This is a genomic window from Inquilinus sp. YAF38 (genome assembly GCF_052113205.1).
Classification (GTDB): domain Bacteria; phylum Pseudomonadota; class Alphaproteobacteria; order DSM-16000; family Inquilinaceae; genus Inquilinus.
Genome location: NZ_JBFRCU010000007.1, coordinates 1 through 55,648, shown reverse-complemented (window position 1 = coordinate 55,648; position 55,648 = coordinate 1). Strand labels below are relative to the sequence as shown.

Genomic DNA, 55,648 nt, shown 5'->3' with positions numbered 1-55,648 from the left:
CAGGTTCGGCCGGCCGAGGACCGGCGCGAGATAGGCGTCGGCGACGCTGAGCCGACGTCCATCGCGGATCGTCAGCTGGTTCGGCGCCACGCCGGCCAGCCGCCCGGCATTGTGGTCGCCGAGCCAGGGCGCGCCGATCGCCAGGCCGGCCGCCATATAGTCGCGCACCAGCGGATGGATCTGCTGATCCGGCAGCAGCACATCCAGCGGCCCGTCATCGCCATGCACGGCCGAGACACCGCCGGAGAAGCTCTCGCTGCGGCGGAATGCCGGCAGCAACCCTTCGTGAGACCAACCCGGCCCGCCGGCCGCGGCCCAGGGCGCGAAATCGTCGGGATGGCCGCGGACATGCGCCATGGCGTGCAGGCAGCTGGAGCCGCCGACGATGCGGCCACGCGGCCAGTCATGGACGCGGCCGGCGGTGCCCGGCTGCGGCACGGTGCGGTAGGCCCAGTCATAGGCCCGCCCCTGCAGGAAGGGCCATTGCGCGGGCACGGCGATATCCGGGTCGGACGGCATCGTCCCGGCCTCGATCAGGCCAACGGACAGGCTCGGATCCTCGCTGAGCCGCGCCGCCACCACCGAGCCGGCGGAGCCGGCACCGATCACCAGCACGTCGAAACCGGCCATGCGCGCTCCTGGTCTCAATAACCGATCGTCATCCCGTGCGCGCTGCGGCGCGAAGTGCCGCTGCGCAGACACGGGACCTCGGCGCAATCCTGGACGAGATCCCGGGTCTGCAGCGCATCACTCCGTGCTGCGCCGCGCCCGGGATGACGAGTAAGGGTCTGACCACCGGCCTGAGCGCAGCATCACGCCACGGCCATGCCGGGGCCGAGGCGGTCGAGGATCTGGCGCTGCACCGCGCCGAGATGAGCGCGCATCGCCTGCTCCGCCGCGTCCGGGTCGCGCGCGGCGATGGCGTCGGCGATGGCCTTGTGCTCGGCGTCGCGCTGCCGCAGCCGGTTCGGGCAGCTCGGGTTGTCGCTGTTGCCGAAGCGCAGGCGAGCGTCGGTGGCCACCTCGCGGATCAGGGCATAAAGCTCGGTCGCCAGGCTGTTGCGGGCGCCGGCCGCGACCGCCTTGTGGAAGGACAGGTCAATCGCCCCGGCCGAGGCCCCCGGCGGCGTGCTGGCGGCGCGCTGGATGCGCATGATCTCGAAGGGCGAGGCGCGTAGCGCCGCCAGCCGGGCCAGCGCCGGCTCCAGCATCATGCGCAGCTCGATGATCTCGACCGGGTTGGTGTCGCGGGCGAGGTCGTCGCCCCGCCGCGCTGCCGTGGTCCGCGGCCGCCCGGCCCGCGCCGGCTCCAGCTCCCCCGCCGCACGCAGTTGGTCGAGCGCCTGCCGCAGCCGGTGGCGCTTGACGTTCAGCCGCTCCGCCAGGGCCCGTTCGGACGGCTTGCCTTGGCCAGTAGCGAGGATGCCGCGCACCGCCGCGACGAGCTCGGCGAGACTGTCGTCACGGCTGGAGGGATCTGGCGTCTGATCGTCGGCGTTGTGGTGATCGAAAGGCGCCGATCGGTTCATCCTGGTCTCTCTGGCTTGGTTCTTGGCGTCTTTTCCCGCGGCCGATCCGCCCATCGGCAGTCCCGACCCCATGGGCCACCATAGCAACCATTTACCATGGTTGACAAGAATGGTTGGCGATGGTCGAGTTGAGTCCAGCAAGCGTCGCCCAGACCGGCGCACCCCCGACAGGAGGCTTCCGGTGACCCCCGCCGCAGGCTACGACACGATCATCGTCGGCGCCGGCTCCGCCGGCTGCGTCCTCGCCGCCCGGCTGAGCGAGGATCCGAGCCGCCGCGTGCTGCTGCTGGAGGCCGGCGGCTGGGACCGCGACCCCTGGATCCACATCCCGCTGGGCTGGGGCAAGATCCTGCAGAAGCGGCTGCACGACTGGGGCTACTTCAACGAGCCCGAGGCCAATGTCGACAACCGCCGGGTGGAATGCGCCCGCGGCAAGGTGGTCGGCGGCTCGTCCTCCACCAACGCCATGGCCTATGTCCGCGGCAATCGCGGCGACTACGACCGCTGGGCCGCGTCCGGACTGGACGAGTGGTCCTACGCCCACGCCCTGCCCTATTTCCGGCGCCTCGAAGCCTGGGAGGGCGGCGCCGATGCCTGGCGCGGCGGCGACGGCCCGATGCGGGTGCAGCATTGCCGCTACCAGGACCCGCTGCTCGACGCCTATGCCGCCGCCGGGCAGCAGGCCGGGCATGGCTGGACCGAGGATTACAATGGGGCCCGGCAGGAGGGCTTCGGCCGGCTGCAGATGACGATCCGCGACGGCCGGCGCTGCAGCGCCGCCACCGCTTATCTGCGGCCGGCGCTGGCCCGGTCGAACCTGACGGTCACGGTCGGCGCCATGGTCACCCGCGTGCTGTTCGAGGGCACCCGTGCGGTCGGCGTCGACTATATGAAGGACGGGAGAATCCTGACCGCCTGGGCCGATGCCGAGGTGATCCTGTCCGGCGGCGTGATCAACAGCCCGCAGCTGCTGATGCTGTCCGGCATCGGCGACCCGGCGCAGTTGGCGGCGCAGGGCATCGGCACCCGCATCCCGCTCAAGGGCGTCGGCCAGAACCTGCAGGACCACGTCTCGACCATCCTGATGTACCAGCGGCGTGAGCCGGGGCCGTTCCACCGCATGATGCGGGCCGACCGGATCGCGCTGGAACTCGGCAAGGCCTATGCCTTCGGCAAGGGTTTTGCCGCCGATGTGCCGGGCGGCATCGTCGCCTTCCTGAAGAGCCGGGCCGAGGCGGCGCTGCCCGACGTGCAGTTCCTGCTGACCGCGGCGCCGCTCGGCGCCTGGCCCTATTTCAAGCCGTTCAAACAGCCCTTCACCGACGCCTTCGCCTGCCGCGTGGTGGCGATCCAGCCGGAGAGCCGCGGCGCCGTCTCCCTCGCCTCGGCCGACCCGATGGCGGCGCCGGTGATCCGCCAGAACTTCCTGGCGACCGACGCCGACTGGGGCAGCCTGCGCGCCGGCATCCGGATGGCGCGGGAGGTGATGGCGCAAGGCCCGATGGCCCGCTTCGTCGCCCGCGAATCCGCGCCCGGCTCGGCCAAGGCGACGGATGCCGAGATCGACGCCTATATCCGCGCCAGCTCGATCACCGTGCACCACCCGCTCGGCACCTGCCGCATGAGCGTGTCGGCCGACGACGGCGCGGTGGTCGACCCGCAGCTGCGGGTGCATGGAGCCGAAGGGCTGCGCGTGGTCGACGCCGCGGTGATGCCCGATTTGACCTGCGGCAACATCAACGCCGCGGTGCTGATGATCGCCGAGCGCGCCGCCGACCTGATCCGCGGCGTGCCGACCTTGGCGCCGGCTGCAATCCCAACCAATGAACCAACCAATCATCAACCATATGCCGCTCAACCAAATAATATGGTTGAAACGGTCGGCCAGCGGGCATACCGTCATGGCTAAGGCCGGACAAACGATCCGAGACAGGGGAGCGACATGACGGACACACGTGCCGCGGCGCAATCGGCGTCCAATCGCGATGCCGCCCTGAAGGCGCTCTACGACGACGTCTTCACCAAGAACATGTTCCCGTTCTGGGCCAGCTCGACCGAAATCGATCACGACGAGATCAAGCAGCTGATGGGCACCCAGAAGGCGCTGCCCTTCCTGTGGAGCTACAAGGACGACATCGCGCCGATCCTGCAGCGCTCCGCCGAGCTGATCCATATGGACGATTCCGAGCGGCGCTCGCTGATCCTGGTCAATCCCGGCCTGTCGCCGCGGCGGGCCACGGTCAGCACCATGTACACCGCCTATCGGCTGAACGACCCGAACGAGGTGATGCCGCCGCACCGGCATTCGCCCAGCGCCATCCGCTTCGGCCTGACCGGCAAGAGCAACTTCACCGGCGTCGAGGGCGAGGACATCACCTTCGGCCCGGGCGACATGGTGCTGACGCCGATCGACGCCTGGCACAACCACGGCAACATGGGCGACGAGCCGGCAGTCAACCTGTCGGTCCTGGACCTGCCGCTGGTCGAGACCCTGAACGCGGTCTATTTCGAGCACGATTATGCCGAGAGCGGCGTCGCCAAGAAGGTGCAGAGCGCCCGCTTCCCCAGCGACTATTCCGCCCGCGTCTACGGCGCCGGCGGGCTGCGGCCGCGCTTCATCGACCACCACCGCGGCTCCGGCCTGTCATCGCCGATGTATGTCTATCGCTGGGACGCGATGCGCGAGCAGCTGGAGCGGTTCAAGGACTGGGACGGCGACCCGTATGAGGCGCTGATGATCGAATATGTCGACCCGCTTACCGGCGGGCCGGTGTTCAAGACCATCACCTTCTTCGCCCAGATGCTGCGACCGGGCGAGCGCACGCGCCCGCTGCGCCAGACCGCCAGCCTGCTGGTGGCGCCGTTCCAGGGCAGCGGCCATTCCATCGTCGACGGCAAGCGCTTCGACTGGAGCGAGTTCGACACGCTGGCGGTGCCCGGCGGGTCATGGTGCGAGCATGTGAACGGGTCGGAGACCGAGCCCGCGATCCTGTTCGTGGCCAGCGACGAGCCGGCGCAGAAGGCCTTCGGCCTGTTCCGCAAATGGGGCCGCGACGCCAGCGGCGACGTCGTCCGCATGATCTGACGGCCGCTCTCCTCCCTCGAACGATCCGAGGCCCTTTTGCCGAATTCCGCCAACACCACCCTCGTCTCGCATATCGACTGCCCCGGCGGCGGCCAGGTCTGGGTCGAGGGCACGACGCTGTATATCGGCCATATGCGGTCTCCCAGCGGCACGACCATCGTCGACGTCGCCGACCCGCGGCACCCGAAGGTGATTGCCCGGCTGGAGCTGCCCGAGGGCTGGCACTCGCACAAGGTGCGGGTGTCCGGCGACATCATGATCGTCAACCACGAAAAGCTGGGGCAGAACGGCCCGAAGGAATTCGGCGGCGGCATCGCCATCTACGACGTCTCTCGGCCCAGCGCGCCGAAGCTGATCTCGAAATGGATGACCGCCGGCCGCGGCGTCCACCGCTACGATTTCGACGGCCGCTACGCCTATATCTCGCCGACCGCCGAGGGCTATGTCGGCAACATCGTCATGATCCTCGACCTGATCGACCCGGCCCGGCCGGTGGAGGTCGGGCGCTGGTGGATCCCCGGCCAATGGACCGGCGGCGGCGAGGAGTATCCCTGGGCCGAATGGGTGTCGCCGCGCTGCCACCACCCGATCCGAGCGGGCGACCGGCTGTATGTCAGCTACTGGCATCACGGGCTGTTCATCCTCGACATCGCCGACATGGCGCGGCCGAAGCTGGTCTCGCAGCTGAACACCAGCCCGTCCTTCCCGCACCCGACCCACACCTGCCTGCCGGTGCCGCAATTGCTGAAGGGCCGCAAGATCATGGTGGTGGCCGACGAGGACGTGGCCAAGCTGCGGCCGTCGCCGCCCGCCTTCACCTGGATCTACGACATCACCGATGAGCGGCTGCCGCTGCCGATCGCGACCTTCCAGGTGCCGGGGCTAGACCGGGACGGGTCGCCGCAGCCGGCGATGACCGGCTGCCACCAGCCGTCGGAGCGCTTCACCGGCACCGTCATCCCCTTCGCCTGGTTCGCGCAGGGGCTGCGGTTGGTCGATATCGCCGACCCCTTCGCCCCGCGCGAGGTCGGCCATTTCCTGCCCGACCCGCCGGACGGCGAGGAGCGGGCGTCGTCCAACGATGTCACTATCGACGATCGCGGCCTGATCTACCTGATCGACCGGATCAACGGCGTCGACATCATCGAAACCAGCGCCTTCTGAAGGGGACCCGCCTTGTCCGACACCGCAGACGCTGCGCCGCGCTACGCCATCGGCCGCAAGAATCCGAACCTGCCGTTCCACCCCGCGGTGCGGGCCGGCGACTTCATCTTCGTCTCCGGCCAGGTCGGCAAGGATGCCGAGGGCAACATGGTCGACGGCACGATCGAGGAGGAGACGCGGGCGACGATCGAGGCGATCCAGCGGGTGCTGGCCGAGGACGGCGCCACCCTGGCCGATGTCGTCCGGGTCACGACCTATCTCGAGGATACCCGCGACTTCGGCCGCTACAACAAGGTCTTCGCCGAATACTTCAAAGATGCGGTGCTGGCGCGGACCACGGTCGAGGCGCGCGCCGTGATCAACACCAAGGTCGAGATGGACGCCATCGCGTACAGCCCGGCGAAAGGAAAATCGGAATGATCAGACTGCTGGGCCGGCACACCTCCGGCAATGTCCAGAAGGTGCTGTGGCTGCTGGAAGAACTCGGCGTCGCCTATGAGCGCGAGGATTACGGCCGCCAGTTCGGCAACACCCAGACCGACGAATACCGGGCGCTGAACCCGAACGCCAAGGTGCCGACCCTGGTCGCCGGCGACACGGTGATCTGGGAGTCGAACACCATCCTGCGCTACCTGGCGGCGATGTATGGCCCTGCCCTGACCGGCGCAACCCCGGTCGAGAAGGCCGATGTCGAGCGCTGGATGGACTGGCTGCTGGCCAGCGTCAACGGCCTGTACGTCGCCATCTTCAAGGATGCGAAGAAGCCGCCGGAGGAGCGCGGCGCCGAATTCGCGGCACAGGCGAAGGAACTGGCGGAGCTGCTGGCGATCGCCGACCGGCACTTGGCCGGGCGCGACTGGTTCGCGCTGGACCGGCTGACCGTCGCCGATGTCGCGCTGGGGCCGGTCCTGAAGCGCTGCCTAGGCTTTCCGATCGACCGGCCGGCCTTCGCCAATCTCGACCGCTGGTTGGCGGCGCTGGAGACCCGGCCGGCGTTCCGCAAGGCGACGGCGGGATAAGCGGCGCCTGATACGGAAGGACGGGATGGGAAGAGCTGGATCATGCCCGTGACAAGACTGAAGGAGCCCTCGGCGGCACCGTCGCCCGACACCGCCCAGATCGCGGTCGAGGGCGTGTCGGTGACCTTCGACATCCTCGGCATCCGCCAGCAGGTGCTGCGCGACATCAGCCTGAGCGTGCCGCGGGGATCCTTCGTCTGCCTGATCGGCCCGTCCGGCTGCGGCAAGAGCACGCTGCTGAAGGTGCTGGCCGGGCTGGTGCCGCCGACCGAGGGCCGGGTCCGCGTCGCCGGGCTGGCGCCTGGGGAGGCGGTGCGGCGGCGGATCATCGGGCTGGTGTTCCAGGAGCCGAACCTGCTGCCCTGGAAGAACGCGCTCGACAATGCGGCGTTGCTGCGCGAGGTGGCCGACCGGTCGCTGTCCCGGGGCGAGGTGCTGGAGCACGCCCGGGCGATGCTGCGGCTGGTCGGGCTGGAGGATGCGGAGGCCAAGCGGCCGAACCAGCTGTCGGGCGGCATGCGCCAGCGCGTCGCCATCGCCCGCGCCCTGACGCTGGAGCCCGACATCCTGCTGATGGATGAGCCCTTCGGCGCCCTCGACGCGATCACCCGCGAGGAGATGAGCCGGTCGCTGCTGGAGATCTGGGAACGCACCGGCAAGACCATCGTGCTGGTCACCCATTCGATCGACGAGGCGGTGCTGCTGTCGCGCCACGTCCATGTCATGGGCGTCGGGCCGGGCCGGATCATCGACAGCCTCGAGATTCCCCTGCCCTATCCGCGCGGCGAGGACAGCTACGCCGATCCGCGCTTCCGGGCGATGGAGAGCCGGCTGCGGTCGCTGTTGATCCAGGGTCACGCGACCAGGGGTCGGCCATGAGCGACGCCACGGTCCTGGCCCGCCGGAGTTCTGCCACGTCGGGGTGGCTGCCGTCCGTCGTGCTGCTGCTGATCACGATCGCGGTCTGGGAGGCGGCGATCCGGATCTTCGACGTCTCCAGCTACATCCTGCCGACGCCCTCGGCGATCGGGGCGACGCTGCTGCGCGAGGCCGGGCCGCTGTGGGAGGCGACGCAGGTCACCGCGGTCGAGATCCTGGTCGGCTTCCTGGTCGCGGCCGCGGTCGGCATCGCCCTGGCCATGGTCATCGCCCGGTTCCGGTTGCTCGGCCGGGCGCTGTACCCGCTGATCGTGCTGTTCCAGACCGTGCCGAAGGTGGCGCTGGCGCCGATCTTCATCCTGTGGTTCGGCTACGACCTGGCGCCGAAGGTCGGGCTGATCCTGGTGATCGCCTTCTTCCCGGTCACGCTGTCGATGCTGGCCGGGCTGGAGGCGGCGGAGCCCGGCCTGCTGTCGCTGATGCGGTCGGTCGGCGCCAGCCGGACCACGATCCTGCTGCGCATCCAGATCCCCTACGCCCTGCCGCAGCTGATGGCCGGGCTGAAGATCGCCGTCACCTTCAGCGTCATCGGCGCCATCGTCGGCGAGTTCGCCGGCGCCTCGGCGGGCCTGGGCTACCTGATCCAGTTCGCCTCGACCCAGCTGGACACGCCGATGGTGTTCGCGGCGCTGCTGGTCGTGTCGGTGGTCGGGGTCGTCTTCTACTACGCGATGGAGCTGCTGGAGCGGCTGGTGGTGCCCTGGGCGCCGAAATTCGATCCGGCGCTGCGGTCCGCCTGATCGTCAAAACCCAAAAGGCCGCGGGAGGCTGAAGATGCTGAGGAGATCGGTCTGTGGAGCCCTGGCGGGCTTGGCGCTGGCGGTGCTGGCGGGCCCGGCCCTGGCCGCCGACCAGGTGAGCGTGCAGCTCGACTGGGTGGTGCGGGGCAACCACGCCATGTTCTTCGTGGCCAAGGAGAAGGGCTATTTCGCCCAGAACGGAATCGAGGTCACCGAGGTCCGCAAGGGCACCGGGTCGCCCGACGCCATGCGGCTGGTGGCGAACGGCAACGCGGATTTCGGCTTCGGCGACCTGCCGACTCTGGCGGTGGCGCGGTCGCAGAACGTGCCGGTGGTGGCGCTGGCCGCGGTCAACCAGCGCTCGCCGATCGGCATGATCGCCCTGGCCAAGAGCCGCCAGCTGAAGACCCCGGCCGACATCAAGGGGTTGAACATCGGCATCCATCCCGCCGGGTCGACCTATATCTTCTACAAGGCGTTCCTGGCCGCGAACGGCATGACCGAGGCCGACATGAAGATGAGCAGCGTGTCGCCGCCCTATGAGAGCTACCTGCTGCTCGGCCGGGTCGACGCGGTGCCGGGCTACATCGATGCCGAAGTACCGGAGCTGGAGGCCAAGGCCGGGGGCCCGGGCTCGCTCAGCATCCTTCTCGGTGCCGATTACGGCTACGACGTCTACGGCTCCGGCCTGTTCACCTCCGAGGCCATGATCAAGGACAAGCCGGATGTGGTGAAGCGCTTCGTCGCCGCCTATCTCGAGGCCTTCCGCTTCACCGCCGAGCACCCCAAGGAGGCCGCGGCGATTACCGCCAAGGCGGCGCCGGGCTATGCCGGCAAGGAGGAGGTGCTGGCGGCGCAGCTGCAGGCCGATATCGACCACACCTTCAGCGACGCCGACACCAAGGCCAACGGCCTGGGCTGGATGACCCAGGAGAAATGGGCCAATACGATCAAGGTGCTGACCGACCAGGGCGCGCTGAAGGGCACGGTGGCGGCCGACGCCGCCTTCACCGACGCCTATCTGAAGCCCTGAGCGGCGGAGGACGACGATGCCGAGCAGCCTCCAGGTCGCGGTGATCGGCCTCGGCACCATGGGGCCGGGGATCGCGGCGACGCTTGCCCGCGGCGGCATGGCTGTCCGGGTGCACGACACCGTCCCGGCCGCGATCGAGCGCGCCCGCACGGCGATCCCGCAGGCCGGATCGGTGCTGGACCGGCTGGGCATCGCCCCGCCGGAGTCGGGCGAGGGCGCGGTCAGCTTCCACGACGACCTGGCCGGGGCCGTCGCCGGGGCTGGCCTCGTGATCGAGAACGTGCCGGAGAAGGTCGAGATCAAGGCGCAGGTTTACCGCGCGCTGGACCCGCTGCTGCCGACCGAGACCATCGTTGCCTCCGACACCTCCGGCATCCCGATCACCACGCTGCAGGGCTTCCTGTCGCATCCGGAGCGGCTGGTCGGCATGCATTGGTCGAACCCGCCGCACATCATCCCGATGATCGAGGTGATCGCCGGCCGGCACACCGCGCCGGCGACTGTGGCCTTCATCACCGGGCTGATCCGGTCGCTGAAGCTGCTGCCGGTGGTGGTGAAGAAGGACGTGCCCGGCTTCGTCGAGAACCGCATCCTCTATGCCCTGCTGCGCGAGGCGATCGACCTGGTCGACCAGGGGGTGATCGACGAGGAGGGCATGGACACCTGCGTGTCCTGGGGCATCGGCTACAAGCTGAGCGTGGTCGGTCCGATGCGGCTGCTCGACATGGCCGGGCTGGACATCTACCAGTCGGTCGCCGGCTTCCTGAACGCCGAGTTGTCCGACCGCAAGGACGTGGCAGGCTACGTCACCGACCGCACCCGGGCCGGCAAGCTGGGGATCAAGAGCGGCGAGGGCATCTTCCCCTACACGTCGGACCAGATCCGCGAGCTGCAGGCCGAGCGCGCCCGGCGCCTGGTCGCGGTGCGGCGGATCCTGGAGGGGCGGGAATGACTCAGCGGCAGACCAGCCGCTCGCCGTCCGGCGCGCACTCCACCGCGATCGGGGCCCCTGCGGCCACGGGGCCGGCATGGCGCGGCAGGTCGATCGGACTGCGGGTGGCCCAGCTGCGGCCGGCCACGCCGCACCACAGCGCCTCGACCGGCAGCCGGTCCTGCTTGTCGTTGAGCAGGTACACCGTGCCGCCGGCCGGGTCGAACCACAGCCGGGCGCTGACCGCGCCGCCCGGCCCGGCCTGGCCGAGATCGACCGAGTACCAATGGGCGATGGCGGCGCCGCAGGCGATCCGGCCGTCGCCGCGATTCTCCGCCCGGAATTCGCGTTCGGTCAGCCCGTCCGGCCCATGCCCGGCACCGAAGGCCGGCAGGGACGCGAGCACCAGCGCGAACGACGGAAGGAAGCGTATCACCGCATGACCTCGGAAGGATGGGTTGCAACAAAAACAATACTAAATCGCGCCGCAATACAACAAGAATAAAACATGTATTGATCGCCTTCAGAAAACAACAAACAGGGAGCTGCGATATGTTGAAGACCATGATGATCAAGGCCAGCCTCGGCGCGCTGCTGCTGGCGCTGGCCTCGACCGCGGGGTCGGCCGGCGAGGTCAAAAGCATCGCCATCCTGACGCCGGAGCAGGGCACCGATTTCGGCTGGAACCAGCAGGGCGTCACCGCGGCGAAGGCGGCCGGCGAGAAGGCGGGCGTCAAGGTCACCGTGGCCGAGGGCCTCGGCTATGGCGACGTCCGCGCGACGATGCGCGAGCTGGTGGCGGACGGGGCCAGCCTGCTGATCGCCCATGCCAGCGGCTACAACACCTCCGCCCCCGAGATCGCGGCCGAGACCGGCGTGCCGGTGGCGATCGTCGACCGGCCGGACCTGCTGAAGCCGGGCCTGATCGCCGACTACACGCTGAGCGGCCATGAGGGCGCCTATCTGGCCGGCCGGCTGGCGGCGAAGATGACCCGCACCGGCACGGTCGGCATCGTGGTGTCGGGCGAGCCGCCGTCATGGAACTCGCAATCCGCCGCCTTCGCCCAGGGCGTGAAGGCGGAGAAGCCGGCGGTGAAGATCCGCTACGCCGTGATCGGCCCGGCGGCCTACAGCGACGCGGCCGGCGGCAAGCGGGTGACGGAATCGGTGATCGCCGCCGGCGCCGACATCATCTTCGGCCAGGGCAACGGGTCGAGCTTCGGCATGATCCAGGCGGTCGAGACCAGCAAGGCCACCGATGGCGGCAAGGTCTATTTCATCGACGTGATCGGCGACAAGTCCAGCATCGACAAGGGCAACCTGCTGTCCTCCGTCGTCTGGAACATCACCCCGGTCTATGCGGCGATGATTGCCGACCTGAAGGCCGGCAGCTTCGGCACCAAGCATTACGCCATCGGGCTGGCCGACGATTCCGTGCAGCTGCTGAAGACCAAGGCGATTCCCGACGACGTCTGGGCCCAGATCACGGCGCTGCGCGGCGACATCGTCGGCGGCAAGCTGAAGGTCGAGCCGGTGTGGGATGCGGCGGCGGTCCGGGCGCTGATGTCGGACGTGTCCGCAACAGCGCAGTAAGCTGGCCCGAGGAGCCCGCCGGGACATCCCGGCGGGCGGCGGAACGATGGAACCATGACCGCATCACCGGAGCCCGGCGCGCCGATCCTCGCGCTGCGAGGCATCACCAAGCGCTTCCCCGGCGTCGTCGCCAACGATCAGGTCGACCTGGCGATCCGGCCCGGCGAGGTGCATGTGCTGCTGGGCGAGAACGGGGCCGGCAAGTCGACCCTGATCGCCATGCTGTCCGGCCTGCTGCAGCCGGATGACGGCACCATGCTGGTTGACGGGCGCGAGCAGCCCATCGCCTCCCCCCGCCATGCCCTCGGCCTGGGCATCGGCACGGTGTTCCAGCACGTCATGCTGGCCCCGACCCTGACCGTGGTGGAGAACCTGGCGCTCGGCCTGCCCTGGTGGCGCCGGCCCGACCGCGCCCGCCTGGCCGCCGAGTTCGGCCGCACCGCCGAGGGGCTGGGCCTGTCGATCGACCCGCATGCCGTCACCGGCGCGCTGTCCCTGGGCGAGCAGCAGCAGGCGGAGATCGTGCGCGCGCTGCTGCGCGGCAGCCGGGTGCTGATTCTGGACGAGGCGACGGCGATGCTGACGCCGAAGGGGGTGGAGGAGCTGGGCGCGCTGATGCGGCGGCTGGCCGGGCGCGGCATCGCCGTCATCTTCATCACCCACAAGCTGAAGGAGGCGTTCGACTTCGGCGACCGCATCTCGATCCTGCGCCTCGGGCGCAAGGTCGGCGAGATCCCGCCCGAGCGGCTGCGGGCGCTGGACGAGCGCGCGGCCACGGCCGAGATCGTGCATCTGATGTTCGGCGCTGCCGCGACCGACGAACCCAAGGTGGGCGGCCGGCGGCGCCCCCCTGCCCGCTCCGCGGCGCCGCTTCTGGTGGTCCGCGACCTCAGCGTGCCCGGCCAGGGCGCGGCGGCCGTGGCCGATGTCGCGCTGGCGGTGGCGCCGGGCGAGATCCTGGGCATCGCCGGGATCGACGGCAATGGCCAGGCGCAGCTGGCCGAGGCGCTGGCCGGTCAGCGGCCGGCGAGCGCGGGCACGGTGCTGCTGGACGGCCGGCCGATCGACCGGCTGGATCTCGGCGCACGGCGCCGGCTGGGTCTGCGCTACGTCACCGACGACCGGCTGGGCGAGGGCACGGTCGGGTCGTTTCCCGTCTCACTGAACCTGCTGCTGAAGCAGATCGGCGAGGCGCCGTTCTGGTCGCGCGGGCTGGAGCGCCCGGATGAGATCGACCGCCACGCCCGCGCCCTGGTCGCCGCCTTCGACGTGCGCACTCCGGGAATCCGCACGCCCATCGGTCGCCTGTCGGGCGGCAACATCCAGAAGGTGCTGCTGGCGCGCGAGCTGTCCGGCGCCGCCCGGGTGGTGATCTACAGCAAGCCGACTTACGGCCTCGACCTGCAGACCACTATCGCCGCGCGGCGGCGGATCCGCGACGCCGCCGAGGCCGGCGTCGCCACCATCCTGATCTCGACCGATCTCGAGGAGCTGCTGGAGCTGGCGGACCGGATCGCGGTGATGTCGCACGGCCGGATCGCCGGCACCGTCGCCAATGACGACGAGGCCCGCCGCCGCGTGGGCGAGCTGATGATCGGGGCGGGGCCATGATGGCGGATGCGGTGAACGGCACGGCCCCCGCGCAGAAGCCGCCCGCAACCTCCGGCGCGGTTGCCGCCGCGCTGCATTGGGCGCTGGTCACGCTGGTGCCGATCCTGGCGGCGCTGCTGCTGTCCGGCGGCGTGCTGCTGGCACTGGGGACCGACCCGCTGGCCTATTACGGGCTGGTGCTGCAGCGCGGCCTGCTGTCCTGGCTCGGGCTGCAGGCGTCGCTGTCGCGGATGGCGCCGCTGCTGTTCCTGGCCGCCGGGCTGATCGTCGCCTTCCGGGCCGGGATCTGGAATCTCGGCACCGACGGGCAGTTCCTGCTGGCCGCGGTGATCGTCGCGGCGGCCGGCCCGCCACTGGCGGCGGTGCTGCCGGGCTGGGTCGCCCTGTCGCTATGCCTGGTGCTGGCCGCGGCGGTCGGCGCCGCCTGGTCGCTGCTGCCGGCGCTGCTGCGCGCCTATCAGGGGGTGAACGAGATCATCACCACGCTGATGATGACCTTCCTCGGCACCTCCTTCGCCAATGTGCTGGTGAAGCTGGCCTTCCGCGACCCGGCCACCACCGTGCCGCAGACCCGCACCCTGGCGGTGGACGACCGGCTGCCGCGGCTGTTCGGCAGCACCATCAGCGGCGGCCTGGTGCTCGGCCTCGTCGCCGTCGTGCTGGTGCATCTGATGATGACCCGCACGGCCTTCGGGCTGAAGCTGCGGGTGGTCGGCGCCAATGCCCGCGCCGCGGTGCATGCCGGGCTGCCGGTGCCGCGGCTGACCGTCGCCGTCTTCGCCATCTCGGCCGGGCTCGCGGCCATGGCAGGCGCGGTCGACATCATCGGCGTGCAGGGCAATGTCCGGGCCGACTGGAACCCGGCCTATGGGCTGGCGGTGATCCCGCTGGTGTTCCTGGCCCGGTTCAACGGCTTCGCCAGCATCGCCTTCGTCTTCCTGTTCTCGGTCCTGTCGATCGGCGGCGAGAGCGCGGCGCGGCGGCTGGGCGTGCCGCACTATTTCACCCTGGTGGTGATGGCGATCCTGCTGATCGTCCTGGCGCTGGTCGAGTATGTCGACCACCGGCGCCGCGAGCGGATGAGGGCCTGAGCATGGACGGTCTTCTCACCCAGGCCTTCCTGACCTCGCTGGTGCTCGGCGCCATCACCGCCGGCGTACCGCTGCTGCTGGCCGGCCTGGGCGAGCAGATCTCGGAGAAGGCCGGCGTGCTGAATGTCGGCATCGAGGGCATGATGCTGGCCGGCGCCTATCTCGGCTTCCTGGTCGCCTATTCCAGCGGGTCGATCTGGCTCGGCTTCCTCGGCGGCGCCGGCGGCGGGCTGCTGGTCGCCCTGCTGATGGCGCTGCTCTGCGTCCGGCTCGGCCTCAACCAGATCGTCATCGGCATCGCCCTGACCCTGGGCGCCGAGGGCCTGACCGCCCTGCTCCACTTCTTCCAGTTCGCCCAGAGCTATCCGCGGCTGGAGGGTGCCGCCACCCTGCCGATCCCGCTGCTGTCGGCGATCCCGGTGATCGGCCCGTCCCTGTTCGACCGGCACCCGGTGGTCTATCTCGCGGTCGCGCTGGTCTTCGTCCTGGCCTGGGTGTTCCGGCGCACTGCGCTGGGCCTCGACCTGCAGGCGGCGGGCGACAAGCCGGCGGCGCTGGATGCCGCCGGGGTCGACGTGATCACGATCCGCACCGTCGCGGTGCTGGCGACCGGCGCCCTGGCCGGCATCGGCGGCGCCTTCCTGGCCAATATCGGCGCCGGCCTGTTCATCCCGTTCATGACCAACGGCGCCGGCTTCATCGGCATCGTGCTGGCGATGCTGGCGCGCGGCCGGCCGGTCTGGGTACTGCTCGGCGCCCTGCTGTTCGGTGCCTGCCTGTCGCTGACCACGGCGCTGCAGGTCGCGGGCGTCGACGTGCCGACCGACGTGATCCAGATGCTGCCCTTCGCCGCGGTGATGACGGTGCTGGTGCTGTTCGGGCGGCGCGCCAGCCTGCCCGCGGCGCTGGGCCTGCCCTATGTCCGAGGCGCCCGCTGAGACTCTTCCGGAGGAACCCATGACAGACACCAAGGTCTATCTGCTCGACGGCGGCTCGCTCGTCCTCGACGGCTACCACGTCTTCTGGAACCGCGGGCCCGGCGGCGAGATCCGCTTCCCGGTCTATTCCATCCTGGTCGAGCATGCCGAGGGCCGCTTCCTGATCGACAGCGGCTTCGATTACGACCATGTGATGAAGGTGCTGCCCTTCGAGAAGCCACAGCAGAGCAAGGAGCAGACCATCCCCGGCGCGCTCGGCCTCCTGGGGCTGGAGCCGAAGGATGTCGGCACCGTCGTCAACTCGCACTTCCACTTCGACCATGTCGGCGGCAACAAGTACTTCCCGCACGCGAAGAAGCTGTGCCACCGGGACGAGATCGCCCAGGCGGCGACGCCGCAGCCCTTCGAGGTGCTGGGCTATTCCGACCTGAGCTTCTCGGCCGAGGCCGCCGCCGCCCGCGGCAAGGGCGACCAGCTGCTGGCCGGCACCACCGACGCCAATTCCCGCTTCGAGACGGTCGAGGGCGACATCGAGCTGGCCAAGGGCGTGCACCTGCTGTTCACCCCCGGCCATGCCATCGGCCATTACAGCCTGCTGGTCGAGTTCCAGACCCGGCGGCCGATCCTGTTCACCATCGACGCCGCCTACACCCAGAAGAGCCTGGAGACGCTGTGCCAGGCCTCGTTCCACATCGATCCGGTCGCGGGCGTCGCCTCGATGCGCCGCCTGGCCAAGCTGGCGGAGGAGCGGAAGGCGGAACTGATGTTCTCGCACGACCCCGCGAACTTCCCGAACTACCGGACCGGCCCGAAATTCTACGGGTAGCTCTTTTCTTGTCATCCTCGGGCTTGACCCGAGGATCCAGGGGCAGCCGGAGCGGCTCTGGGTGGCTCCTGGATTGCCGGGTCAAGCCCGGCAATGACAGCAGGGAGTGAGCCTCCGATCAGGAGTTCCCCGATGTCCACGCCCACGTTGCGCGAGCCCGTCTTCACCCTCACCTCCGGTCCGGTCGACGCCTATCCGGCGGTGCTGCGCGGGCTGTCGCGCACCATCCATTACGACTACGACCCGGTGTTCCTGGCCTTCTACGAGCAGGTCAACGAGAAGGCGCGGGCGGCGATGCGCCTGTCGACCCCGCCGGTGATCCTGCATGGCGAGCCGGTGCTGGGGCTGGAGGCCGCGGCGGCCTCGCTGATCGCCCGCGGCGACGTGGTGCTGAACCTCGCCTCCGGCGTCTACGGCAAGGGCTTCGGCTATTGGGCCAAGCGGTACTGCGCCGAGCTGGTGGAGATCGAGGTGCCGTACAACGACGTGATCGACCCGGAGGCCGTCGCCCGGATGCTGCAGGCGCGGCCCGACATCCGCATCGTCTCGCTCTGCCACCACGACACGCCGTCCGGCACGATCAACCCGGTCGAGGCGATCGGCCGGATCGTGGCGGAGCACGGCGCTTACCTGATCGTCGACGCGGTGTCGTCCTTCGCCGGCATGGATGTGCACCCGGAGGCCTGCCGCGCCGACATCTTCGTCACCGGCCCGAACAAGTGCCTGGGCGGCGCGCCGGGCCTGACCCTGCTCGGCGTCAGCGACCGCGCCTGGGAGAAGATGAAGGCCAATCCCGACGCGCCCCGCGCCTCGATGCTGAGCATCCTGGACTGGGAGCATGCCTGGCGGCGCGACCGGCCCTTCCCCTTCACCCCGTCGGTCGCCGAGGTCAACGGCCTGGACGCGGCGCTGGACCAGTACCTGGCCGAGGGGCCGGAGGCGGTGTGGGCCCGGCATGCGCTGACCGCCCGGGCCTGCAGGGCCGGGCTGCAGGCGATGGGGTTGGCACTGTGGCCGGCGCGCGAGGCCATCGCGTCGCCGACCACCACGGCGGTGCGGGTGCCCGACGGCGTGGCCGACGCTGCGCTGCGCGGAGTCGCGCGCGACCGCTACGGCGTCGCCTTCTCTTCCGGCCGCGGCGAGACGCTGGGGAAGCTGGTGCGGATCGGCCATATGGGGCCGACCGCCCAGTCGCTCTACGCCGTGGTGGCGATCAGCGCGCTCGGCGGGGCGCTCGGCGCGCTCGGCCACAAGGTCGATATCGGCCGCGGCGTGGCGGCGGCCATGGCGGCGATCGACGCCGGCTGACAATCAAAGAAAAGGAACAGGGACATGGCTTCGGATCTTTCGGGCAGGGTCGCGATCGTGACCGGGGCGGCGCAGGGCATCGGCCGGGCGATCGCGGAGCGGCTGGCGGCCGACGGGGCGCGCATCGTCGTCGCCGACATCAATGCCGACGGCGCGACAGCGGTGGCCGCGGCGCTGGGGAACGACAGCTTCGCCGTCACCTGCGACGTCTCCGATCCCGCTTCGGTGACGGCGCTGCACGAGACGGTGGCGGCGCGGGCCGGCGGCGTCGACATCCTGGTCAACAACGCCGCGATCGTGCCCTTCATCGCCTGGGACGACGTCGACCTGGCGCATTGGAACAGGATCGTCGCGGTCAACCTGACCGGCGTGTTCCTGATGTCCCGCGCCTCCTCCGACCTGATGCGGCGCGACGGCCGCCAGGGCCGCATCGTCAACATCTGCTCCAACACCCTCTTCGCCGGCACGCCGAACATGGCGGCCTATGTCGCGGCCAAGGGCGGCGTCTTCGGCTTCACCCGGGCGCTGGCGACCGAGCTGGGCAAGCACGGCATCACCGTGAACGCGGTGACGCCGGGGCTGACGGCATCGGACGGCGTTATGGCCAGCCCGCACGCCCAGGCCTTCGGCTTCGTCGAGATGCTGCAGGCGATCCCCGGCCAGGGCCAGCCGCGCGACATCGCCCCGGCCATTGCCTTCCTCGCCTCCGACGACGCGCGCTGGATCACCGGGCAGACGCTGAATGTCGATGGCGGGATGGTGCGCTGGTGAGAACTGGACGTTCCGCCTCGTCTCACGGCGGAAGCGCTTGATCCTGTGACAACAGCATCTGCGCGAACGCGGAGGCAGGCCTGGCCGGCCAGAACGGAGTGAATGGAGGCCGGGTCAGGTCAGTGCATCCGGGCAGGGGCTGAGCGGATGCGGAGGCGCAAGCACCTCCGGCCCCTCCCGCAGGGCGGGAGAGGCAAAGTCATCCGGTTTTTGTAGGTTAGGTTCGCGATGCGAACCCAACAGGATCGGGGGCCGCGACGACGGCGACATGTTGGGTTCGCAAAGCGCGAACCCAACCTACGCGGTCATCCCGTGTCCGGCGGCTTGCGGTGGCCGGGAGCCGCGGAGCGGGGCTCGGGTGGATCATCCTCATCGTCCTCGCCGTCCTCCGGCGGAATGAAGCCCAGCTCTTCCAGGGCCTCGTCGGCCATCTCGAGCCACTGCTTCACCTGCACCGGATAGCCCTAGCGCCGGCACAGCGCCGCCACCGCGACCTCGGCCCGGCTGGCTTCCACCAGCTCCGCCACCTCCGGCCGTTCCAGCCGCTCGCACACCTCGTCGGCGCGGCGGTCGGCCTCCTCCTCATCCTTGGACACCTCAGAGGCGGCCGACATCATCGCCAGCCGGACCCGCAGCTCGTGCCAGTCCTCCTGCGCCGCCTCGCGCTGCGCCGCGGCCTTGCGCCGCTCGGCGGCCTGATGCGACAGCTTGTCCTTAAGCAGCAGGGTCAGCCGCACGGCGCGCGAGACGGTGGCGATCCGCTGGCAATAGTCGACCCCGGGCTGCGGCGCCTGCAGCGCCTCCCGCTGCGTCGCCCGGGCGATCGACATCTGGATCTCGACCAACTCCGCCACCACGCACAGATCCGCCGCCCGCTCCTCCTGCGGAGCGGCCGAGGCCTCCGTCGCCGAATCGGTCTGCGCCTTGTTCATGGAACATAGCATGAACGCAGTCGCTAATTAATACAACTGCACATTGTGTTTACAGCGGGATGATGTCGGATCGGATCACGCCGCAGCGTCGCACGGAGCACGTTCGGCATCATTCTCCGGCCCGGATGGACCGGCGTGATTCCAACCCGAAACCATCATGTTCCAAGCCGCCCGGGCTCGCGACGCGACCCGGGCGGAGCAGCCTGGTCAGGGCGTCTTCGTGTGCATATGCCCCTGCTGGAGCTGAAGCGGCGGCGCCCCCGCGGCCGCCGCCGAGATATCCCCGTCCGGCAGCACGATCGCGACGTTCTGCATCATGCCTCCATCCTCATGGTCGAGGATGTGGCAATGCAGCACGAACTCGCCGATGTAGCGCTCGTAGCGGGTCCGGATCTTGATCGTGTATAGGCCGGGATACTTCGGGCGCAGACCTTTGATCCAAAGCGTATCCTTCCAGACGCCCTTCAGGCCCGGATACTGAGGATCGACCTTCCCGTCGGACGTCCCGCCGTCGTCGTCGACGGCTCCCGGGACGCTCACATCATTGCCCTTCGGATCGAGGATCGAGACAACCTGGAAGGGGTTGACGTGGATGTGGAACGGGTGGCTGACGAAATGCGACTGCAGCGTCCACTCGTCCACCGTGCCCAGCCTGAGCTGCCGGTCCAGCCGGTCCGGCTTGTAGGGTTCGGCCTGGGCCTCGTCCAAGGTGTTGCTCACCTCGAACTTGGTGTTATCTGGATCGCTGGTGTCGATGAAGAAGGTCAGCTCCTGCTGGCCCGTGACCTCGCCCTCCGCGATGTCCGGATGAGGGACGAAGAGGGAGAATCTGAGGCCGCTGTTGAGGTCGGCGATCACCGCCGGTGCGATACCGGCGGGCATCGCGGCTTGGGCCGAGGCCACCAGCGCATCCCTGATGTAGCTGCCGGGGTCCGACACCTGAGTGCCCGCCTCGACATCAACGAAGCCGATGAGCGATGGGTTGGGGTTGTCGCCGTTGACCGACCCCGTCGCCGGGGAGGATGCGTCGATCAGGCAATAGCGGCCCGCCTCCGGGAACACCGTCAGCGTATCCCAGCGATAGCCGGGCTGGAACACCGTGATGTTTGAGCCCTGCGCCTGCGCCATGGTCAGCCCGTCTGCGGCGACCCGATAATAGGTGATGCCCGCATCGCTGCAGGATTCCTGGATGAAGGTCCGGGCCGCCGCCTGACTCAGGGTCGCGGCGAGCTGAGCCGAAGGCTTCATCTTCACGATCCGGAGACTGATCGTGTCACGCACGCCGGCATGAATCATCCGCCAGCGCTCGACCTGACCCTGGGTGGCCTTGAACGTGGGGAGGACGACGCCGTTGATCGACGTGTAGCGCCCCGAATCGGGCCACTCTCCCGGGGAGAACAGATCGTAGTTTTCGATTTCGCCGACATCGTCCGGGTCGCAGATATAGGGACCGTCGGTTCCATCGCGCTTGATCGTTCCGTCCGGGTTGCGGCAGGCATACTGGATCTGCTGGAACACCATCACCCGCTCCGGCAAGCCGTTCAGCAGCGTGTCGAGATCGCCCGTGGTCGTGCCGGTGGGCGGCCGGTTGCCGCGGATGATCAGCGCCCCGGCCATGCCGCTGGAGACCTGCAGCGCGGTCGAACCATGGCGATGGGTGTGGTACCAGAACGTCCCCGCCGGGTGGTCGCCCGGGATGTTGTATTCGTACTGGAATTTGACGCCGGGGTTGATCGACAGCAGCACGTTGTCACCGTTGCCCGACGGGTTCACCCACAGGCCGTGGCTATGCAGATTCGTGCCGTTGAAGCAGTGCCCGCCGTTGTGCTCGTGATCGGGGGCGCAACTCGGGTCTGCCGGCAACTGGTTGTGCAGGTTGACCCGGATCGTATCGCCCGCATCGACATCGATCGTCGGCGAGACATAGGGGGCCGTCGGGTCGACATCGGTGCCGTTGTAGCTGCGTAGATGCACCTTGTCATAGCGGCCCGTCGCCGGGTTGTACAACTGACCTTCGGTGTAGACGATGTTGAGATCCAGCACCTGCTCGTGCGGCAACGACCCGGCTATCCGCGGCCTCAGGCTCGTTGGCGGAGCGGCCCCCGCGCCGAGAATCCGAGGATTGCTGATCAGCCGCTCCGTGGTCTGCGCCCCGGCTGGAACCGTGCCAAAGGCGGCCCAGGCGAGACCTGCAAGCAGAAGACATCCAATGGGGATCTTGGTATCGATGGCCATATCGTCCTCCCAAAATTGTTCAATTATCGGGACTGAAAAATCCACCCCGGACGGGCGGACGTCCGATCAGGGCTCGACAAGCACCGTTACGCGCCGGACCTCCTCCCCGGTCGGGACGCGCGGTGGTGCCCCAACCTGGGTGATGCTGAGCCGGACGACGATGCGGCCGTCCTCGATCGCCTCCGCCGGCAGGGGCAGCGGATAAATCCCGGCCTCCTGCCCGGCGCGAGGGCCGAAGGGCGAGATCACGCCGATGTCGCGGCCCGCCGCGGTCGAGACGATGACCTCCCGGCGGCCGATCGGGCCGACCTCCACCTCCAGCCAGGCGATCTCGCCCGGCCGGAGCGGTCTGGGCAGGGGCAGCCTCAGCTCCTGCGCCGCCGCGTCTCCGCCGCCGAGGACCAGGATCGCGAGCAATCCAAAGGCCGCGGCGGCGAGGCCGAGCACCGCCTTACAGCGTCGCCAGCGAGACGGCCTTGAGCGCGACGGCCGGCTTGTTCTGTCCATGGGACGGCACCACCCGGATGTTCAGCGTCGCCTCCGCCGCGGCGCCCAGCTCGGTGAAGGCGCGCAGCGTCTTCGGCAGGGGCACCGCGAAGGTCAGGTCCATGTCGCCATGCCCGTGCATGCCCGGCGTGTGCGCGCCGAACAGGGCGAAGGTGCCGGCATAGTAAGGGCTGTCGGCCGCGACCTGGGTGACGCCTTCGGGCGCGTTGACGAGGATGTCGAACTCGCGGATCGGGCTCGGCCCCGGCGGCTGGGTCAGCGTGATCTGCGCCACCAGCGGCCGCCCGCCCGTCGCGGCGAGATGGCCCCGGACGGCGGCCGCCGGCACCGCCACCTTGCCGACATCGGCCGCCACGGAGCCCTGGATGGGCTGCGGCGGCGCGGCGGCGATCAGCCCGTCGCCGGTCTTCGGGACGACCTCCTCCCCCGACCCCGGCTCGTAGTCGTAGTCGAACACGCTCATGTCGAAATAGTCGCCGGCCTTGGCCGGGCCGACAGGCTTGCCGTCGCCGCCGATATAGAACAGGAACGGTTCGTTGTTGAAGGTCGCGGCATCCGCGTCGGCTGGACCGATGGGCCCGCGCTCACGCATCTGCTTCCGTGTCCAGACGTCCCACAGTCGGTCCATGTTCGCGTGATGCAGGACGAAGATCGGGTCGACCGGCGACAGGTTGTTGGTCATGTTGCCGTAGGGACCCGGGTCAGTCCGGCTGAAGCCGCCGAGATAGTTGTGCGTCTTGTTGTGCGGGAACCCTTCGAGCAGGGAGAACACCTTCGAACTGGTCGGCGCCGTGTTGTGCGAGGGCGTCTTGGCGCTGGTGAAGCTGAAGGGGGCGAAGGCTTCGTTGAAGTGCCTCGGCAGCAATCCGGCGATGATCATGAACAGCGAGACGTCGGCGGCGGTCTTGTCGTCCAGCTTCGGGTTGTCGCGCGACAGGTAGCGGGCGCTGGAGGTGACGCAGAAGGCCTGGCTCCCGGCGTCCGCGTAGCCCCCCTTCGTCGGCTGCGCCGGCGGCGGCGGATCCGGCGGGACCCAGCCGGTCACGTCGTTCCACAGATTGTCGAAGGCATCGTAGCCCCGGTCGTGCAGCTGTGCGTGCTGGTCGGCTGACAGGCTGTCCCAGTACGTCATCAGGGTCGGCTTGATGAAATCGGAGAACCGCCCGAAATTGGCCGTATAGGGCAGGAAGGGCGCGCTCGTCGGCGTCAGGACGTCGTCGAACATCCCGTCAGGGATCTGCGGCAGCTGGCTCCAGTCCCAATAAGGCAGCGCAAAGCCGGGCTCATTGGTCACGGTGCGGATGGTCTGCTCGAAATATCCGATATAGCCGCGATGCCAGACATAGAACCACCAGTTGCCGTGCGGGCAGTCCATCATGTGGACGAAGGCGTTGCGGAACCAGTTGTGCGGGTGGTCGGCCGGTTTGTTCAGCATCGCCTCCACGCCCTTGGCGTAGATGCGCAGCATCTTCTGGCCGGCGTCGCTGCTGACGTTGGGGCGGGTGTATTTCGCGGCGGCCCGGGCCGGCCGCAGCGGCACCGCGGCAGTGCCGGCCACCGCGGCAGCCGCCATCAGAACATCGCGACGCGACAAGTTGAAATCCGTTCTGTCCATGCTGTCCTCCCGATAATCTGTCGATTGAAAACATAAATTCCTAAACACGATCGTTCGCCGCGCAAAACCCGCTCCAACGATATTGAATAATTCACGATCACAATCAGCAATAACGAAGACATTTGTTTTTAACATCCAAATTAATACACGTCTTATTTGGCAATAATATCAAAACTCCATCTCTGAATCCAGGATGTATTATTCAAAACAGAGTCAAACTTATCTAATATAGAGCACAACCAGTTGCATATCACGCGACGTATCTATATGATTCCGAACTACGGAGCCCTTTACCTGACATTATTTCTAATCTTGAGTGATCCGCAATTCTTATTGTATGATTTAAATTAGCAATAATATCGTATCAAATTGCCAGAAAATTCTTGGCTTTCGGCAACGGGGAAGGCTCTGCACGAGTCTTGGGCCCGCAGCCTGACGCTTTCGGTAAAGTTGCCGCGGAACATGTGCCGGCAGAGATGCCCAAGGTCACGCATTCCGCGCAATGCGCCCCTCCCCAGCGTGTCGCGGGATAGGGTCGACCGGTCCTGCGACCGGCCGACCACCCCGCCGGGACTGAGCGCCTACAGGACGAAATCGGACGCCTGCAGCGCAAAGGCGCCGGTCAGCTGGATGTGGAAGTCGGAGACGCCGTCGCCGTTGAGGTCGCCGGCAATGGTGATGACCCCGGGGCTGGTGGCGGCGGCGCGCAGCTGGCCGGCCTGGTGGGTGAAGGCCCCGCCGCCGATGAAGGTGAAGGCCTGGTCGCCAGCGACGGCGGTGTTGGCATCGATCGCCGACAGGTCGATCTTGTCGCCCTGGGCGCGGCTGAAATCGGTGATCCTGTCGGCCGCCCCGACAGCGCTGTGCGAGACTGCGGTGAGGACGAAGCGATCGGCGCCCGCCCCGCCGGTCAGCACATCCTGCCCGGCCCAGCCGTTCAGCACATTGGCCAGGGCGCTGCCGGTGATCTGGTCCGCCCCGGTCGAGCCGGTGACATTCTCGATCGACACCAGGATGTCGCCCTGAGCGTCGCCGCCGGCACCGATCCCGGTCGCGAGGTTGACGGTCACGCCAATAGTTCCGGCGTAATAGCTGGCGGTATCGACGCCGGCGCCGCCGTCCAGCCGGTCGGCGCCGGCCCCGCCGCGGAGCATGTCGTCGCCACCCCAGCCGGCCAGGGTGTTGGCGCCGACATTTCCGCTCAGGCTGTCATTGCCCTGGTTGCTGCCGGTGAGGTTCTCGATGCCGGTCAAGGTATCGCCCTGGGCGTTGCCGCCGGATCCGGTTCCGGCCGCGAGGTCGACGGTCACGCCGGCGGTGCTCTCGTGGTAGCTGGCGGTGTCGGTGCCGGCGCCGCCGTCGAGCCTGTCGGCCCCGGCCCCGCCGCGGAGCACGTCGTTGCCGTCGCCACCCTGCAGAGTGTTGGCCCCGGCATTGCCGGCGAGGTTGTCGTTGGCCTGGCTGCCAGACAGGTTTTCGACGCCGTCCAGCGTGTCCCCCTGCGCGTCGCCGCCGTTGCCGATCCCGGTGAGGAGGCTGACCGAGACTCCGACGGCGCTGCCGTCATAGCCGGCGGTGTCGATGCCGGTGCCGCCGTAGAGCGCATCGACACCGGCCCCGCCGCGGAGCCGGTCGTTGCCCCAACCACCATCGAGGGTATCGCTGCCGCCCATGCCGTCGAGCACGTCGTTGCCGCCATCGCCGGACAACACATTGTCCACAGCCGAACCGGTCAGGACATCGCCGAAACTGGCGGTGCCCTGGATGTTCTCGATATCGTTGCCGATCGTATCGCCTTCGGCGTCGCCGCCCGACGCCGTCAGGGTCGTCAGATTGACCGTCACCCCGGCCGGGCCGTCATAGACGATGGTGTCGGAGCCGACTCCACCGATCAGGACATCCGCTCCAGCGCCCCCATTGAGGCTGTCGCCTCCCCTACCGCCACTGAGCGTGTCGGCTCCACCCCCGCCGCTCAGGGTGTCCCGGCCGCCTGCACCATCGAGAACATTGGCTGAATTGTTGCCTTTCAGAACGTCACTGTAGTCGGACCCCACCAAATTCTCGATACTGACCATCACATCGTTTTGACCATCGCCAAAACTAGCGATTCCTGTCGAAAGATCAGCATGAACGCTGACATAATCGTCTCCAAAAGAATAATTTACTGTATCGTTACCATTTCCACCGTTAATTCTATCGAAACCAGCCATACCAACTTCGCCATATATAACATCATCACCGTCATTACCGATCAAAATATCACTACTTTCGTATCCCCCATATATATAGTCCTTATTATCTGATCCTTGTATCTTATCATTAAAATCGCTTCCATATATCCCCTGTATATTTATCAATATATCACCAGCCGCTTCTCCACCTGAGTTGGCCCCTGTTCTAAGATCGACAAATACCGCAGACCAAGACAAGTAGTAATCCACCCAATTAATTCCTGCTCCGCCGTCCAGAATATCAGCTCCACTGCCACCTACGAGATAATCGTCGCCTCCGTAACCGTGCAGAATGTCATTTCCCGCGTAACCAAAGATGTCGTCATCACCGACGGTTCCGTTCAGCTTATCGGCGCCACTACCACCTTCGATATAATTGACCAAAGACACGGCATTGACGAACATATTGCGCATCGACATCATCCCCTCCCAGTTCATGAAATTCTGTATTGCCAAGGGCATGCAAAATTTGCCGCACCACCTTGGATGCGGACGCAGATCCTAGATTGCGAAAGCCGAACGACACAATCCGAAAAGAAGAGAGGCGCCGCGGCTGCCGAGGCGATCACCGCCGGTTGATGTGGTGGTCGATCAGGTGCCGCAGCGCCGCCGGGTCGCGAGCGCGGATGGCGGCGACCATGGCGTGGTGCTCCTGCGCGCTCAGGCGCAGCCCGGCGAGCGTGAACCAGCGGCCGGTGGTGCCGGACTGGCCGCGCTCGCGCATGTCGTGGATCAGCGCCGCCAGCACTGGGTTGCCGGCGATGTCATAGAGCCGGCGGTGGAAGGCGTAGTTCAGCTCGGTGCGGGTCGGCGGGTCGGCGGTCTCGATCGCCTGCTCGAAGCGCGCGGCGATGGAGTCGAGCTCGGCCAGGTCGGCCGCCGTCGCCCGTGCCACCACCGGCTCGGCCGCGCCGGTCTCGAGGATCGTCCGCACCGCCTTCAGGTGCAGCAGCTCATCCGGGTCGGGCGCCGCCACCCGGAAGCCGCTGTTGACCTTGTGCTCGACCAACCGGCGGTTCTTCAGCTCGACCAGCGCCTGCCGTACCTCGAAGCGGTTGGCCTCGTAGCGCTCCTGCAGGTCGATCTGCTTCAGCCACTCCCCGGCCCGGTAGACGCCGTAGAGGATGTCGTCCCGGATCGCCTCGACCAGCGTCTCGACCCGCCCCCGATCCATATCCTGCCGCTTCATCGTCTTCGGTGACTCGCTGCCGTCCGCGCCCGCCGCGCTTGACGCCTTGTAGCATGCCGGGTTGCCGTCCGCGATTTTGCCGTCTATCGTCACGGATAAATTGGCGCCAATTTTGGAGAAAGCGAGATGGCCGATGGCGGCGTGCTGAACGCGGATCTCGAAACCGGGCGCGCGGATCCCGGTGCAGCGGCGCGTGCGGCGGCTGGCCCGCAGCGGACGGGCATCACGCCGGTGCTGTCCTGCCGGGCCGATCCGCGCTTCGGCTACAGCCTGTTCATCCCGCCCCGGCTGCGCGGCAGCGAACGGGTGCCGCTGCTGGTGTCGGTGCATGGCAGCCTGCGGGGCGTGGAATCGAGCCGCGACGCCTTCGCCGATTTCGCCCGCTGGCACGGCGCCGTGGTGCTGGCGCCGCTGTTCCCGGCCGACCCGCTCGGCGACGGCAATGAGGATGGCTACAAATACATGGCCGAGGGCGACATCCGGTACGACCGGCTGCTGCTGGCCATGGTGGCGGAGGCCGAGGCCCGCACCGGCCTCGGCTTCGACCGGTTCTGCCTGTTCGGCTTCTCCGGCGGCGCCCATTTCGCCCATCGTTTCCTGTACCTGCACCCGGAGCGGCTGCGCGCCGTGTCGATCGGCGCCCCGGGGTCGGTCACGCTGATCGACCCGAAGCGCGACTGGTGGGTGGGCACGCGGGACATGGAACGGCTGTTCGGCCGCGCCCCGGACCTGGAGGCCATGCGCCGGGTGCCGGTGCATCTGGCGATTGGCGACAGCGACCTGGAGACGGCGTCGATCACCCATCGGCCGGGAAGCCGGCACTGGAGGACGGACGCCAACCGGGCCGGGGCCAACCGCATCGCCCGGCTGACCAGCCTGCGCCGCAACCTGCAGGCGCAGGGCCTGGCGGTGCGGCACGACATCATTCCCGGCGCCGCCCACGATCTCGTGGCGGTGGCGGAGCGGGCGCGCGACTTCTTCCACGACGTGCTCGGCCCCGGCCGGGCACCCGCCTTCGGCGCATAACCACAGACAGGGGGCAGAATGAACCGGCTCACGCTTCTGGCCACGGCGGCGGTCCTGGCGGCCTGCCCCGCCGCGGCCGGGACGCCGCAGCGCGGCGGCACCATCAGCACCGTGCTGTCGGCCGATATCCGCAGCACCAATCCCGGCGTCGACCGCGACGGCGCCACCGACATCGTGCACCAGCACATCGTCGAGGGGCTGGTCGGGTTCCGCGAGGACCTGGAGGTCGGGCCGATGCTGGCCGACCGCTGGGACCTGTCGCCGGACGGCAAGACCTACACCTTCCATCTGCGCCGCGGCGTCAAGTTCCAGAACGGCGCCACCATGACCTCGGCCGAGGTGAAATGGTCCTGGGACCGGCTGATGGACCCGGCCACGAAATGGCGCTGCCGCGACGTCTACACCGGCGACAACGGGCTGAAGGTCGAGAGCGTGACGGCGCCGGACCCGGACACCATCGTCTATGTGCTGGACCGGCCGAGCGCCGGCTTCCTGTACAACCTGGCGCGGATGGATTGCGGCGGCACGCCGGTGCTGCACCCGTCCTCGGTCAAGCCGGACGGCAGCTGGGACAAGCCGGTCGGCACCGGCCCCTTCATCCTGTCGGACTGGCGACCAGGCCAGTATGTCGAGCTGAGCCGGTTCGACGGCTACACCCCGCGCGACGACGCCATGAGCGGCTATGTCGGCCGCAAGGAGGTGTTCGTCGACAAGGTTCGCTTCAACATCATGCCGGATTCGGCGGCGAAGCTGACCGCGCTACAGGCCGGCGCGCTGGACACCGCCCCCCTGGAATCGCAGGACCGGATCCAGATCCAGGACAACACCGCTTTCGAAGTCCAGTCCAGCATCACCCCGGGCTGGGAGGCGCTGATCCTGCATTCCGAGGACCCGATCCTGCAGGACAAGCGGGTGCGGCAGGCGATCGTGATGGCGCTGGACCGCGCCGCCATCGCCGAGGCCGTCACCTTCGGTGGCTCCAAATTCTCGGCGACGCCGGTGCCGGAGTTCAGCCCCTACCACTCCCAGGCCCAGACCGACGCCCTGCCCTACGATCCGGAGCGCGCCAAGGCCCTGCTGGCCGAGGCCGGCTACAAGGGCCAGCGCATCGTCATGACCGCGAACAAGCGCTACGCCGAGATGTATGACTGCGCGGTGCTGATGCAGGACATGCTGCGCAGCGCCGGGCTGAATGTCGAGCTCGAGGTGCTGGAATGGACGGCGCAGTTGGACGCCTACCAGACCGGCAAGTTCCAGACCCAGTCCTTCTCCTACTCGCCGCGGCTCGACCCGCTGGGCCAGTGGGAGCGGATCATCGGGCCGCAGCCGCGCAAGATCTGGAAGGACCCGCGCGCCATCGACCTGCTGGCCCAGGCCAACGCCACCACCGACCGGGCGCAGATGCAGGCCGTGCTGGACCAGATCGGCCGGCTGTTCACCGAGGAGGCGCCGGCCGCCAGCCTGTACCTGCACGCCTCGGACTATGCCGTGGCCAAGCGAATCAAAGGCTTCAAGGTGTGGCCGGCCGACGCGCCGCGCTACTGGAACGTGTCGGTGACGAAATGACCGTGATCCGTACAGGCCTGGGCCAGCCTGACACCGCCCTGCCGTTCGCGGGTTACAGGCTAGCCTTCAGGTCGGCCAACGTGGCCATCAGCGTCATCGGATCGAGCGGTGATGGCTCGAAGCCGATGCGCTCGTAGAAATCCCTGGCCTCGGCCGATAGCGCATGCACGATCATCCCGCGAATCCCGATGATGTCGGCCGCCTGGATGACGCGCAGGCCCGCATCCCTGACCAGGGCGCGGCCAAGGCCCTCACCCTGGCGGGACCGGTCCACGGCGAGCCGGCCGAGGACCACCACCGGAATCGGGTCCGGCATGTTACGGCGGAAGCCGCCGGGCGCGGCGTCGATGGCGACCGCGCTCGATGCCAGGGCGTAATAGGCCAGCACGCGGCCGCCGTCAGAGGCGACGAAGGTGCGGGACGCGCCGGTCGCTTGATTCTTCAAGGCCCGGCGCTTCAGCCAGGTGTCCAGGCTCTCGACGCCCGACCCGAACGACTCGACGTCGTGATGCGGTGCCCGCGGCTCGGGCGCCGAGACCGTCATGCCTTGTCCCAGGGAGCCTTCGTCCGCATCGTCCGGCGCAGCCGTTCATTGGGCTGGGGCGGCATGTCCAGCCGAGCCAGGAAGGCGGCATAGGCTTCAGGGCTGGCCACGATGACGGTCTGGTCGAGCAGAGCCTCCTCGGCGGCTGCACGCGCGGCATCCAGCACGAAGTCCGTGCGGTTCTTCCCCCGCGCCTTTGCCGCGCGGTCGATCAGGCTGCGCTCCTCGGGCTTGATGCGGATGTTCAGCGTTTCACGCTTGCTGGACGCGGCGCGCGGCGTGGCCATGGCTTGAGCTCCTACGGTTCTGGCCATCATAGCATGTCCGTAGTGTCAACGTCATTACGCTGCGCGATTTGCCCTACCCTGCCGCCCGGCGCGACTCCTCCACCACGACGCGGCCGGGCTTGCCCAGGGCCTTGGCGACGGCGTCGAGCCGGCGGTCGACGGCGAGGCCGGTCAGCGCCTCCTCGTCGGCCGGCAGGGTCAGCACCACGGCCTCCCCCGAGACCGAGAGGCTGGTGCGTTCGAGCAGCGAGGTGGCGCCGCCGGTCAGGGTGTGAGCCAGGCGCAGGGCCTGGCCGAGCAGGAGCACCCGGCTGCGCATCGCCTCGGTCAGCAGTTCCAGCACCGGCCCGGTCAGCGCGTCGCCGAGGGTGCCGCCGTAGCGGACATACACGGCGGCCGCCAGGAACACGCGCTCGGCATGGTCGAGCCCGGCGACGGGCATGCGCAGCACCCGCAGCCAGGCATGCTCGGCCCGGTAGTCGGGATGCTCGAACCAGCCGATGTCGGAGAGCAGGCTGGCGGCCTGGCGCAGCCGCGCGTCGTCCGCCGTCTCCTCCGGGAACACCGAGCGGGTCCATTCCGCCACCACCTCGGCATGGCCGAAGCGGTCGAGCCGGTGCGCCAGCTCGGCGGCGGCGTAGATCAGCGGGTCGCGCGCCTGGTCCTCCGGCGACAGCAGGTCGTAGAGATGGCCCTCGCGCAGGCCGAGGGCCGAGAACACCACCCGCGCCGGCTTCAGCGTCTTCAGCACGCCTTCCAGCACCAGGGCGGCCATCGGCAGCATCTCGACCCGGCGGCGCGAGATCGAGGCGCCGGACAAAGCCCCCTTGCTCTGCTTCGCCACCAGGCCGACGAACTCGGCCAGAGCGCCGGTCGGCACCGTGTACTGGTGGATGATGTGCAGCGGGTGATTGACCCGTTCCATGAACAGCTTGGCGATGGCGCGCCAGGCGCCGCCGACCGGATAGAAGCTGCGGCCGGCATAGGCCGGCAGCCAGTCCTGCTGGCCCAGCGTGTCGAGCACGACGCTGCGCGCCTCCTTGCGCGCGCCGGTCTCGTCCATCAGCCGGAACGGGCCGAGCGGCAGGGTCACCTGCTCGTCGATCTCGCCGCGGTCGAGCCCGACCAGCTCGAGCGAGCCGCCGCCGAGATCGCCCATCACGCCGTCGACGTCGCGGATGCCGGAGAGGACGCCGAGCGCGGACAGCCGCGCCTCCTCCACCCCGCTGATCACGGTGACCGGCAGGCCGCAGCGGCGCTCGACCTCGGCGACGAAATCGGCGCCGTCCTCGGCCTCGCGCACCGCCGCGGTGGCCAGCACGTCGACCCGGTCGACGCCCATGCCCTCCAGCAGCCGGGTGAAGCGCGACAGGTTGTCGAGCGCCTGGACCACACCCTCGGGCGACAGGCGGCCGGCCTGGCCGAGGCCGCGGCCGAGCCCGCACATCACCTTCTCGTTGAACACCGGGACAGGCGACCGGGTCACCCGGTCATAGACGACGAGGCGGATCGAATTCGAGCCGATGTCGATGACGCCCACCCGCCCCGGCCGGGACGGAACGATCGGTCCGATACGGAACACCGAGCCTCGATCCTTATTCCGCGGGCTTGGCCAGGCGGCGTGGAGCCCGTTTCGCATCCTTCAGAGCGCTGCCCCGGCCGGACAGGCTGGGGTTGGTCATGAAGTACATATGCGCGCTGAAGGCATCCTCCGGCGCGTCGATCCGATGATAGCGGCCATCGGGGTCGAGCATCCAGGTGTTCGATTCATCCTTCAGATTCGCCAGCATGATCTGCTCCATCACCTGCTGGCGGACGGTGGCGTTCTCGAGCGGCACCAGGCTCTCGATCCGGCCGTCGAGGTTGCGCGGCATCCAGTCGGCCGAGGACAGGTACACCTTGGCCTGGCGCGACGGCAGCTTCTGGCCGTTGCCGAAGCACAGGATGCGGGCGTGCTCGAGGAAGCGGCCGACGATCGAATGCACGCGAATGTTCTCGGACAGGCCGGGCACGCCGGGGCGCAGGCAGCAGATGCCGCGGATCACCAGGTCGATCTCCACCCCGGCCTGCGAAGCCTCGTACAGCTTGTCGATGATGCTGGCGTCGACCAGCGCGTTCAGCTTGACCCAGATCTGGGCCGGCTTGCCCGCCTTGGCGTTGTCGATCTCGGCCTCGATCGACTCCATGATCCGGCTGCGCAGGAACAGGGGTGCGATCGACAGCTTCTCCAGCTTCGCCGGCCTGGCGTAGCCGGTCATGTAGTTGAACACCGCCGCCGCGTCGTGGCCGAGGCCCGGATCGCAGGTGAAGAAGCTGAGGTCGGTGTAGATCTTGGCGGTGATCGGGTGGTAGTTGCCGGTTCCGAAATGGGTGTAGGTGCGCAGACCGCCCTGCTCCCGCCGCACCACCATCGAGATCTTGGCGTGGGTCTTCAGATGGATGATGCCGTACACCACCTGGGCGCCCGCCCGTTCCAGGTCGCGGGCCCAGCGGATGTTGGCCTCCTCGTCGAAGCGGGCCTTCAGCTCGACCATCGCGGTGACCGACTTGCCGGCCTCCGCCGCCTCGACCAGGGCCTGGACGATCGGCGAGTCCTTCGAGGTCCGGTACAGCGTCTGCTTGATCGCCACGACATCGGGGTCGCGCGCCGCCTGGCGCAGGAACTGCACGACGATGTCGAAGCTCTCATAGGGGTGGTGGACGACGATGTCCTTGGCCCGGATCGAGGCGAAGCAGTCGCCGCCGAAATCGCGCACCCGCTCCGGGAACCGGGCGTTGTAGGGCGAGAACAGCAGCTCCGGCCGCTCGTCGACGATCAGCTTCCGGGTGTCGCTGAGGCCGAGCAGCCGGTCCATGGCGAAGACGTCGTCATCCTTCACCTTCAGCTTCTCGCAGACGAAGCGGCGCAGCGAGTCCGGCACGTCGGCGGAGACGGCGAGGCGGATGACGATGCCCTTGCGCCGGCGCTTCAGCGCGCTCTCGAAGGTCTTGACCAGGTCCTCCGCTTCCTCGTCGATCTCCATCTCGCTGTCGCGGATCACCCGGAACACGCCGCTGGCATGCAGCGCGTAGCCGGGGAAGAGACGATCGAGGAACAGCTTGACGATGTCCTCGATCAGCACGAAGCGGATCGGCGCCCCGGGCAGGCGGGTGAAGCGGTCGAGCTGCGGTGGCAGCGGCACGATCGCGTCCATCTCGTCCTGCGTCTCCTCCCCGGTGTTGACCAGGGTGAGCGCCAGGCACAGGCCGAGATTGGGAATGAACGGGAAGGGATGGGCCGGGTCGATGGCGAGCGGCGTCAGCACCGGGAACATCTCGTTGAGGAACCGCTCCTCCAGCCAGGCCTTCTCCGGCTTGGTCAGCTCGTTCGGCCCGACCACGGCGATGCCGGCGGCGCGCAGCTCCTCGCTCAGGGCGCGCCAGCAATGCTGCTGGTCACGCATCAGCTCCTGCACCCGGGCGGTGATCTCGCCGAGCTGCTGCGCCGGGCTGAGCCCGTCCTGGCTGGGCGAGACGACGCCGAGCGCCACCTGCGCCTTCAGCCCGGCGACGCGGACCATGTAGAACTCGTCCAGGTTGGAGGCCGAGATCGACAGGAAGCGCAGCCGCTCCAGCAGCGGATAGCGGGTGTTGTAGGCCTCCTCCAGGACACGCTGGTTGAAGGCCAGCCAGGACAGCTCGCGATTGATGAAGCGCTCGGGCGAATCCGCCGGGATCGACGGCAGCGCGGGTGCGCGGACGGCTTCCGGCGCCTCGGTGGGGACGGCCTCGGCGGTGCTCTGCAACATGCTCACGGGTCGTCTCCGAACCTTCATCGATCGCAACAAAACTGTAATATCAAGCCCTTGTCGGGCTCGATTTCACCGCACTATACACAAGCCTGAACGGTAAGCGCCACGTCAGTAGCGCTGGGGCACGTAGAGTTCGGCCGGCAGCGTGCGGCGCTCGTAGTTCGGGTCGAACACCCGTTCCGGCAGATTGATCTCCTCGTGCGGCACCTCCTCGTAGGGGACCGCCGAGAGCAGGTGCGAGATGCAGTTCAGGCGCGCCCGCTTCTTGTCGTTTCCCTCCACGATGTGCCAGGGCGCCTCGGGGATGCTGGTGCGCTCGAACATCGCCTCCTTGGCCTTGGTGTACTGTTCCCATCGCACCCGGGACTGCAGGTCCATGGGCGAGAGCTTCCACTGCTTGATCGGGTCGTGGATGCGCATCAGGAAGCGCAGCTGCTGCTCCTCGTCGGTGATCGAGAACCAGTACTTCACCAGGATGATGCCGGAGCGCAGCAGCATGCGCTCGAACTCCGGCACGTCGCGGAAGAAGTCCTCCACCTGGCCTTCACTGGCGAAGCCCATGACGCGCTCGACGCCGGCGCGGTTGTACCAGCTGCGGTCGAACAGCACGATCTCGCCGGCGGCCGGCAGATGCGGCACGTAGCGCTGGAAGTACCACTGGGTCTTCTCGCGGTCGGAGGGGGCGGGCAGCGCCACCACCCGGCAGGTGCGCGGATTGACGCGCTGGGTGATGCGCTTGATGGCGCCGCCCTTGCCGGCGCTGTCGCGGCCCTCGAACAGGACCACCATCTTGAGGCCCTTGTGGTGCACCCAGTCCTGCAGCTTCACCAGCTCGCTCTGCAGGCGCAGCAGCTCATTGAAATAGATGTGGCGGTCGATGGAGTTCTTCCGGCGCGTCTCGAGCAGGGCGCGGAGCTCGGGCGGGACGCGGGCGTCGTCGACCGCCTGCTCCAGTTCCTCGTCCATGTCGTCTTCGAGCTCGATCTCGTGCCAGCTGCGGGTGTCGGTGTCTTTCAGCTCGGTCATGGGCCTGCCTCCTGCTGCTCAGAGACCGTCTGTAAATGCTACTGGCGCGTTTCCAGACGGTCTCTCACCCCGTGTACCCGGAAGCTTATGCAGTTTGGTGACAGTCGGTCGCTGAACGTCAGCTCATCGCGAAGACGGGCATGCGGTCTGCAACACCCCGGAGCGTCAGCGCCTGAGGCCGGGCCTCGACCCCGCGCGACGAGAGCAGCCGGACCGATTCCGCGTCCCGGAGCACCGCCTGGGTGGCGAAGATGCTGTCCTCGGTAGCCAGCGCCTGCACCCGCGATGCGATGTTGACGGTCTGGCCGAAATAGTCCTGGCGATCGTTGAGGTTCACCGCGAGGCACGGCCCCTCATGGATCCCGATCTTCAAGATCAGCTCCTCCGCCCCCTGCCGCGCGTTCAGCTGCCGCATGGAGTCGCGCATGCGCAGCGCAGCCGAGACGGCCCGGTGCGGCGCCGGGAACGTCGCCATCACGGCGTCGCCGATGGTCTTGACCACGGCCCCGGCCTCGGACGCCACGATCTCGTTCAGGATCTGGAAGTGGGAGCGCACCAAGTCATAGGCGACGAGGTCGCCGACCCGCTCGTAGAGATCGGTCGACCCCTTCAGGTCGGTGAACAGGAAGGTCAGGCTCATGATCTTGAGCCGCTGCTCGACGTCGAGCGTCTCGGTCCGATACAGGTCGCGGAAGGTCTGGTTGGTCAGCAGCCGCTTGGCGGTCAGGAACGGGCGGCGGCCGCCGATCAGCTTGTCCAGCTCCGGGCCCGCCACATAGACGCCGACCAGGACCCGGCGTTCTGCCCGGTTGTCGAGCTGAAGGCGGAGCGGACCTGGGGACAGGGTGGTTCGGCCGACGCCGGCAGGGGCGCTGGTGAAGACCATGGACAGCTCCCGGCGGTCCGTCGTCGGCTCGCCCGCGGTCTCGACCAGATGGGCCGTGTGAGTCACCGGGTCGAAGATGATGAGGGGGTGCGCGGGAAGCTGCAGGGCCAGGATCATCCGTTCGCCGGCCTGCAGCTCGACCGTCTCCAGCATAAGCTTGTCGAATGCGCCCAGCTCCGGGAACGCGACGCCGGACCCGAAGAAGACCTGGCGGTGATAGTCCCAGAAGCCGAGGGTGTCGGGGTCGTGGGCGGCGATGCGGCGGATCCGGGGACTGACCGTGAAGCTGACCTCGACCGTGTCGTCGAGCGTCGGCTCGCTGGTCACCGAGCAGAATGCGCAATGGTAATCCTGTTGCCGCACGCTCTTCAGCGTGGCGTTGGCGTCCAGGACGCCACCGCAGCTCGGGCACAGGATGTTCCAGGACATCTCGAACAGGCCCAGCCGCGACGCGTGCAGCAGGGCCGCGATCACCGCCTCCTCATCCAGGCTGCGGGCGGCCGCGAAGGCCAGGGCGTTGACGCGCGCGAGCTCCTCATCGCGGCCGTTGCGGACGAGATCGTCGACGGCAGCGACCACGCCGGGGTCGGCCGAGCGGCGCAAGGCGTCGAAGAGGGCGTCGTTGTCCTGCATGGGCGGAGCATACCCCAGTCGCGCCCGTGGCGGACAGGGGCCGCTTGCCTTACGTCACGGCGCCTCCGGCCGCGCGGCCCGTCAACGCCGGCCGCCGAAGAGCGAGCCCAGGACGCCGCGGACCACGGCGCGGCCGATGCTGCCGCCGATCGTGCCGGCGCCCGAGCCGCCGACGCTGCGCCCGAGGCTGCGGCCGAGCTGGGTGCCGACCGAGCTGCCGGCGTTGCGGATCACGTCGCGGAAGATCGACTCCGCCATGCTGGGGCCTTCCTTGGCCTCGGCCTTCGCCTGGGCCTTGGCCTCGGCGGCGGCCGTGGCCTGCTGCTGCGCCTCGGCCGCCTTGATGCTCAGCTTCTCATAGGCGGAGTCGCGGTCGATCGCGGCGGCGTATTTCACGGCCATGCCGCCGGCGGCGATCACCGCCTGGCGCTCGCCGTCGGTGATCGGGCCGAGGCGCGAGACCGGCGGGCAGACCAGCGCCCGCTCCACCACCTCGGGAATGCCCTTGGCGTCGAGGAAGGAGACCAGCGCCTCGCCCACCGCCAGCTCCTGCAGCGCGCGGGCAACATCGAGCCCGGCCTCGGTGCGGAAGGTGTCGGCGCTGGCCTTCAGCGCCTTCTGGTCGCGCGGGGTGAAGGCGCGCAGCGCGTGCTGCGCCCGGTTGCCGAGCTGGGCCAGCACCTTGTCCGGGATATCGATCGGGTTCTGCGAGACGAAATAGACGCCGACGCCCTTGGAGCGGATCAGCCGCACCACCTGCTCGACCTTCTCGACCAGCGCCTTGGGCGCGTCGTCGAACAGGAGGTGCGCCTCGTCGAAAAAGAACACCAGCTTCGGCTTGTCCGGGTCGCCGACCTCCGGCAGGCGCTCGAACAGCTCGGACAGCAGCCAGAGCAGGAAGGTGGCGTAGAGCCGCGGCGCCTGGATCAGCGTCTCGGCCGCCAGCACGTTGATCATGCCGCGCCCGTCCGAACCGGTGCGGATCAGATCCATCAGGTCCAGCGCCGGCTCGCCGAAGAAGGCCTCCGCCCCCTGCTGCTCCAGCACCAGCAGCTGGCGCTGGATGCTGCCGACCGAGGCCTTGGAGACGTTGCCGTAGACGCCGGTGAATTTCGACGCGTTCTCGGCCATGTGCGCCAGCAGCGCCTGCAGGTCCTTGAGGTCGAGCAGCAGCAGCCCTTCCTCGTCCGCCGCCTTGAAGGCGATGTTGAGCACGCCCTCCTGCGTGTCGTTGAGCTGCAGCAGGCGCGACAGCAGCAGCGGCCCCATCTCCGCCACCGTGGCGCGGACCGGCGTGCCCAGCTTGCCGTACAGGTCCCAGAACACGGTCGGATAGCCCTGATAGGTCAGCGCGCCGAGGCCGAGCGTCTTGGCGCGCTCCTCGATCTTCGGGTTGGCCGCGCCGGGCTGGCTGATGCCGGCGATGTCGCCCTTCACATCGGCGACGAAGACCGGTACGCCGGCCTGGCTGAAGCCTTCGGCCAGGACTTTCAGCGACACGGTCTTGCCGGTGCCGGTGGCGCCGGCGATCAGCCCGTGTCGGTTGCCGAGGCCGAGCAGCAGCCGGTGCTCGCGCTGGCCTTTCGCGAAAGTGAGTCCGTCGGTCATGTCCGTCTCCTCGGCCCGCGGCCCCAGATAGCAGGCATCTCAGGCGCATGGTGCCTCGCGGCTGGACGGGACGCCAGATGTTGCGCAGGGTAGGCCCGCGAGGAGAAGCGATGAAGACCCTGATCCTGCTGCGACATGCGAAATCCGACTGGGCCGACCCGGCCCTGGCCGATCACGACCGGCCGCTGGCGGAGCGCGGCCGCGACGCCGCGCCGAAGATGGGCGCCTGGCTGAAGACGCATGGGCCGAAGCCCGACCTGGTGCTGTGCTCGACCGCCACCCGCGCCCGGCAGACCCTGGCGCTGGCGCTGGAGGCGCTGGGCGCCGCCCCCGAGACCCGCTTCGACCGCGGCCTCTATCTGGCCGGTGGCGCCGGGGTGCTGGCCCGGCTACGCCAGGCGCCAGACGAGGCGGCGACGGTGCTGCTGGTCGGCCACAATCCCGATCTGGAGCAGCTGGCGCGCCGGCTGGCGACGACGGGCGACAAGGCGGCGCTGGCCCGGCTGGCGGAGAAATACCCGACCGCCGGGCTGGCGGTGATCGAGCTGCCGGTCGAGCGCTGGGCCGAGGCCGGCCCCGGCGGCCGGCTGGTCGCGTTCGAGACGCCGAGGACGGCCGAAAGCTGATCGCCTTGATTCCGCCCAGATCAGCAACAGACGATTTGCAAAACTCGCGCCAACAATCAAATTGCGGGACTGTTCCCGCCTTTCAGATTATTCACCGTCCGCAGAGTCGATGATGGCCGATCGGCCACACTGCACAATCATCCTCTTCGATGAAGATATCGTAAGCTGACAGAGACTGGCGACGGGACGAAATCTCTGGGGCGTGGAATCGATACCGCGCCCAACCGGGCGCGGATGTCAGCAGAGGATGTTCCCATGTCGCGTCTCTCGACCCGCCTGCTCAAGACCGGGGCGGCCCTGATCGCAGCGGCCTCGTTGGCCGGCTGCGTCGTCTATCCCGCCTATCCGCACCCGGCCTACTACCACCCGTACTACTACCATCCGGGCTACTACCGCTGACGTCTACCAGATCGCCGATCACCGCCGGGTCCGGGTCATGCCCTGGCCCGGCGCGGTGACCCAGATTGTCCAAGGGCGGTCAGCGGATGCCGGCGAGATAGCCCAGCAGCGCATCCGCGTCGTCGAACACGGCGTCGAGCGGCATCGCCAGCATCGGGTTCAGCCTGGCGCCGAGGAAGGCGGCGCGGGAATCGGTGTGCAGCCCGACCAGCCGGCGCCCGGGCTTCGCCAGCTGGCGGTGGGCATAGGCCATGCCGAGCTCCAGCGCCGCCCCCTCGTCCGGCACCCGGCCGTCGAGCACGACCAGCAGCACGTCGCAGGCGAAGACCTGGTCGCGGTCGAGCTCGAACAGGACGCGGCGCCGCTCCTCCGGCGCCATCGACGCCCAGGGCTCGCGGCGGCTCTCGACCCCGTCGCGCTGCGGCAGGAAGACGGTGAAGCCCAGCGCCTCGATCCGTTCCGCCAGCACCGCGTTGAACACCAGCTCGGCGGCGGAGAACAGCGGCGCGGCGAAATACAGGCTCGGCATCAGCCGCGTCCGATCACGTCCAGCGCCGCCCGGTGCAGCGCCGGCGTGGCGGCGGCCAGGACCTCACCCGAGGAGTCGAGGCCGAGCGGCTGGCCCTGCCAGTCGGTGATGACGCCGCCGGCGCCCTCGATCACCGGCACCAGCGACATGTAGTCGTAGGGCTGCAGGCCGCGCTCCATCACCAGGTCGATGCAGCCGAGCGCGACCAGGGCATAGCCGTAGCAGTCGAGGCCGTAGCGCCGATGCTTCACCGCCCCGGCCAGCCGCTCGAAAGCCTTGAGGGAGTCGCCCGAGAACACCTCCGGCGAGGTGGTGGTGAGGATGGCATTGCCGAGCCCGCCACAGTCGCGGGTGCGGCAGGGCTTGCCGTCGGCCAGCGACGGGTGGCCGATATGGCCGACGAAGCGCTCGCCCAGCGCCGGCATCTCGATCACCCCGACCCGTGGCTTGCCCTTCTCGACCAGGGCGATCAGCGAGCCGAACAGGGGCACGCCGGCGATGAAGGCGCGGGTGCCGTCGATCGGATCCAGCACCCAGACCAGGTCGCGGTCGACGCCCTCGCGGCCATGCTCCTCGCCGAGGATGCCATGGTCGGGATAGCGGCCGTTGATCATCTGCCGCATCAGCTGCTCGACCGAGCGGTCGGCCATGGTCACCGGCGAGTCATCGGCCTTGTCCTCGACCGCGAGCCCGGTGCGGAACCAGCGCATCGCCGCCGGGCGGGCGGCATCGGCAAGGCTTTCGGCGAAGGCGACGAAGGGATCGGCGGTCATGGCTGTCTCGGCGTTCGAGCGAAGGGCCGCAGCCTCGCCGGAAATCGAGGCCGGGGCAAGCGTTCAGCGAGGCGGGACGGGCCCCGGCCTGCTACCCTGGCCCGGCTGAATCGAGAAGGATCGCCCGATGCTGCGATACGCCTGGGCCTGTTCCTGCTGCAATCGGCAGCACGACGAACTGCCGCTCGCCTTCGCCACCGCCGCGCCGTTGGACTACTACGGCATCCCGGAGGCGGAACGGGAGGCGCGGACACTGCTGACCGACGACATGTGCACGATCGACGACCGGGCATTCTATATCCGCGGCTGTCTCGAAATCCCGATCATCGGCCATGACGAGCCGTTTTCCTGGGGCCTCTGGGTGTCGGTGTCGGGTGAGAGCATGGCGCTGATCCTGGAAACCTGGGAGGCGCCGGACCGGGCCAGCCACGCGCCTCGCTTCGGCTGGCTGTCGGCGACGCTGAACACCTATCCCGAGATCCTGAACCTGAAGACGATGGTGCATCTGCGGACGCCGCCGACCCGCCCCTTCATCGAGTTGGAGCCGACCGATCATCCGTTGGCCGTCGAGCAGCGGCAGGGCATCACCATCGAGCGCGTCGTCGAGATCGCCGAGGCTCATCTGCCGCGGCATTGAGACGGCCGGGCTACGCCCGCAGCGCCGCCGCCAGGGCCAGGATCTCCTCCGCCCCCTTGGTGCTCGGCGCGGTCTCGACCAGGGTGCGGCCGGACAGCATCGCCGCGGCGAAGCCGGTGCGGTTGCCGATCCGGGCCGCCAGCACCGGGATGCCGAGGCGGCCGATCTCGACCTCCAGCGCGTCGGCGACCTTCGAGCGAGGCGGCACCCGGTTCAGCACGATCCACGCCGGCACCTTCTCCTCCGCCGCAAGGTCCAGCGTCGGCTGCGTCGCCCACAGATCCATCGGGCTGGGCTGGATCGGCACCAGCACCAGCTGCGCCGCCCGCACCGCGATGCGGGCGTCGGAGGCGGCATGCGGCGGGCTGTCGATCAGCACCAGGTCATGCGTCGCCCGGGCGCGGTCGACCGCCGCCGGCACCCGCCAGCCGGTGATCCTGAGATGGGTAAAGCCGGGGTCGGCGCCGCGCGCCTCGACCCAGCGGCTGAGGCTGCCCTGCGGGTCGATATCCACGGTCGCGACTGTAAGGCCGGAGCGGATGAAGGCGGCGGCGAGATGCGCGACCAGCGTGGTCTTGCCCGCCCCGCCCTTCTGCTGCGCCACGGTGATCGTCCGACCGGCCATTCTTCTTCTCCTGTTACAGAGGCACTGTCACGCGACTTCTGCTGCAGCGCAACATAAGATCATCGGAGAACGGCCTCGTGGCGGCAGCAGATGGCCGCTCAGCGCATATCGCCCCGGCCGCGGATCGGGTTATAGAACCGGATTATGAGCACCCATGATCCGATCCGGACCGAGATCGTCGACGACGGCCCCGCCGGCATCGCCCGCGCCGCGACGCTGCTGCGCGAGGGCCATCTGGTCGCCTTCCCGACCGAGACGGTCTATGGCCTGGGCGGCGACGCCACCAACGACCGGGCTGTGGCCGCGATCTTCGAGGCCAAGCGGCGCCCCAGCTTCAACCCGCTGATCTGTCACCTGGCCGATGCCGCGCAGGCCGAGGAGCTGGTGGTGTTCGACGACCGTGCCCAGCGGGTCGCCGAGACGCTGTGGCCAGGCCCGCTGACCCTGGTGCTGCCGCGGCGTGAGGGCGCGCGCGTGTCGCTGCTGGCCTCGGCCGGGCTCGACAGCCTGGCGATCCGGGTGCCAGCGCATCCCGCGGCCCGACGGCTGCTGGCCGCGGTCGGCCGGCCGGTGGCGGCGCCCAGCGCCAATGTCTCCGGCGCGGTCAGCCCGACCACGCCACAACATGTGCTGGACGGGCTGTCCGGCCGGGTGTCGCTGGTGGTGGCTGGCGGGCGCTGCGCCGTCGGGCTGGAATCGACCGTGCTGGACCTGACCGGCGAGCGGCCGGTGCTGCTGCGCCCGGGCGGTGTGACGATCGAGGAGCTGACCGCCCTGCTCGGCCCCATCGCCCTGCCGGAGAAGGACCCGGAGCGGCCGGCCTCGCCCGGCCAGCTGGCCAGCCACTACGCGCCGCGGGCACAGGTGCGGCTGAACGCCGGCGCGATCGGCCCGGACGAGGTGCTGCTGACCTTCGGCCCCGACCTGCGCAGCGGGCCGAAGGTGATGAACCTCAGCGACAAGGGCGACCTGGCCGAGGCCGCCGCCAACCTGTTCGCCATGCTGCGGGCGCTGGATAAGACCGGCGCCGGCACCATCGCGGTGGCACCGATCCCGGAGACCGGATTGGGCGCGGCGATCAACGACCGGCTGCGCCGCGCCGCGGCCCCCCGCCCCTAGGGAGAGATCCATGACCGATGCCGCGATGCTGGAGGCCCTGACAGCCATCACCGGCCCGCAGGGCGTGCTGCACGAGGCGGCGGATCTGGCGCCCTATCTGAAGGAGTGGCGCGGCAAGTACCAGGGCACGGCCGGCATCGTGGTGCGGCCGGCATCGACCGCCGAGGTGGCGGCGGTGGTCACGCTATGCGCCGAACGCGGCATCGGCGTGGTACCGCAGGGCGGCAACACCGGGCTGTGCGGCGGCGCCGTGGCCGTGGCCGGGCAGATCCTGCTGGCCACCGACCGGCTGACCCGGATCCGCGAGGTCGATGCCGAGGGCGACCACATCACGGTCGAGGCCGGGGTGATCCTGGCCCAGGTGCAGGCGGCGGCGGAGGCGGCCGACCGGCTGTTCCCGCTGAGCCTGGGCGCCGAGGGCAGCTGCCGCATCGGCGGCAACCTGTCGACCAATGCCGGCGGCACCGCGGTGCTGCGCTACGGCAACATGCGCGACCTGGTGCTGGGGCTGGAGGTGGTGTTGCCCGACGGCCAAGTCTGGGACGGCCTCCGTGCCCTGCGCAAGGACAACACCGGCTACGACCTGAAGCAGCTGTTCATCGGCGCCGAGGGCACGCTGGGCGTGATCACCGCCGCGGTGCTGAAGCTGTTCCCGCGGCCGCGCAGCGTCGCCGCGGCGCTGGTGGCGGTGCCGGACCCGGCCGCCGCCGTCGCCCTGTTCGGCCGCGCCCGGGCCGAGGCCGGCGGGTCGGTCACCGGGGTCGAGCTGATGCCGCGCCTGGCCATCGACTTCGCCTTGCGCCATGTCGCCGGCGTCGTCGACCCGCTGGCCGAGCCGCATCCCTGGTACGTGCTGCTGGAGCTGTCCTCCCCCGCCGCCGACGCCCCGCTGGCCGAGCAGCTGGAGGCGGTCCTGGCCGGCGGCCTGGAGGCCGGGCTGGTGACGGACGCCGCGATCGCGTCCAGCGAGGCGCAGCGCAAGGCCTTCTGGCGGATCCGCGAGGCGATCGTCGAAGGCCAGCGCTTCGAGGGCGGGGCAATCAAGCACGACATCGCCGTGCCGGTGGCGAAGGTGCCGGAGTTCCTGGAGCGGGCGACGGCGCTGTCGGAAGCCATGGTGCCGGGCGTGCGGGTGGTGGGCTTCGGCCATCTCGGCGACGGCAACATCCATTTCAACCTGAACCAGCCGGTGGGCGCCGACCGCGCCGCCTTCATGGCGCGCTGGGAAGAGATCAGCCACCGGGTGCACGACATCGTCGCCGCCCTGGACGGGTCGATCAGCGCCGAGCACGGCGTCGGCCTGCTGAAGCGCGACGAGATCGCCGAGCGAAAGCCGGCGGTCGAGATCGACCTGATGCGCCGGATCAAGCGCGCGATCGACCCGGCCGGGATCATGAATCCGGGCAAGGTGATCCAGGTCTAGATTGGATTAGCGGCCACAGGCTCTAGCTTTCTTATCCTGTCATTGCCGGGCTTGACCCGGCAATCCAGTGGGCGTCGACAGCCTCTGGATGCCCGGGTCAAGCCCGGCATGACAGAAAAGGAGATCGAGCCCAGGCAGCAAAGAACCGCCTTGCTGTCGAATCCTGCCCTGCGCCGACGACAAGATGCGTCAACCCGTGGAGGACCTCCCGATGGACGCGAAGACCCTGACTCCCGCCGCTGAGTTGGCGCGCGCCAACTCTGTCCGGATTCCCAATGAGAGCGCGGAGTACCGCGCCGCCCGCACCGCCCTGCTGGCCCAGGAGATCGAGCTGCGGCGCCAGATCGAGAGCGTCGCCGCCCAGCGCCGGGCGCTGCCGCCCGGTGGCCCGGTGACTGGCGACTACCGCTTCGAGGGCGCGGACGGCCCGATCGACTTGGCCGGGCTGTTCGGCGACAAGCCGACGCTGGTGGTCTACAGCTACATGTTCGGGCCGCAGCGCGAGCGCCCCTGCCCGATGTGCACCAACCTGCTCGACGCCTGGGACAGCAACGCCGCCGATATTGGCCAGCGCGCCGCCCTGGCGGTGGTCGCCCGCTCGCCCTTCCCCCGCCTGGCCGCGTGGAAGCGCGAGCGCGGCTGGCGCGACCTGCGCCTGGTCAGCGATGTCGACGGCGCCTATTCGCGTGACTATTTCGCCGTCGGGCCCGACGGATCGGACCTTCCGGCACTGCATGTGTTCACCCGGCGCGACGGCACCATCCGGCACTTCTGGGCCGAGGAGATGACCGGCGAGACCGCCGATCCCGGCCAGGACCCGCGCGGCGCCCCCGACCCGTCGCCGCTCTGGATGGTGCTGGACTGCACCCCCGAGGGCCGGGGCACGGACTGGTATCCGAAGCTGAGCTACGACTGAGCGGAGCGGCCGGGCGCGGTCGCCCGGCCGCGCCCGCCTCACCAGTGGCCGCGACGTCCCCAGCCGCCGCCGTGGTAGTGCCGATGCCCGCCGCCATCATCGGCGAGAGCCGCGCCGAGGGCGATGCCGCCGACCGCCAGCAGGCCGGCCGCCACCGCGGTGTTGGTGTCCTGCTGCTGCCGCTCGGCCTGGGCCTGATAGGAGAGCGGACCGACGGAGTCGCAGGCATAGGGATCGCCATAGGAGCATTGCTGCGAGGCGTAGTTCAACTGCATCTCGCTCGGGGTCGGCCCGCAGGCCGCCAGGGCGACCAAGATTCCGACGATACCAACCCGCGAGAGTCGAGACCCCAACGAACCGGCAACCATATTCATCTCCATCCGACCGGATCTCAGCCAGTCGGCACGCCGTTTTCCAATTGAGGCAATTCCATGGCAACTTTACGGCGAACCCTGGAACTACCCACAGGGCGGCGGGATGACTTTCCAGACCCAACGCCCCTTCCGCCCCAATACACGGACGAGCCGGATCACTCCGTCGTTTGATTATGCGGAACGGGGCATGCCGATCCGGCTACAACGCCCGGCGCGGGGCCAGGCGCAGCCGGGCCATGGCCGGGGCGGGCATCGGCGCGGTCCGGGCCGGGCGGATGCGGAAGGTCGGGGCGGGCTTGGCCGGCAGGTCGCGGCCGCGCTTCCAGGGCTGGCCGTTGAACCAGGCGGCGCCGCGAGCCCAACCCCAGAGCAGCCCGATGCCGCCGAGATTGACCGCGAGATGCGGCAGCAGCCCCTGCCCCGCCTGGTCGAAGACGATGCCACCGACGAAGGACAGCGCCATGCCGAGCAGGAACACCGACAGCGAGTGCCGGCCCATCACGGCCACCGGCTCGGCCCCGCGCGGGGTGATCAGCTCCGGCACGGCGCGCAGCAGCGACACCACGACATAGGCCAGGGCGAAGAAGTGCAGCAGGCGCAGCGGGCCGTTGTCGGTCTTGCGCGCCAGCGGCTCCAGGATATCGCGCATGCCGGCGAACAGGCCGCCGTCCAGCCGGACCAGCGACAGTGCCAGGGCGGCGCAGAAGGCGAGGTAGATCAGCGCCACGGTGATGCGGCCGCGCGTCGCCCGCGGCACCTCGAACCAGCCGGCACCGTAGCCGTAGCCGGCGACGAACAGCACCTGCCAGGCGAAGGGGTTGAAGAACCAGCCGCGGCCCTCGGCGATATCGGCGGTCAGGTTCCACCCCTCGACCACCGCGCCGGTGTAGAGCACGGCCGACACCGCCACCACCAGCACCGGCGAGATCCGCGCCAGCAGCACCATCACCGGGATCGCCGCCAGCAGCAGCATGTAGAGCGGCAGGATGTCGAAATAATGCGGCACATAGTGCAGCGACAGCAGCTCGAACAGCGATCCGCCAGGATCCTGGAAGAAACGATCGATGCCCAGCCGTGAGATGTAGTTCGGCTCGGCGAAGACCCGGTTCGCTGCGATGATGATGCCGCAGATGACGATGAACAGGCCGATATGGGCACGGTAGAGCTGCCAGACGCGCTGGACCACCCGGCCGAAACCTGCGAGAAATCCGGCCCGGTCAAAGCTGCGGCCGAACGCCATTGCCGAGGACAGCCCGGCCAGGAAGATGAAGATCTCCGCCGCGTCGCTCAACCCATAGATCCGCGGCGTGAACATTCCGGCAATGTTCCCGGGCGTATGGTTGATGAAAATGATGATCAGCGCCAGACCACGGAAGAAATCGATCCGAACGTCGCGCGCCGGCTTCTGTACGGTCATTTCATCTCTCCGGCCGCATCAGCCCGACGAGGCGATGCATTTGGGGAACGCTTCATCGCGAGCGAGGTTCCATCGAAAACCGAGTCGTGGAACACTGCCAGGCGGAGGGATGAATTGAGCATGTTTCGCCTGTGCATCGCGATCCTGCTGCTGGCCATCGCGCCGGTGCTGGACCGGCCTGCCCGGGCCCAGGGCATGGCGCCGGCCGAGACCGTCATGTTCAAGAGCCTGTCCGGCGAGGTGATCACCGGACGCCTGTTCCTGCCGCCGGGCGGTGGCCCCTTCCCGGCCGTGGTCGGGCTGCACGGGTCCGGCGGCTATGCCCCGGCGCATGACCGCTGGGCCACCCGGCTGACTGCCAGCGGCTATGCCATGTTGCTGGTCGACAGCTACACCCCGCGCGGCTATCGCGAGATCGTCTCGGTCGGCCTGTCGACGATCCCGGTCGAGCTGCGGGTCAAGGATGCTGTGGGTGCCTTAGAGTATCTGCAAACCCGCAAGGAAATCAATCCCAAGCAGATCGCCGTGCTGGGCTGGTCGCAGGGTGCCACCACCGCCGTCGCCACCACGGCGACGATGCGGCAGGCGCTGATCGCCAAGACCGCGCCGCATTTCGCCGCGGCGATCGCGCTCTATCCCCGCTGCAACCAATACATGACCGACGCCCAGCCGGTCGGCGACACGCCGTTGCTGGTGCTGATGGGGGCGGCCGACAGCGTGACCCCGGCCGCGGCCTGCGACACGCTGTTCGACGCCTGGCTGTCCAAGGGCGCCGCGGTCAGCCTGATCGTCTATCCCGGCATGCAGCACAATTTCGACTTCACCGCCCCGACCACGGCGATGCTGGACCGGGCCCAGCCGATCGCCGACCCGCCGGCGCTGAGCCCGAGCTGGACCCCGGTCGACGACGCCGAGGTGCGGGCCTTGAGCTTCCTCGATAAGCGGCTGGGGCTTGATCTGGGCGCCGGCTCGGTGAAATCTCCCCTTTACGTAAAGGGAAACCCCGCGCCGTCGTCGGGGAACCTGGGAGTCGTCCGATGACCGCCTATGCTGCGCCACTCGCCGACATGCGCTTCGTGCTGCGGCATCTGGTCGGGCTCGACCGCATCGCCGCCCTGCCCGGCAAGAGCGAGACGACGCCGGAGCTGGTCGAGGCGGTGCTGGAGGAGGCCGGCAGGCTGGCGGCCGAGGTGATCGCGCCGCTGAATGCCATCGGCGACCGCGAGGGCGCCCGGCTGGAGAACGGCGTGGTCCGCACCGCCCCCGGCTTCCGCGAGGCCTATGCGCAGTATCGCGACGGCGGCTGGAACGCCCTGCCCTTCGAGGCGGAATGGGGCGGCCAGGACCTGCCCTGGGCGGTGGCGATGGCGGTGTCGGAGATGTGGCAATCGGCCAGCTTGGCCTTCGGCCTGTGCCCGGTGCTGAACCAGGGCGCGGTCGAGGCGCTGCAGGCGCATGGCTCGGACGAGCAGAAGCGGACCTATCTGCCGAAGCTGGTCTCCGGCGTCTGGACCGGCACCATGAACCTGACCGAGCCGCAGGCCGGATCCGATGTCGGCGCGGTGCGGACCAGGGCCGAGCGGCAGGGCGACGGCAGCTACCGGATCACCGGCCAAAAGATCTTCATCACCTATGGCGACCACGACATGGCCGAGAACATCGTCCATCTCGTGCTGGCCCGCACGCCGGACGCGCCGGCCGGGATCAAGGGCATCAGCCTGTTCCTGGTGCCGAAGCTGCTGCCCGACGCCAATGGCAACCCGGGCGAGCGCAACGACCTGCGCTGCGTCAGCCTGGAGCACAAGCTGGGCATCCATGCCAGCCCGACCTGCGTCATGGCCTATGGCGACGCCGGCGGCGCCACCGGCTTCCTGATCGGCCAGGAGAACCGCGGCATCGAGTACATGTTCACGATGATGAACAACGCCCGGCTGACCGTGGGGCTGCAGGGGGTGGCGATCGCCGAGCGCGCCACCCAGGCGGCCGAGGCCTATGCCGCCACCCGGGTCCAGGGCAAGCCGATCGGGGCGGAGAACGGCACGCCGATCGCGGCCCATCCCGATGTCCGCCGGATGCTGCTGTCGATGCGCTGCCTGACCGACGCGGCGCGGGCCCTGACCTACAGCGCCGGCGCGGCGCTGGACTTGGCCCGAGGCCATCCCGACCCGGCCGAGCGGGCGAAGGCGCAGGCCCGGGTCGACCTGCTGACTCCGGTGGTGAAGGGCTGGAGCACGGATGTTGGCTGCGAGGTGGCCTCGACCGGCATCCAGGTGCATGGCGGCATGGGCTATATCGAGGAGACCGGCGCCGCCCAGTTCCTGCGCGACGCCCGGATCACGCCGATCTACGAGGGCACCAACGGCATCCAGGCCAACGACCTGGCCTTCCGCAAGGTCGCGCGCGATGGCGGCGCGGCGGCGCTGGCGCTGTTCGAGGAGATGGCCCGGACCCAGGCGGAGCTGGCGGCCCATCCGGCGATGGCGCCGATCCGCGACCGGCTGGTGGAGAGCCTGGCGGCGCTGATGGCGGCGACCGACTGGGTGGTCGAGACCGCCCCCGAGAACCCCGCCGCCGTCGCCGCCAGCGCGGTGCACTATCTGCGGATGTTCGGCCTGGTGGCCGGCGGCTGGCTGATGGCCCGGGCGGCGCTGGCCGATGAGAGTGATCCCGTGCTCCGCGCCGCCAAGCTGGCCCATGCCCGCTTCTTCGCCGAGCAGTTCCTGCCCCAGGCCGCCGCCCTGCTGCTGCCGATCACCGAGGGGTGGAGAAGCGTGGTGGACGGGGCGGCCTAACCCCCAATGTCGTCATCGCGAGGAGCGCAGCGACGCGGCGATCCAGGGGCCGATGCGAGCGGCCCTGGATTGCTTCGCCTTCGGCTCGCAATGACGGGTGAGAGAGCCGGCGAAACCGGGCCTCAGGCGTGGATGCCCAGCCGCTGCACCTCGGCGGCGGCGTCGCGCCATTCCTGGGCGTAGTCGACGTCCTGGTAGTTCTCGAACCACGGGCCGCCGCGGGTGTAGTGCACCGCCTGCGGCGTGCCCTTGGCCGGCTTCGGGTACCAGCCCTCGAGCCAGTTCCAGCCGGTGTCGAGCGACCCGATCTGGTCATCGGCCAGCCACTGGAAGCGGTGCAGGAAGGCGCCGGTCTCGCGGTTCACCACCTCCGGCGTCAGCACAGCATTCGCCGGGTGGCCGCAGTTGAACAACATCAGGCTGGACCAGTTCTTGCGCGGATAGGCGGCCTGCGGCTTGCCGTCCATCTTCACCGCCTCCTTCGGCTGGTAGTCGTGCTGCACGACCATCACCGCATAGCGGTCCTGGGCCTGGGCGAAGAGGTCGGCGATGTCGCCGAACCATAGGAAGTCGCAGTCGCAAAACACCGCCCAGCCCCGGTACCCGGCCAACGCCGGCACCAGGAAGCGGCTGAAGGTGAACTCGGTCGAGCCCAGCGTGTCGACCGGGCGGGTGTAGATGCCCTGCGCCCGCAGCTCCGGCAGCTTGAGCGGCGTGACCTCGACCGGCTTCGACGCGTGCTGCAGCACCGAATGACGGCAGACCTGCCACGCGATGTCCTCGCGCGAATCGTAACCGACATAGAGGCGCAGCTTTTCGCTCATTCCCATACTCCCGCCTTGCGACCGGCTCGCAATCCGCCATCCCTAGCACGAAAACCGCCCCCTGGGACAAGGCCGCGTTGCCCGTGGCACGCGCCGGCCTCAACGCCCCGCCGGCGCCGGCACGCCGATCGCGGCGGCGGGAGACGCGGTGACCCGCGCCGGCACGTCGAGCGAGAGCCCGGCGCAGCCTTCCGGCGCCAGCAGCTTCAGCGTCAGCCAACCCGGCTGCGGCACGCCGACGATCTCGGCCTTCAACGCCGCGACGTCCCCGCAGGCGCCGGTGAAGGCCTGGCCCAGATCCGCCCAGGCCTTGCCGGGCGCAAGCTCCACCGGCAGCACTGCCGAGGGGCCGGACGGCACAGGCTTGCCGCCGGCGAAGAGGGCGAAGACCACCAGCCCGGCCAGGGCGAACAGCCCCCAGCCGATCAGATACGGCGCGCCGCCCCGCAGGCGCTGCGACATCATCTCGAAATGGCCGAAGCTGACGATCCGGCCGAGCGACGCGTCGGTTTTCGTCAGAAAGTCGGTCGCAGCGACATAGTCCGGGTTTGCGGTGTCGAACCGATGGGTCCGCGCGGCTTTCAGCGCCTTTCCCCGGAAGTCCAGGAAGTCCTTCAGGGTCGAATATTCCGCCGGTAGGATGTCCACTGCCACCGGCTCTACCAGCCGCTGCAGCGCCGGGCTGCTCTCCAGCAGCGACAGCGAGAACGCCCGGGACATCAGCAGCCCGAGGAAGATGACTACGATCGCCGAGATGCCGAGCACGCCGGCGGCCGCGCCCCCGAGGGCGACGAGGCGCTGCCACCCCTCGACCTCCAGCAGGCCGCTGAGCGAGACACCGGCCACCACGGCGGCCGCCAGCGCCCCCATGGTCGTGGCGAGCCATTTGATCGTGTCGCGCAGATTGTCCTTGGCCGGACCGAAGGGGTCGGAGCTCTCGCCGCTCATCCCGGCCGCCCCTCAGAACGGGTCGTCATCGATGGCGATCGAGATGTCGAGCGGCCCCGGCCCGGCCGTGCCGCGCGCCTTCCGCAGCACATCGTCGATGTCGATCGGCTGGCGCCCGGCCCAGCGCAGCTTCAGCCCGGCTCGCGTGCTCTCGGCCCGCGAGGCCTGGAGCGCCTTCAGGATGGCGTCGATGTCGACCACATCGCCATCCGCCGGCTCGCTGCCGTCCGGGTCCTTGCCGACGATGCTGATCGAGACGCCGCCGCCCACCGGGGTCACGCCCGGATAGGTCGCCGGGCCGCCGACCGGGATGGTGCCGGCGCCGCCGCCCGTGGATGGAGCGGCAGGGGCCGTGCCCGCGGTCGGCGTGCCGACCGTGACCGCGGTGTCGCCGCAGGTCACGGTGAAGGTACCGTCGGGATTCTTGTGCACGACGATGCTCATGCCGCCCCCCAGATCGCCCCGCGCTAGGAGACCATTCTATCCTGGCGCGGGGCCGGGAGACAGGGGCCTACCGTTCGCCCTTGCGATACGGCACCATCAGCGCCTTCGGCACCGTGGCGCGGCGCGACATGGCGATCAGGGCCAGGATGCTGAGCAGATAGGGCAGCATCAGGAAGATCTGATAAGGCACCACGCCGCCGGCGAGCTGCTGCAGCCGGACCTGGAAGGCGTCGAAGGCGCCGAACAGCAGGGCGCCGAGCAGCGCCTTGCCCGGCCGCCAGGAGGCGAAGACCACCAGCGCGATGCAGACCCAGCCGCGGCCGGCCACCATCTCGAAGAAGAAGGCGTTGAAGGCCGACATGGTCAGGAAGGCGCCGCCGACCGCCATCAGGGCCGACCCGGCCATCACCGCGCCGAGGCGCACGGCCACGACGTTGATGCCCTGCGCCTCCGCCGCCGCCGGGTTCTCGCCGACCGCGCGCAGGGCCAGGCCGAGCGGAGTGCGATGCAGCACCCAGGCAGTGATCGCCACGGCGGCCAGCGCCAGATAGGTCAGCGGCGACTGCTGGAACAGCACCGGGCCGATCCAGGGCAGGTCCGATAGGCCCGGCAGCGCCAGCGGCTGGAACGGCTCGATCCGCGGCGGGGTCGAGGCGTTCGGAAGCACCATGCGGTAGGTGAAGTAGGACAGGCTGGTGGCCAGCAGCGTGACGCCGATGCCGGTGACGTGCTGCGACAGGCCGAGCGGCACGGTCAGGACCGCATGCAGCAGGCCGAAGGCGGCCCCGACCCCGGCGGCGAAGACCACGCCGGTCCAGAGGTCGCCGCCCTGGTAGACCCACATCCAGCCGGCCATGGCGCCGGCGGTGAAGATGCCCTCGATGCCGAGGTTCAGCACCCCGGCGCGCTCGCAGATCAGCTCGCCCAGCGTGCCGAAGACCAGCGGAGTGGCGATGCGCAGCGCCGCGGCCCAGAAGCTGGCGGCGAGGAGGATGTCGAAGACCTCGCTCATCGCCACCGCACCCGGTAGCGCAGGACGATGCCGGAGAGCAGCACCGTCAGCAGCGAGGTGGCGACCACCAGGTTGGCGATGTAGCTGGAGACGCCGATCGCCCGGCTCATGCTGTCGGCGCCGACGAAGACCGCGGCCACGAACAGCGCCGCCAGCAGCACGCCGAGCGCATGCAGTTGCGCCAGCATGGCGACGACGATGCCGGCATAGCCGTAGCCGGGCGACAGGTCCTGGGTCAGGTAGCCCTTCAGCCCCGCCACCTCCCCCACCCCGGCCAGGCCGGCCAGGGCGCCGGAGATCAGGCCGACGCGCAGCATCACCCGGCCGACCGGCATGCCGGCGAAGCGGGCGGCGAACGGGTTGGCGCCGGTGGCCCGCATCTCGAAGCCCCAGGTGGTGCGGGTGGTCATCAGCCAGACCAGGATGGCGGCGGCGACGGCGATCACCAGCCCGGCATGGATGCGGGTGCGTGGGATCAGCTTCGGCAGGGCGGCGGCATCGAGGATCGGCGCCGATTGCGGCCAGCCCATGCCCAGCGGGTCCTTCATCGGCCCTTCCAGCATCATCGACACGAACAGCAGCACGACGAAGTTGAGCAGCAGCGTCGTCACCACTTCGTCGACGCCGAACCGGGTCTTGAGCAGGGTCGGGCCCAGCATCCACAGGCCGCCGGCCAGCGCACCGGCGGCGAGGATCAGCGGCAGCAGCGCCCAGCCGGGCAGGTCGAGCGCGCCGGAGCCGAGAGCCGCCGCCGCCAGGGCGCCGAGATAGAGCTGCCCCTCCGCCCCGATGTTCCACAGCTTCGCCCGGAAGGCGACGGTGGCGGCGAGGCCGGTCAGCACCAGCGGTGTGGCCCGGGACAGGGTCTCGGCGACGGCAAAGCGCGAGCCGAAGGCGCCCTGGGCCATCACGCCATAGGCTTCGAGCACGGGCGCGCCGGCCCAGAGCAGCGGGATGGCGCAGAGCAGCAGCGCCAGCACGGCGGCGCCGGCCGAGGCGCCGAGCATCAGCAGCGGCGAGGCACGCTCGCGCGGATCAACCCGCATTTCCCACCCTCCATGCGGCCTGCGTTGCCTTGCGGCGAGGTGAATGCGGCTCCGGGCGGCGAAGAGCGTATCGGGATATACGGTCGAGCCGCCCGGGGCCGCAGGCGCCCGCCGCAAGGCAACCCTTCGGGCCGGTTGAAGACGCCGGCAGGGGGCGTCGCCGCGCTTGCCCGATGCGCCGCATCGGGCTGCGCACGGCTCCTGCCCTGCCGGCGTCTTGAACCGGCGCAGGCCACACGGAGGGTGGGAAATGCGGGTTATGCCGCATGCGCCGGCTCCTGCCCCGCCATCATCAGGCCGAGGGCGCGGATGGTCAGCTGTTCCGCGGGCCAGGGTTGGGTGAGGCGGCCGTTGTGGATCACGGCGATGCGGTCGGACAGGGCGAACAGCTCGTCGAGATCCTCCGTGATCAGCAGCACCCCGGCGCCACGGTCGCGCGCGGCCAGCAGCCTGCCGTGGATCTCCGCCACCGCGCCGACATCGAGGCCCCGCGTGGGCTGGCAGGCCAGGACCAGGCCGGGCGACCGCTCCAGCACCCGGCCGAGGATCAGCTTCTGGATGTTGCCGCCGGACAGCAGCCGGGTGCGCGCCTCCGGCCCGGGGCAGCGCACGTCATAGGCGGCGACCAGCTGGCGCGCGCGGTCGCGCAGGGCGCCGCGGCGCATCAGCCCCCAGCGCTGTGCTTCCGGCCGACGGTAATCCTCCAGCGCCGTGTTCTCCCACACCGCCATGTCGCCGACGACGCCGTCGCGATGGCGGTCCTCCGGGATCCGGCCGACCCCGGTCGCGACCATCGCGGCGGGAGAGCCGACCGGCGCCGGACGGTCGAACAAGATCATCCGTCCGGCAGCGGGCCGGGCCAGGCCGGAGACCAGCCCGGCCAGCGCCGCCTGGCCGTTGCCGGAGACGCCGGCGATGCCGAGCACCTCGCCGGCACGGAGCTCGAACGAGACGCCGTCGAGCAGCGGCCGCCCCGCGGCGCCGCGCAAGGTGACACCGTCCAGCGCCAGCACCGGCGCGCCGGGCGCGGCCGGGCTCTTGCGCGTCTCCGGGATGGCGCGGCCGATCATGGCCTCAGCCAGGGCGGCGC

54 protein-coding genes and 1 pseudogene (1 of these 55 cut by a window edge) are annotated in these 55,648 nt (G+C 69.2%); 26 read left to right on the top strand and 29 right to left on the bottom strand.

Annotated elements, in window-relative coordinates; translation table 11 throughout:
* Together AB4Z01_RS04910 and AB4Z01_RS04905 are read right to left on the bottom strand one after the other, a co-directional pair.
* A protein-coding gene (locus AB4Z01_RS04910) for a GMC family oxidoreductase (RefSeq protein WP_441691144.1) crosses the window boundary here: on the bottom strand, positions 1–630 show its beginning. The gene continues 894 nt to the left of window position 1, outside the view; only the first 630 of its 1,524 coding nucleotides appear in the window; its start codon is at positions 628–630; its stop codon lies beyond the left edge, outside the window.
* A 182-nt stretch (positions 631–812) separates the two neighbouring features.
* Positions 813–1,529, bottom strand: a complete 717-nt coding sequence (locus AB4Z01_RS04905) for a FadR/GntR family transcriptional regulator (protein WP_441691142.1) — start codon at positions 1,527–1,529, stop codon at positions 813–815.
* 181 nt (positions 1,530–1,710) lie between these two features.
* Between AB4Z01_RS04905 and AB4Z01_RS04900 the strand changes: the two genes are divergently transcribed.
* Genes AB4Z01_RS04900 through fhmpcd1 form a run of 9 tightly spaced genes read left to right on the top strand, consistent with a single transcriptional unit; the run spans position 1,711 to position 10,461 of the window.
* Positions 1,711–3,438: a GMC family oxidoreductase gene (locus AB4Z01_RS04900; protein WP_441691140.1), complete on the top strand. Its 1,728-nt coding sequence runs from the start codon at positions 1,711–1,713 to the stop codon at positions 3,436–3,438.
* A 33-nt stretch (positions 3,439–3,471) separates the two neighbouring features.
* Positions 3,472–4,614, top strand: a complete 1,143-nt coding sequence (locus AB4Z01_RS04895) for a cupin domain-containing protein (protein ID WP_441691139.1) — start codon at positions 3,472–3,474, stop codon at positions 4,612–4,614.
* 36 nt (positions 4,615–4,650) lie between these two features.
* A complete protein-coding gene (locus tag AB4Z01_RS04890) occupies positions 4,651–5,778 on the top strand; it encodes an LVIVD repeat-containing protein (protein ID WP_441691137.1) in 1,128 nt (375 codons plus the stop codon).
* A gap of 12 nt (positions 5,779–5,790) precedes the next feature.
* Positions 5,791–6,198, top strand: coding sequence for a RidA family protein (locus AB4Z01_RS04885; protein WP_441691135.1), 408 nt, complete (start codon positions 5,791–5,793; stop codon positions 6,196–6,198).
* Positions 6,195–6,797 (top strand): glutathione S-transferase family protein, encoded by a 603-nt coding sequence (locus AB4Z01_RS04880; RefSeq protein ID WP_441691133.1) that lies wholly within the window; start codon positions 6,195–6,197, stop codon positions 6,795–6,797. Before AB4Z01_RS04885 ends, AB4Z01_RS04880 begins: the two co-directional genes overlap by 4 nt.
* A 42-nt stretch (positions 6,798–6,839) precedes the next feature.
* The gene (locus tag AB4Z01_RS04875; protein ID WP_441691131.1) at positions 6,840–7,676 is read left to right on the top strand and encodes an ABC transporter ATP-binding protein; all 837 of its coding nucleotides are present in this window, start codon (positions 6,840–6,842) and stop codon (positions 7,674–7,676) included.
* Positions 7,673–8,476: an ABC transporter permease gene (locus tag AB4Z01_RS04870; protein ID WP_441691129.1), complete on the top strand. Its 804-nt coding sequence runs from the start codon at positions 7,673–7,675 to the stop codon at positions 8,474–8,476. The genes AB4Z01_RS04875 and AB4Z01_RS04870 overlap by 4 nt, the downstream gene beginning before the upstream one ends.
* 34 nt (positions 8,477–8,510) lie before the next feature.
* The gene (locus AB4Z01_RS04865; protein ID WP_441691128.1) at positions 8,511–9,509 is read left to right on the top strand and encodes an ABC transporter substrate-binding protein; all 999 of its coding nucleotides are present in this window, start codon (positions 8,511–8,513) and stop codon (positions 9,507–9,509) included.
* Between the two features lie 16 nt (positions 9,510–9,525).
* The gene (gene fhmpcd1 / locus AB4Z01_RS04860) at positions 9,526–10,461 is read left to right on the top strand and encodes a 5-formyl-3-hydroxy-2-methylpyridine 4-carboxylate 5-dehydrogenase (RefSeq protein WP_441691126.1); all 936 of its coding nucleotides are present in this window, start codon (positions 9,526–9,528) and stop codon (positions 10,459–10,461) included.
* A gap of 1 nt (position 10,462) precedes the next feature.
* Here the strand turns inward: fhmpcd1 and AB4Z01_RS04855 are convergent, their stop codons facing one another.
* The gene (locus tag AB4Z01_RS04855; RefSeq protein WP_441691124.1) at positions 10,463–10,876 is read right to left on the bottom strand and encodes a hypothetical protein; all 414 of its coding nucleotides are present in this window, start codon (positions 10,874–10,876) and stop codon (positions 10,463–10,465) included.
* A 116-nt stretch (positions 10,877–10,992) separates the two neighbouring features.
* On the opposite strand from AB4Z01_RS04855, the gene AB4Z01_RS04850 reads away from it, so the two are divergent.
* The 7 genes from AB4Z01_RS04850 to pldH all read left to right on the top strand — a co-directional run bounded on the left by AB4Z01_RS04850 (position 10,993) and on the right by pldH (position 18,578).
* Complete coding sequence (locus AB4Z01_RS04850) at positions 10,993–12,033, top strand: putative B6 ABC transporter substrate-binding protein (RefSeq protein ID WP_441691122.1); 1,041 nt, start codon at positions 10,993–10,995, stop codon at positions 12,031–12,033.
* A gap of 54 nt (positions 12,034–12,087) precedes the next feature.
* Positions 12,088–13,644: a putative B6 ABC transporter ATP-binding protein gene (locus AB4Z01_RS04845; protein WP_441691120.1), complete on the top strand. Its 1,557-nt coding sequence runs from the start codon at positions 12,088–12,090 to the stop codon at positions 13,642–13,644.
* On the top strand, positions 13,641–14,735 hold the full coding sequence (locus AB4Z01_RS04840) for a putative B6 ABC transporter permease subunit 2 (RefSeq protein WP_441691118.1): 1,095 nt from the start codon (positions 13,641–13,643) through the stop codon (positions 14,733–14,735). The genes AB4Z01_RS04845 and AB4Z01_RS04840 overlap by 4 nt, the downstream gene beginning before the upstream one ends.
* Before the next feature lie 2 nt (positions 14,736–14,737).
* Complete coding sequence (locus AB4Z01_RS04835; RefSeq protein WP_441691116.1) at positions 14,738–15,673, top strand: putative B6 ABC transporter permease subunit 1; 936 nt, start codon at positions 14,738–14,740, stop codon at positions 15,671–15,673.
* 19 nt (positions 15,674–15,692) lie between these two features.
* On the top strand, positions 15,693–16,499 hold the full coding sequence (gene pldA, locus AB4Z01_RS04830) for a 4-pyridoxolactonase (RefSeq protein ID WP_441691114.1): 807 nt from the start codon (positions 15,693–15,695) through the stop codon (positions 16,497–16,499).
* A gap of 132 nt (positions 16,500–16,631) precedes the next feature.
* A complete protein-coding gene (gene ppaT / locus AB4Z01_RS04825; protein ID WP_441691112.1) occupies positions 16,632–17,807 on the top strand; it encodes a pyridoxamine--pyruvate transaminase in 1,176 nt (391 codons plus the stop codon).
* 24 nt (positions 17,808–17,831) lie between these two features.
* Positions 17,832–18,578: a pyridoxal 4-dehydrogenase, SDR-type gene (pldH, locus tag AB4Z01_RS04820; protein ID WP_441691110.1), complete on the top strand. Its 747-nt coding sequence runs from the start codon at positions 17,832–17,834 to the stop codon at positions 18,576–18,578.
* 305 nt (positions 18,579–18,883) lie between these two features.
* Here pldH and AB4Z01_RS04815 read toward each other — a convergent pair whose 3' ends face one another.
* From AB4Z01_RS04815 to AB4Z01_RS04780, 8 genes and pseudogenes are all read right to left on the bottom strand, one after another.
* Positions 18,884–19,009 carry a hypothetical protein gene (locus tag AB4Z01_RS04815; RefSeq protein ID WP_441691108.1) on the bottom strand — a complete coding sequence of 42 codons (126 nt, stop codon included), beginning with the start codon at positions 19,007–19,009 and terminating at the stop codon, positions 18,884–18,886.
* A 33-nt stretch (positions 19,010–19,042) separates the two neighbouring features.
* Positions 19,043–19,510: a hypothetical protein gene (locus AB4Z01_RS04810; protein WP_441691106.1), complete on the bottom strand. Its 468-nt coding sequence runs from the start codon at positions 19,508–19,510 to the stop codon at positions 19,043–19,045.
* A 207-nt stretch (positions 19,511–19,717) separates the two neighbouring features.
* Positions 19,718–21,745 (bottom strand): multicopper oxidase family protein, encoded by a 2,028-nt coding sequence (locus tag AB4Z01_RS04805; RefSeq protein ID WP_441691104.1) that lies wholly within the window; start codon positions 21,743–21,745, stop codon positions 19,718–19,720.
* Positions 21,746–21,811: 66 nt separating this feature from the next.
* The gene (locus AB4Z01_RS04800; protein WP_441691102.1) at positions 21,812–22,192 is read right to left on the bottom strand and encodes a hypothetical protein; all 381 of its coding nucleotides are present in this window, start codon (positions 22,190–22,192) and stop codon (positions 21,812–21,814) included.
* A 4-nt stretch (positions 22,193–22,196) separates the two neighbouring features.
* A complete protein-coding gene (locus AB4Z01_RS04795; protein WP_441691100.1) occupies positions 22,197–23,867 on the bottom strand; it encodes a tyrosinase family protein in 1,671 nt (556 codons plus the stop codon).
* A 581-nt stretch (positions 23,868–24,448) separates the two neighbouring features.
* The gene (locus AB4Z01_RS04790; protein WP_441691276.1) at positions 24,449–25,921 is read right to left on the bottom strand and encodes a calcium-binding protein; all 1,473 of its coding nucleotides are present in this window, start codon (positions 25,919–25,921) and stop codon (positions 24,449–24,451) included.
* Positions 25,922–26,014: 93 nt separating this feature from the next.
* Positions 26,015–26,503, bottom strand: a pseudogene (locus AB4Z01_RS04785) (calcium-binding protein); the annotation flags it as partial.
* 160 nt (positions 26,504–26,663) lie between these two features.
* On the bottom strand, positions 26,664–27,287 hold the full coding sequence (locus AB4Z01_RS04780) for a GntR family transcriptional regulator (RefSeq protein WP_441691098.1): 624 nt from the start codon (positions 27,285–27,287) through the stop codon (positions 26,664–26,666).
* Positions 27,288–27,413: 126 nt separating this feature from the next.
* On the opposite strand from AB4Z01_RS04780, the gene AB4Z01_RS04775 reads away from it, so the two are divergent.
* On the top strand, positions 27,414–28,313 hold the full coding sequence (locus AB4Z01_RS04775; RefSeq protein WP_441691096.1) for a hypothetical protein: 900 nt from the start codon (positions 27,414–27,416) through the stop codon (positions 28,311–28,313).
* A gap of 18 nt (positions 28,314–28,331) precedes the next feature.
* A complete protein-coding gene (locus tag AB4Z01_RS04770; protein WP_441691094.1) occupies positions 28,332–29,879 on the top strand; it encodes an ABC transporter substrate-binding protein in 1,548 nt (515 codons plus the stop codon).
* Between the two features lie 52 nt (positions 29,880–29,931).
* On the opposite strand, the gene AB4Z01_RS04765 is transcribed toward AB4Z01_RS04770, so the two are convergent.
* The 7 genes from AB4Z01_RS04765 to AB4Z01_RS04735 all read right to left on the bottom strand — a co-directional run bounded on the left by AB4Z01_RS04765 (position 29,932) and on the right by AB4Z01_RS04735 (position 38,654).
* Complete coding sequence (locus tag AB4Z01_RS04765) at positions 29,932–30,423, bottom strand: GNAT family N-acetyltransferase (protein ID WP_441691092.1); 492 nt, start codon at positions 30,421–30,423, stop codon at positions 29,932–29,934.
* Entirely contained in the window at positions 30,420–30,710 is a 291-nt protein-coding gene (locus AB4Z01_RS04760) for a type II toxin-antitoxin system TacA family antitoxin (protein WP_441691090.1), read from the bottom strand. Before AB4Z01_RS04760 ends, AB4Z01_RS04765 begins: the two co-directional genes overlap by 4 nt.
* 73 nt (positions 30,711–30,783) lie before the next feature.
* Positions 30,784–32,292, bottom strand: coding sequence for a Ppx/GppA phosphatase family protein (locus AB4Z01_RS04755; RefSeq protein ID WP_441691088.1), 1,509 nt, complete (start codon positions 32,290–32,292; stop codon positions 30,784–30,786).
* Positions 32,293–32,305: 13 nt separating this feature from the next.
* Positions 32,306–34,498 carry an RNA degradosome polyphosphate kinase gene (locus AB4Z01_RS04750; protein WP_441691274.1) on the bottom strand — a complete coding sequence of 731 codons (2,193 nt, stop codon included), beginning with the start codon at positions 34,496–34,498 and terminating at the stop codon, positions 32,306–32,308.
* Positions 34,499–34,609: 111 nt separating this feature from the next.
* Positions 34,610–35,527 carry a polyphosphate kinase 2 gene (gene ppk2, locus AB4Z01_RS04745; RefSeq protein WP_441691086.1) on the bottom strand — a complete coding sequence of 306 codons (918 nt, stop codon included), beginning with the start codon at positions 35,525–35,527 and terminating at the stop codon, positions 34,610–34,612.
* Between the two features lie 118 nt (positions 35,528–35,645).
* On the bottom strand, positions 35,646–37,046 hold the full coding sequence (locus AB4Z01_RS04740; RefSeq protein WP_441691084.1) for an adenylate/guanylate cyclase domain-containing protein: 1,401 nt from the start codon (positions 37,044–37,046) through the stop codon (positions 35,646–35,648).
* An 81-nt stretch (positions 37,047–37,127) separates the two neighbouring features.
* Positions 37,128–38,654 carry a helicase HerA-like domain-containing protein gene (locus tag AB4Z01_RS04735; RefSeq protein ID WP_441691083.1) on the bottom strand — a complete coding sequence of 509 codons (1,527 nt, stop codon included), beginning with the start codon at positions 38,652–38,654 and terminating at the stop codon, positions 37,128–37,130.
* A gap of 110 nt (positions 38,655–38,764) precedes the next feature.
* On the opposite strand from AB4Z01_RS04735, the gene AB4Z01_RS04730 reads away from it, so the two are divergent.
* Both AB4Z01_RS04730 and AB4Z01_RS04725 read left to right on the top strand, forming a co-directional pair.
* Positions 38,765–39,280 (top strand): SixA phosphatase family protein, encoded by a 516-nt coding sequence (locus tag AB4Z01_RS04730; RefSeq protein WP_441691082.1) that lies wholly within the window; start codon positions 38,765–38,767, stop codon positions 39,278–39,280.
* A 255-nt stretch (positions 39,281–39,535) separates the two neighbouring features.
* Positions 39,536–39,679, top strand: coding sequence for a hypothetical protein (locus tag AB4Z01_RS04725; RefSeq protein ID WP_441691080.1), 144 nt, complete (start codon positions 39,536–39,538; stop codon positions 39,677–39,679).
* Between the two features lie 79 nt (positions 39,680–39,758).
* Here the strand turns inward: AB4Z01_RS04725 and AB4Z01_RS04720 are convergent, their stop codons facing one another.
* Both AB4Z01_RS04720 and hisN read right to left on the bottom strand, forming a co-directional pair.
* Positions 39,759–40,208, bottom strand: a complete 450-nt coding sequence (locus tag AB4Z01_RS04720; RefSeq protein ID WP_441691078.1) for a nucleoside 2-deoxyribosyltransferase — start codon at positions 40,206–40,208, stop codon at positions 39,759–39,761.
* Positions 40,208–40,981, bottom strand: a complete 774-nt coding sequence (hisN, locus tag AB4Z01_RS04715) for a histidinol-phosphatase (protein WP_441691076.1) — start codon at positions 40,979–40,981, stop codon at positions 40,208–40,210. Before hisN ends, AB4Z01_RS04720 begins: the two co-directional genes overlap by 1 nt.
* Before the next feature lie 127 nt (positions 40,982–41,108).
* On the opposite strand from hisN, the gene AB4Z01_RS04710 reads away from it, so the two are divergent.
* Positions 41,109–41,618 carry a DUF2199 domain-containing protein gene (locus AB4Z01_RS04710; RefSeq protein WP_441691074.1) on the top strand — a complete coding sequence of 170 codons (510 nt, stop codon included), beginning with the start codon at positions 41,109–41,111 and terminating at the stop codon, positions 41,616–41,618.
* Between the two features lie 10 nt (positions 41,619–41,628).
* On the opposite strand, the gene parA is transcribed toward AB4Z01_RS04710, so the two are convergent.
* Entirely contained in the window at positions 41,629–42,243 is a 615-nt protein-coding gene (gene parA, locus AB4Z01_RS04705) for a ParA family partition ATPase (protein WP_441691072.1), read from the bottom strand.
* A 144-nt stretch (positions 42,244–42,387) separates the two neighbouring features.
* Here parA and AB4Z01_RS04700 point away from each other — a divergent pair, with 144 nt between their 5' ends.
* From AB4Z01_RS04700 to AB4Z01_RS04690, 3 genes are all read left to right on the top strand, one after another.
* A complete protein-coding gene (locus tag AB4Z01_RS04700) occupies positions 42,388–43,362 on the top strand; it encodes an L-threonylcarbamoyladenylate synthase (protein ID WP_441691070.1) in 975 nt (324 codons plus the stop codon).
* Between the two features lie 10 nt (positions 43,363–43,372).
* The gene (locus tag AB4Z01_RS04695; RefSeq protein ID WP_441691068.1) at positions 43,373–44,785 is read left to right on the top strand and encodes an FAD-binding oxidoreductase; all 1,413 of its coding nucleotides are present in this window, start codon (positions 43,373–43,375) and stop codon (positions 44,783–44,785) included.
* Positions 44,786–44,996: 211 nt separating this feature from the next.
* On the top strand, positions 44,997–45,701 hold the full coding sequence (locus tag AB4Z01_RS04690; protein ID WP_441691066.1) for a DUF899 family protein: 705 nt from the start codon (positions 44,997–44,999) through the stop codon (positions 45,699–45,701).
* Between the two features lie 38 nt (positions 45,702–45,739).
* Here the strand turns inward: AB4Z01_RS04690 and AB4Z01_RS04685 are convergent, their stop codons facing one another.
* Both AB4Z01_RS04685 and AB4Z01_RS04680 read right to left on the bottom strand, forming a co-directional pair.
* Positions 45,740–45,970 (bottom strand): hypothetical protein, encoded by a 231-nt coding sequence (locus AB4Z01_RS04685; protein WP_441691064.1) that lies wholly within the window; start codon positions 45,968–45,970, stop codon positions 45,740–45,742.
* Between the two features lie 304 nt (positions 45,971–46,274).
* The gene (locus tag AB4Z01_RS04680; protein WP_441691062.1) at positions 46,275–47,492 is read right to left on the bottom strand and encodes an OpgC family protein; all 1,218 of its coding nucleotides are present in this window, start codon (positions 47,490–47,492) and stop codon (positions 46,275–46,277) included.
* Positions 47,493–47,612: 120 nt separating this feature from the next.
* On the opposite strand from AB4Z01_RS04680, the gene AB4Z01_RS04675 reads away from it, so the two are divergent.
* Positions 47,613–48,533, top strand: coding sequence for a dienelactone hydrolase family protein (locus AB4Z01_RS04675; RefSeq protein ID WP_441691272.1), 921 nt, complete (start codon positions 47,613–47,615; stop codon positions 48,531–48,533).
* Positions 48,530–50,284 carry an acyl-CoA dehydrogenase gene (locus AB4Z01_RS04670; protein WP_441691060.1) on the top strand — a complete coding sequence of 585 codons (1,755 nt, stop codon included), beginning with the start codon at positions 48,530–48,532 and terminating at the stop codon, positions 50,282–50,284. The genes AB4Z01_RS04675 and AB4Z01_RS04670 overlap by 4 nt, the downstream gene beginning before the upstream one ends.
* A gap of 122 nt (positions 50,285–50,406) precedes the next feature.
* On the opposite strand, the gene AB4Z01_RS04665 is transcribed toward AB4Z01_RS04670, so the two are convergent.
* The 6 genes from AB4Z01_RS04665 to AB4Z01_RS04640 all read right to left on the bottom strand — a co-directional run.
* On the bottom strand, positions 50,407–51,108 hold the full coding sequence (locus AB4Z01_RS04665) for a hypothetical protein (protein WP_441691058.1): 702 nt from the start codon (positions 51,106–51,108) through the stop codon (positions 50,407–50,409).
* Positions 51,109–51,207: 99 nt separating this feature from the next.
* Positions 51,208–52,056 carry a hypothetical protein gene (locus tag AB4Z01_RS04660; RefSeq protein WP_441691056.1) on the bottom strand — a complete coding sequence of 283 codons (849 nt, stop codon included), beginning with the start codon at positions 52,054–52,056 and terminating at the stop codon, positions 51,208–51,210.
* 12 nt (positions 52,057–52,068) lie between these two features.
* Positions 52,069–52,500 (bottom strand): hypothetical protein, encoded by a 432-nt coding sequence (locus AB4Z01_RS04655; protein WP_441691055.1) that lies wholly within the window; start codon positions 52,498–52,500, stop codon positions 52,069–52,071.
* A 67-nt stretch (positions 52,501–52,567) separates the two neighbouring features.
* Positions 52,568–53,512, bottom strand: a complete 945-nt coding sequence (locus tag AB4Z01_RS04650; protein WP_441691053.1) for an ABC transporter permease — start codon at positions 53,510–53,512, stop codon at positions 52,568–52,570.
* On the bottom strand, positions 53,509–54,558 hold the full coding sequence (locus tag AB4Z01_RS04645) for an ABC transporter permease (RefSeq protein WP_441691051.1): 1,050 nt from the start codon (positions 54,556–54,558) through the stop codon (positions 53,509–53,511). The genes AB4Z01_RS04650 and AB4Z01_RS04645 overlap by 4 nt, the downstream gene beginning before the upstream one ends.
* Positions 54,559–54,815: 257 nt before the next feature.
* Positions 54,816–55,648: ATP-binding cassette domain-containing protein (locus tag AB4Z01_RS04640; protein WP_441691049.1), on the bottom strand; the 833-nt coding region annotated here is incomplete at its 5' end.

Bases quoted from the DNA above. Each gene is read 5' to 3' on its own strand.
- AB4Z01_RS04905 (WP_441691142.1), bottom strand. From the start codon at position 1,529: ATGAACCGATCGGCGCCTTTCGATCACCACAACGCCGACGATCAGACG.
- AB4Z01_RS04895 (WP_441691139.1), top strand. From the start codon at position 3,472: ATGACGGACACACGTGCCGCGGCGCAATCGGCGTCCAATCGCGATGCC.
- AB4Z01_RS04880 (WP_441691133.1), top strand. From the start codon at position 6,195: ATGATCAGACTGCTGGGCCGGCACACCTCCGGCAATGTCCAGAAGGTG.
- AB4Z01_RS04875 (WP_441691131.1), top strand. From the start codon at position 6,840: ATGCCCGTGACAAGACTGAAGGAGCCCTCGGCGGCACCGTCGCCCGAC.
- AB4Z01_RS04870 (WP_441691129.1), top strand. From the start codon at position 7,673: ATGAGCGACGCCACGGTCCTGGCCCGCCGGAGTTCTGCCACGTCGGGG.
- AB4Z01_RS04865 (WP_441691128.1), top strand. From the start codon at position 8,511: ATGCTGAGGAGATCGGTCTGTGGAGCCCTGGCGGGCTTGGCGCTGGCG.
- fhmpcd1 (WP_441691126.1), top strand. From the start codon at position 9,526: ATGCCGAGCAGCCTCCAGGTCGCGGTGATCGGCCTCGGCACCATGGGG.
- AB4Z01_RS04850 (WP_441691122.1), top strand. From the start codon at position 10,993: ATGTTGAAGACCATGATGATCAAGGCCAGCCTCGGCGCGCTGCTGCTG.
- AB4Z01_RS04845 (WP_441691120.1), top strand. From the start codon at position 12,088: ATGACCGCATCACCGGAGCCCGGCGCGCCGATCCTCGCGCTGCGAGGC.
- AB4Z01_RS04840 (WP_441691118.1), top strand. From the start codon at position 13,641: ATGATGGCGGATGCGGTGAACGGCACGGCCCCCGCGCAGAAGCCGCCC.
- AB4Z01_RS04835 (WP_441691116.1), top strand. From the start codon at position 14,738: ATGGACGGTCTTCTCACCCAGGCCTTCCTGACCTCGCTGGTGCTCGGC.
- pldA (WP_441691114.1), top strand. From the start codon at position 15,693: ATGACAGACACCAAGGTCTATCTGCTCGACGGCGGCTCGCTCGTCCTC.
- ppaT (WP_441691112.1), top strand. From the start codon at position 16,632: ATGTCCACGCCCACGTTGCGCGAGCCCGTCTTCACCCTCACCTCCGGT.
- pldH (WP_441691110.1), top strand. From the start codon at position 17,832: ATGGCTTCGGATCTTTCGGGCAGGGTCGCGATCGTGACCGGGGCGGCG.
- AB4Z01_RS04815 (WP_441691108.1), bottom strand. From the start codon at position 19,009: ATGGCCGACGAGGCCCTGGAAGAGCTGGGCTTCATTCCGCCGGAGGAC.
- AB4Z01_RS04810 (WP_441691106.1), bottom strand. From the start codon at position 19,510: ATGAACAAGGCGCAGACCGATTCGGCGACGGAGGCCTCGGCCGCTCCG.
- AB4Z01_RS04805 (WP_441691104.1), bottom strand. From the start codon at position 21,745: ATGGCCATCGATACCAAGATCCCCATTGGATGTCTTCTGCTTGCAGGT.
- AB4Z01_RS04795 (WP_441691100.1), bottom strand. From the start codon at position 23,867: ATGGACAGAACGGATTTCAACTTGTCGCGTCGCGATGTTCTGATGGCG.
- AB4Z01_RS04780 (WP_441691098.1), bottom strand. From the start codon at position 27,287: ATGAAGCGGCAGGATATGGATCGGGGGCGGGTCGAGACGCTGGTCGAG.
- AB4Z01_RS04775 (WP_441691096.1), top strand. From the start codon at position 27,414: ATGGCCGATGGCGGCGTGCTGAACGCGGATCTCGAAACCGGGCGCGCG.
- AB4Z01_RS04770 (WP_441691094.1), top strand. From the start codon at position 28,332: ATGAACCGGCTCACGCTTCTGGCCACGGCGGCGGTCCTGGCGGCCTGC.
- AB4Z01_RS04765 (WP_441691092.1), bottom strand. From the start codon at position 30,423: ATGACGGTCTCGGCGCCCGAGCCGCGGGCACCGCATCACGACGTCGAG.
- AB4Z01_RS04760 (WP_441691090.1), bottom strand. From the start codon at position 30,710: ATGGCCACGCCGCGCGCCGCGTCCAGCAAGCGTGAAACGCTGAACATC.
- AB4Z01_RS04750 (WP_441691274.1), bottom strand. From the start codon at position 34,498: ATGTTGCAGAGCACCGCCGAGGCCGTCCCCACCGAGGCGCCGGAAGCC.
- ppk2 (WP_441691086.1), bottom strand. From the start codon at position 35,527: ATGACCGAGCTGAAAGACACCGACACCCGCAGCTGGCACGAGATCGAG.
- AB4Z01_RS04740 (WP_441691084.1), bottom strand. From the start codon at position 37,046: ATGCAGGACAACGACGCCCTCTTCGACGCCTTGCGCCGCTCGGCCGAC.
- AB4Z01_RS04735 (WP_441691083.1), bottom strand. From the start codon at position 38,654: ATGACCGACGGACTCACTTTCGCGAAAGGCCAGCGCGAGCACCGGCTG.
- AB4Z01_RS04730 (WP_441691082.1), top strand. From the start codon at position 38,765: ATGAAGACCCTGATCCTGCTGCGACATGCGAAATCCGACTGGGCCGAC.
- AB4Z01_RS04725 (WP_441691080.1), top strand. From the start codon at position 39,536: ATGTCGCGTCTCTCGACCCGCCTGCTCAAGACCGGGGCGGCCCTGATC.
- AB4Z01_RS04720 (WP_441691078.1), bottom strand. From the start codon at position 40,208: ATGCCGAGCCTGTATTTCGCCGCGCCGCTGTTCTCCGCCGCCGAGCTG.
- hisN (WP_441691076.1), bottom strand. From the start codon at position 40,981: ATGACCGCCGATCCCTTCGTCGCCTTCGCCGAAAGCCTTGCCGATGCC.
- AB4Z01_RS04710 (WP_441691074.1), top strand. From the start codon at position 41,109: ATGCTGCGATACGCCTGGGCCTGTTCCTGCTGCAATCGGCAGCACGAC.
- parA (WP_441691072.1), bottom strand. From the start codon at position 42,243: ATGGCCGGTCGGACGATCACCGTGGCGCAGCAGAAGGGCGGGGCGGGC.
- AB4Z01_RS04700 (WP_441691070.1), top strand. From the start codon at position 42,388: ATGAGCACCCATGATCCGATCCGGACCGAGATCGTCGACGACGGCCCC.
- AB4Z01_RS04695 (WP_441691068.1), top strand. From the start codon at position 43,373: ATGACCGATGCCGCGATGCTGGAGGCCCTGACAGCCATCACCGGCCCG.
- AB4Z01_RS04690 (WP_441691066.1), top strand. From the start codon at position 44,997: ATGGACGCGAAGACCCTGACTCCCGCCGCTGAGTTGGCGCGCGCCAAC.
- AB4Z01_RS04680 (WP_441691062.1), bottom strand. From the start codon at position 47,492: ATGACCGTACAGAAGCCGGCGCGCGACGTTCGGATCGATTTCTTCCGT.
- AB4Z01_RS04675 (WP_441691272.1), top strand. From the start codon at position 47,613: ATGTTTCGCCTGTGCATCGCGATCCTGCTGCTGGCCATCGCGCCGGTG.
- AB4Z01_RS04670 (WP_441691060.1), top strand. From the start codon at position 48,530: ATGACCGCCTATGCTGCGCCACTCGCCGACATGCGCTTCGTGCTGCGG.
- AB4Z01_RS04665 (WP_441691058.1), bottom strand. From the start codon at position 51,108: ATGAGCGAAAAGCTGCGCCTCTATGTCGGTTACGATTCGCGCGAGGAC.
- AB4Z01_RS04660 (WP_441691056.1), bottom strand. From the start codon at position 52,056: ATGAGCGGCGAGAGCTCCGACCCCTTCGGTCCGGCCAAGGACAATCTG.
- AB4Z01_RS04655 (WP_441691055.1), bottom strand. From the start codon at position 52,500: ATGAGCATCGTCGTGCACAAGAATCCCGACGGTACCTTCACCGTGACC.
- AB4Z01_RS04650 (WP_441691053.1), bottom strand. From the start codon at position 53,512: ATGAGCGAGGTCTTCGACATCCTCCTCGCCGCCAGCTTCTGGGCCGCG.
- AB4Z01_RS04645 (WP_441691051.1), bottom strand. From the start codon at position 54,558: ATGCGGGTTGATCCGCGCGAGCGTGCCTCGCCGCTGCTGATGCTCGGC.